This window comes from Chryseobacterium daeguense DSM 19388, from assembly GCF_000430825.1.
GTDB lineage: Bacteria > Bacteroidota > Bacteroidia > Flavobacteriales > Weeksellaceae > Chryseobacterium > Chryseobacterium daeguense.
In genome coordinates this window covers 115,343-156,221 of sequence record NZ_AUMT01000011.1, presented here as the reverse complement: position 1 = coordinate 156,221, position 40,879 = coordinate 115,343, and the positions used below count along the sequence as shown (strand labels likewise).

Genomic DNA, 40,879 nt, shown 5'->3' with positions numbered 1-40,879 from the left:
CAGAAATATGCTGGAAAATGCCATCAGCAGAGCTTCGGATGAGTTGGGAGAAGCTTTTCAATATTTGTTAATTAAAAACCTGGAAACTGAGAAGGTTTTGAAATAGATTTACTATAAAGTTAGAATAAGGTTTTTAATCTAATAACATGATAAAAATTCCCATGGATTACACAGATTTTCACAGATGATATCGCACTTTTTATCAAAATAAACATAAACATCTTTGGAAATCTGTGTAATCCGTGGGAATAGTAAATAAAAGTTTCGGCGGGCAAAGCCCGCCGAAACCACTTTAAAAAACAAGTTAAAAATATCGGGCTCGGGCGGCCTCCGGCCGCCGGGCCTTATAATATCGAAATCGGTTTCTTGAGTTCATCTATTGCCACAAAAGTAAAATCACCTACAATCGCTCTTTCCCTTTCATAAGAATACATCTGTTCGGTATAGATTTCTACATTTACCTTCATACTCGTTGTTCCTACATGGGAAACTCTGCCGATAAGCTCTACAATGGTTCCTGCGGGAATTGGCTTTTTAAAATCAATTTTATCGCTGTTCACGGTTACTACACGTTTTCTTGCAAACCTTGTAGCTGCAATAAAGGCTACTTCATCCATTAATTGCATCGCCGTACCTCCGAAAAGAGTGTCATAATGATTGGTTGTGTTCGGGAAAACCGCTTTAAAGATTCTGGTTTCGGATGCTTCAATTCTTTCCTCTGTTGTCATATTTCATTATTAATTAAAGCGAAATGAACATATTAAAACAACAGAAAATGACAGAGACAGAAATCTCCGGGCATCTATTGGATCAATAAACTTCAAATCGCGAAAGTTTTTTTGTTAATAAGAAAAGGCAGGTCTCCTGACTTGTAACATCTTTATTCCTTCCCATCTCAAAAAAGAAACAGTGGATTTATATAAAGACTTCATTTACTTACAGTTGCGCGACAGTTCGTGATTTTCACACGATTCCCTTTTAATCTGCAGCTAAGCAAAACCAGTTTCTTGAAGGCAGCAAACGTAAGGCTTGTTGCTTTCAGGTACAAAAATAATGATTATTGGTGAATTATTCAGGGTTTTTGAAAATGATCTGACTTTCCACTTTACCTTGCTTAATGGTCCAGATAGTGGTATATCGGTTTTCACCCGTTCCGTTGATCATGTATAGAAAAATGTGGTCATTATCAATCGCGGTAACCCCTACATTATTGAAGTCCATCGTAGGCTGGAACATATTTTTAATGGCATCCCTTACAAAAACGGAACCTCTTCCGGGCTGCTGTACGCGCACAGATTTAATTTCAGTTAAACCTTCAGGAACTTCTTTCCCGATTCCCCAAGGCTTTACTTTATCAAGTTTAGTGATATTTCCATCAGCATCTTTTTCCTGTTTTTTGATGTGGGCGTAAGAAGGATAGATGTCGATAATCACTTTAGTTCTCTGGTTTCCCGGAATTTTTGGGTTAGAATCATCCGTAAAAATTAATGATTTCCCGTTTTTAGATTTTGAGGGCGTAAAATGAGGAAGCTGGTCTACGAATACCACGCGGTTCTTATTCACCATCCCTTCTTTTGTAATGCTGTCGTATCGTACGAAAGGTTTTTCTGTGTCGCTTTTTTCAGGATATTTGATCCAGATCCATTCGGTTTCTCCGGGAGCGGGTTTTACATAAACAAAAACATCACCGGTTTTCATCCGGATTTTATCTACTATTTTTCTGTAGTCTTCTTTATGGACACGCACCATGGCATAGCCTTCCTCAGCTTTTACAACACCGAAAGGAACTTTATTCTGACCTTTTGCAAAAGCCATGGAAAAAAGACTGAAAACTGATAAATAAAACGCTTTGTTTACGGAAATCATCATGAAAATTTTTTGACTGTTCAAATATATAAATTAAATACTTTTCGGAAGATAATTATATTGTTTCAATTCTTCTAAATCTTTCACAGGTCTTAAAACCGTATCAGAAAGCAGATACATGCTATCCGAAATAGCCGCAACCTCCTGAAAGCGATGGTCTGAAATGATAATTCCTTTCTGTTCAGCCTGTTCTTTTATGATCTTCTGTATTTCACTGGTCATTTTAGGCGAAAGCCCGTTGAAAGGCTCATCCAGCAATATAAATTTTGAATTTGAATAAAGGATTAACAGAGCTTCAGTAATTTTCTTTTCTCCGCCGGAAAGTTTTCCTGGGGCTTTATGAAGAAAAGTTTTCATAAGATCTAAATTAAAAAGCTTCTCGGTATTTTGCTTTGTACAGAATAGCGGGATCAGATTCTTAATTTTTACATTTCGGGGAAGAAAAAAATGTTGCGGCAGATAAGCTATATTGTTTTTCCTATCAGCCTGAGTTTGCAGGATCTTTTGATCTATTTTTACGAATTGGGTATCACCTTTTACGGTTCCGAAAATAATTTCCAGCAGAGTAGATTTGCCTTCGCCATTCCTTCCTAGTAATCCTGCAATTTCTCCGGTTTTAATGCTCAGATAAACATCCTGCAATATCTTTTTTGAACCGAAAGATTTTGTAATGCTGTCGATGTGCAGTTTGCTCATAAGAGTTTGGTGATAAGATTAATAATTAGGCTCAGTAAAAGAGTAAATATCCAAAGAAACAATCTGGAAAATCCAAAATTGGCGTAAAAATAATATTCACCTTTAAATCTTATTTCATAAATAAAATAATGTAAAAACGGAAATACGAGTAAAAAGCATAGTCCGAAATTATAAACATTAAATCCTGTGAGACACGCCAGTAATAAAGAAAATAAAACAGCAGGAATCAATAATTTGATATAAAAAATCCACAGAATCTTGAGTTGTTTAATCATAAATCAAATTTCAATAAAAAAGAGTGTTTATGCAACACTCCTTATTTATTAGTTATTAAAATTTTTTAAGACTCCTGATTTTGCCTTTGGGAGCCATAAATAGATTCCGGGCTGTTTTTTAAATAATATGAAAACACCCCAAAAAACGAAAGAATTAAAAGAAAAATTACTCCGCAGACATACAAGGCTGTTCCAAAGCCATAACTTATAGAAACTCCTCCTCCCAGACCCATTCCGAGCTCATTATTTCCCAGGCCTTCCATCTTTGCCTGAAAGCTCCAGTAGAAAATCAGTAGGGAAGCGAGCCCTGCAGCAGAAAAAATAATATGATAGATATATTTCTTTTTCACGCTTTTGATAAGCTGAACCGCAATTCCGGCAATAGCCATTAAAAATGTAACAATAATAAGCGGATTCGGCGGAATATTTTCGTTGTCTTTTTTATTTTCTTTCGGCTTGGAATCGTTTAACGGAGAGTATTCATTATCAGAATTTGTATAACTTTCTTCATATTCATCTTTTCCAAATGCAGATCCGAAAGGTGAGCTTTTCTTCATGGTTTCTTTCATCCTGTCATTCATGGTCTTCTTGGAAACTCCCGTTACCAGGTCTGTTCCTTTAATTGACATTAATGTTGTATCTCCACATTTTATAAGAAAAAAAGGAAAGAAAAAGCAAAGGATAATCACCGTATAACTCGGAATAGGTAATAAGTCCGACAAGACTTTTAGTGGCTTCATAAATTATTGTTTTCAGTAAAAATAGAAAAAAATATCATATGACAAAGTTTTGAGGGATCCTAAAAAGAAAGAGAGCCTTTTGTGACTCTCTTTTTGTTGTGCTGATTTAATTATTAATCATTTCTAAGCTTTGACTTTACATTATTAACTTTAATAATATTTCTGAGTTCTAAAATTTGATTCTTAGTGAAATACTTTTTAGGAATCATATTCATAATTTGTGCACTTTGATAAATTAAGAACCATTCATTATTTTCTTTAACTCTGTAAACAGCATCCCATGTAAATTCGCTATCAAATGTATCCCCTTCAAGACGAATGTTTTCATTAGTAAAAGTGTATGAAATATTTTCCTGAATATTCTTGTTGGAAGAAAATACTTTTTTTAAACGAAAGAAAGACCTAATAACTATAAGTATTAAAAATATTATAAACCACATTAATGTTGATTTTAAAATATTTTTTTCAAAGTGATCTTCCGCATAATAATTTAAAATCAAGAATATTGATATCAATAATGGAAATACAATAAGTCTGATTAAAGAGTTTTTTAGATAAAACATTAAAAAATCTTTAAAAGTAATTTGAGTTTTTACAGTCATATTTTATTATTAAATCCTTTCCAGTTCATCCGCATTAATCGTGGTTTTAAAAGTACCATAATTCACAATTACCTTATTCCTGGAAATCTTTTCAATGGTACCTACACTGGTACTCCCGGTGATACGAACACGCTGCCCGACTTTCATCCAAAGGGCGCGGTCGGTTTTACGTTTTTCTTCCAGCTTTTCATTGGTCTCGGAGATTTTTTCAATTACCTCTTCTTTTTTTAATTGTTGGGTTATTTTTCTTTTAACCACCTGCAGACGTTTAGATTCATCTTTATCTGCACCAATTTTCCTGAATTTTTCCTGTTCCAGAATTTTCACAAAATCTTTCACCACATCTTTCCTGGATTTCCCTTTTACATAGCTGTCTATAAAAGCTTCGATCTTATTTCCAAACTGCAGTTTGCGGTGTTCCTCTTCATATAATTTCTGGAAATTGAACAGTTTTTGCTGAAGCTGTTCATTCAGTTTTTGAAGGTTGTCACGCTTGTCCTCAACAGATTCTTTTCTCTCGGCAAGATCGGTTTTCAGCTTTTCGACTTCATATTTTTCCTGTTGAAGCTTTACAATCGTTTTATCCAGATTTACAATATCGTGTTCCACTTTTTTCTTCGCAGAATGAATGATAAATCTCGGTATTTTATTCTTTTCAGCCACTTCAAAAGTAAATGAGCTCCCCGCTTGTCCCACCTCCAGCTTGTACATGGGTTCCAGCGTTTCTTCATTAAACAGCATTGCTGCATTTTCTGCATTCGGAAGTTGTTCTACTACCAGTTTAATGTTGGTGTAATGGGTTGTAATGATGGCGAAACTTTTTTTATCGTAGAAGAATTCAAGGAAGCTTTCTGCCAAAGCACCACCCAATTCAGGGTCTGAGCCAGTTCCAAATTCATCAATTAACAAAAGCGTATTTGCATCTGCTTCACGGATGATTCCGGACATTTTCTTCAATCTTGATGAATAGGTAGAAAGGTGATTTTCAATGGATTGATTGTCACCAATATCCGTCATAATCTTATCAAAGAAAAACATTTCGGATTTGGGATGGGTCGGAACCAAAATTCCGCTTTGAATCATCAATTGAAGTAAACCTACCGTTTTCAAAGTGATTGATTTTCCTCCTGCATTCGGTCCGGAAATACAGATAATCCTGTTGTGGTCCGTTAATGTAAGGGTTTGAGGGTAAATGGTTTTATTTTCCGCTTTATTTCTCAAAAACAGCAGAGGATGGAAAGCATCTTTCAGTCTCAGGGTTCTGTGGCGGTTGATTTTCGGTAAAACACCATTGATGAGTTCTGCAAATTTCGCTTTAGCTCTCGTTAAATCAAGGTCAAAAATATATTTCTGATATCTCCAGAGCTGGGGTTGGAATTCCGCCAGTTCCGCAGTAAGCTGTCTCAAAATCTTGTCAATCTCCTTTTTTTCTTCCTCTTCATTTTCGCGAAGCTTGAAATAGTGCTTCACAACGCTGTCCGGCTGAATATAGGTAATAGAACCCGTTTTTGAAAGTCCCAGGACTCTTCCCGGAACTCTTTTTTTGAATCCGGATTTTACGGCTAAAACCCTTTGGTCATCAATGATTGTTTCACGGATATCGTCCAAAAATTCACTTTGTCCGTAATTAAACAATGCCCTGTTAAAGTTTTCCTGAATGGCTTTTTTTGCCACCTGAATTTCGGCTCTTATTGTTTTTAAAATGGGAGATGCCTCACTTTTTACCTCACCGAAACGGTTAAAAACTTTATCTACCTTATCAATAATTTCCTTTCTGAACTCCAAAACAGATACATCTTCCAGCAAAGTAGGGAAGGTTTCCTGCATCGTCGGGAAGAACTTCTGCAGTTTTCCGATTTGCTCCGTGATGGTTTTGATTTTGATGAAAGCGCTGTTTTCAAGTCGGTAATTTTCAATCAGCATTAGCTTCAGCTCACTTTCAATATCTTCATATTCATCAAAAGGAATCGCATTTGAACTTTCAAAACTCGATAAATATTCGGAGGTTTTTTTCAATGAAAGTTCTGCCTCGTCAATTTCCATCGGACGAAGTTGAAGAATTTTTTCTCTAGTTTTCGGAGAATACGCAAAAGGAGAAATTTCCGCGAGCAATTGCGGAAACTCTAATTCGTTTAAATCTTCTTTATTTATATACACACTGCAAATTTAGTGAGAAAATGTGAATTAATTTGAAAATGAGTTAATTTGAGAGTAATAAGCTTAACTTTTATTTAACCACAAAAGGTGCAAAAGATTTTAACACTTATGTTTCTGAAGTTTACATTTTTATTACAAAGAAGAACACATTAGTTTTTTGAAAATCTTCGATTTTCTTCTTAAGTGAAGATTATTTTCTTTAGTGGTCTAATTTGTTAAAATTTTTTGTGGTTAAGTTTTTTATTACATTTGAGATATGAAACTGGAAACCGAAAGACTATTATTAAAAGAGATCAACGAAAGCCATGTTGAGGATATTTTCAAAATCCGCAGCAATGAAGTGATCAATCAATTTGTGCAGAGGAACTCGCCGAAGAATAATTATGATGCGCTGCAATTTATTTTAAGCATTAAAGAAAGAACCAAGGATAATCAATCTTTTTACTGGGGGATTTCATTGAAAAATAAAACTGGTTTGATTGGAACAATCTGCCTGTATAATTTTTCCGAAGATCGAAAAGTTGCGGAAATCGGTTATGAGTTATTGCCTGATTTTCACCATCAGGGAATCATGTCGGAAGCCTTGAAAGCGGTTTTAGATTTTGCTTTTAATGATTTACATTTGCAGGAAATTGTAGCGATGACCAATAAGTTTAATGAAAACTCAAAAAGTCTTCTTTTAAAGCATGATTTTGTGCTGGAAGAGGAGAAAGAAGATGAGGGCTTTCCGGATAATCTGGTTTTTAGCTTGAAGAAATAAATGTAATTTATATTGACTAATCATTTATAATTATTTGAGTTCTATTTTATAAATTTGCTATAAACTAATAAAAAATGGGGGAGAATCAATTCTCAATTACTATCTTAACTATTGTTTTACCACTTATTGGTGCAGGAATAGGTTATTTAGTTAAATCGAATATTGAGAAAAAAAAGGAATTAACAAACGAACTTACAAAGCAAAGGAGGGAGATGTATCAGCAATACGTAAATTTAGTTATAGATATTTTTGCTAATACGAAACTTTCCAAAAATACTTCGAACAATAATAACTTGAAATCTTTATTTGAATTTTATAAAAAGTATGTTTTATTTGCCTCCCCCAATGTAATTCAAGCTTTTTCTGATTATTTTCAATCTTTGTACAACCCAGATGAGACTAAAGATAGTAAGAAAAGTTTAAGCTTAATTACAAAAATAATGCTTGAAATGAGAAAGGATTTAGGTTTAAATAATTCTGGATTAGGGATTAACGGTGAGATTTTAATGAGGGCTTTAATTACAGACTTTGATAAAATTTATAAAAATAACCCATGACCTGGACAGAAATACTAGCCCCCATAAAAAACACCGAATACTTTACCAATCTTTGGGAAAAAGTAAAGCAGGAATATGCAACTACAAAAGTTTTCCCTCCAAAAAGCCAGATTTTCAGAGCGCTGGAGCTGACGCCTTTTGATGATATCGAAGTGGTAATCATTGGTCAGGATCCTTATCATAATGACGACCAGGCCAATGGATTGTGTTTTTCCGTTTCTGAGCAGGTAACCGCGCCGCCATCGCTTAAAAATATTTTTATTGAATTAAAGGATGATCTTGGAGTGGTAAGAACTTCTAAAGAACTGGACGATTGGGGAAAACAGGGTGTTTTATTATTGAATGCAACATTAACTGTTCGTGCCCATTCTCCCAATTCCCACAAAGATTTAGGGTGGGAAAAGTTTACGGACTTTATCATTAAAGAAATTTCGGATAAAAAAGAAAATGTGGTTTTCGTTCTTTGGGGAGCATTTGCACAAAAAAAAGCCGAACTCATCGATCCGGCAAAGCATTTTATATTAAAGTCTGCACATCCGTCTCCGTTTTCGGTTCACAGAGGATTTTTTGGAAGCAAACCTTTTTCAAAAATTAATGAATATCTGGTTTCAAAAGGGAAGAAGCCTATTTCGTGGTAGAAGTTTCTGCTGTGCCTTTTTTGATGATGATTCCGATTTTATATTTGCCGTTCAAAGCTTTTGTGCCTTCTGCTGCCCCGGGATAAGGATTTACTTCTGCAAGTGAAATGGTATACCCGTTAAACACCGCAGATTTATTGTAATTTCTTCCTTTATTATCCATTGTCGCAATGCTGAGCGTCATTGGGCGGGTAGTGGTTCCCATCACTTCGATCTGTGCAACGGCCACTCCGGACCAGATACAAGTGACGTCTTTCGGGCAGCGGCTGTCCTCGGAAATGCCTTTAAAGGTTACATTCATCTGGTATTCTTTCAGGAATTTATTTTCTCCTTCATTGAAATAGATGATTTCTCCTTCTTTTGTAGAAATTCTGGTTTCTCCGTTATCTTCCACATATACTTTTAATTTTTGAACGGGTTCTTTCTGGGCACTACAATTAAATAATGATAAAAATCCCAGGCTTACTATGATGGCTTTATAAAACATGATGTCTATTTTAAATTACACTAAGCATATCCAGTACTACTACCAAAAACATTGCCACACCTACCACAAAACTGAAACCTGTTCCGTAAATAAAACCAATAAAAGCACCTTTTGTAGATTTTAAAGCTTTATTCATGTCTTTGCTATCATGGAGAAGTTCACCAACGAATACACCGGCAAACATCCCTATTAAAAAGCCTAATGGAATCGGTAAAAACATCCCGATGATCATTCCCACTACGGATCCTATGCTTCCCCAGCGCGTTCCGCCATATTTTTGATTGGTTTTGGCGGGAATGACGTAACTTAAAACGACGGATAATAAAGTCAGAATCCCGAAAGCCCAGACATATATCATCGGCAAATCTGCATCTGTCCCGAATTTATATATCAACAAGCCGCAAATGCTCAGCAGCAATCCCGGTAAAATAGGTAAAAATGTTCCTAAAATTCCCAGAAACAAAAGAACAAGGCAAAGAATGTTCACTAATGCTGTATCCATATTCATCTTCTTAAAATTTATAATTGCAAGATAATAAAAAAAGCGGCCCTGTTAGAGACCGCCTCACATGTTTAAGATAAAGTTTTTATTATAGGTTTAAGATTACATATTGTAGAATTACGCCGGCGTTTCCAATATTTCCTGAAGCATGATTATGGAAAGTGGTGTAATAAATATATCCGCTGTTGGATGATCCTGAGCACGGTCCTACTGTGGCTCCTAATGCAACCAGGTATGGGACTAGTGCCTGAGGAACGGAAAGGCTGATCTGGATATTTCCCGGAAGCGTAATGCAGACTGTTACATATGTTGTAGTTGGTGCATTTCCAATAGGTGTGGTCGGCACTCCTGTTGCTGTAAAGTGATTGGTTCTGATCATTAAAGCATCATTTGATGAAGTTGCTTTCACTAGAACTTCCCAATATGCCGGGTCATAGTTAACGATTTTTTGCCATTGGCCTAAATCATAGTCAATATTCAGCGTATTGAATCCCAAAGCAGTGGTAAGAGCTGCATTATTTACAGTAGCACCTACAATTCCTGAGCTTCCGGAGTTTACTGAGCATAATTTTGAATCAGGAACAAAGCCTCCTGCCATAGAACAGCTGCTGGTATTGGTAGTTCCGCCCACCAGATAGGCTACATCCCAGTCTGATGCATAAATACTTCCTCCATTAGCTACGAAAGTTGCTAAGTTAGCATCAATCGCAGAATAAAGAGCAGGGTTTGAAGTATAGCTGGTTCTTGATCCGCAGTTCAGGAAAATAATGTCGTATTGCGCTATAGTTGTAAGGTTGGCAAGATCACTATTGAAAATTTCTGTGGCTGTATACCCAAGACTCTGTATTATATCCTCAATTTTGTCATAGCTGCCCTTTACATAAGCAATTTTTGCCACCTGGTTCAGCTTGGTCTGGCTTGCCTCAAGATTTACCGTTTCATTATCTTTTACAGTTGCAGAAATTTCTGTGCGGAAATTGGTACCATTACCGGTCTGGATGTAAATGGTGTGATTTCCCGCAGGAGCTTCAAGTGTAAAATTACCTTCAGAATCTGAAGTGGTGTAATAAATCTTGTACTTATCATCGAAGGTAAAAACTGAAGCACCACCAATAGGCTTGGTTCCGTTTTGTGCCATTACTTTTCCGGTAAGTTTTCCGGTTTTTGCCGCCGTATTCACGTTTTCGGAAACTATTGAAGGGTCATCACCTGCGCAATTCATTAAAAGTGTGAAAACACACAATAAAATAAGAAAGTAGTGTTTTTTCATATTTAACTGATTTTGATTTATTTAGTTTTTATCAAATTTAAAAAATAATTAAATATAAAATCATAAAACAGTGAAATTTTTTAATATAATTTATTGATTTTTGTGTATTGTAATGGATTATTTATTTGTTAATCGAGGTTTCGAAGGATTTAGTATGAAAGAATAATTGAAAATTAATACCATTGATTAGTTTGATTTAAATTTTGGGATGAAAATTGATACGTAGATTCCAAAGATCAACCTTAAATTTTTCTAAATTTGCTATAATGAATGATCAGCTAGAAGAAACTAAAGATTTTATTACGGAGCTTACAGATCCGCTTTATATCTACATTACCAAGATTTCACCATCCGGGATGGATTGGATATTTCACATTATTGTAAAACTTTTTCTGCTTTGTGCTGTATTTCTGGTTATTGATTTCTTATTTAAAATTGTCATCAACAGTATTTTCCGTTTTTTTCATAATCAGGAAAAATATCCGGTTATCAAATCCATTTATCTGTCTAAGGTGACCAATTCTCTGGCACATTTAATTGCACTTTTAATTGTAGGAAGTATTCATGAGTCTATTTTTATGGGTGCTCTCGATAAAACAACCAAATTTATTGTACGTTCTGTAAACTTAGGAGTAGTAATGATCTTTGCGGGGATGCTGTACCGGGGACTTACGGCATTTAGAAATTATTTTACAATAAAGCAGGATTTCTACAAAATCATGGCGTTGAATGCTATTTCAGAAACTGTAAAAATTTTAGGGATTTTTATCTTTTCTGTAGTTGGAATTTGTGTGATTTTCGGGATTAAGGGAACTACAATTGCCGGAAGTCTGGGAGCAATCACTGCTGTTTTGGTTTTGGTTTTCAGGGACACTATTTTAGGCTTTGTGACCGGAATTCATGTAGCTACTTCAAAAAACCTGAAGGTTGGCGACTGGGTAAGCATTCCTAAATATAATTTGGAAGGGAATATTGCGGAAATCAATCTTTTGACAACAAGAATTAATAATTTTGATAAAACATTTTCCACGATTCCCACGTATGATTTGCTGACAACGGAAATCAAAAACCTGCAGGTTATTTCAGAAACGAATGCCAGGAGAATTAAAAAATCTATTTATTTTAATATCAATTCTTTTAAATTCCTTACGGATGAAGATATCGAAGATCTGAAAAATATTAATCTTATTGCTGATTATCTGGAAGAAAGATCCATTGAACTCAGAAAGGAAAAAGAGAATATGGCGCACAAAGAAGAAATCATTAATGGGAGACAGCTTACCAATATTGGTGTTTTCAGGCATTATGCCCAGAAATATATCGAAAAAATTCCTGAGCTAGATAAAGAAGGGCCAATTATTGTCCGTCAGCTGAATATCACTCCACAAGGGCTTCCTTTAGAGATTTATTCTTTTACCAATGATACGGAATGGGTTCGTTTTGAGGAAATTCAGTCGGATATTTTTGATCATTTGCTGGTAGCTTCAAAGGAATTTGGTCTTGAAGTGATGCAGGTGAAAGTGTAAGATATTATAACTTTGAAAAATAGACTGCTTATTCTGAAGTCTTTAGATAAAATAAAAAGATTCTGGTGAAAACTCGCCGGAATCTTTTATTTAAGTTCTTAAAAATATTTATTCATCTGTATAAATCTGTTGTTTTAATTTTTGGATCACAGATTTTCTCAGATTTACACAGATGTTTATGTTTAAAATTTATTTTTTATCCCACCATATACGGCCCTGAATATCATTTTCGCTTGTACCGAAATCAGGATCTTGCTTCATCAGGTTAAGTGCGGCCTGTTGATTACTATAGTTTAGATTATCCATAGATGGAGTAGGGAGAACGATTCTTCTAGGCATTGTCAAAGGAATTCCTCCATTTCGTGTAGGTGTTTCTAATTTCAGTGCTGTAGAGGTGTTCGGCATATCAGTTCTTTTGATAAGAGCCCAGACTTCGTTAGGTTGTTTAAAATAATTTAAATATTCCTGAATGATGATCTGTTCCAGTGCTTTTGACGGATTGAATTTTACATCGGGAGCAAGCAGGTAGCCGTTTGGACCTGTTATCTCACTATCCATGGTAGGGGTGTAGTCAAATGCAACAGCTTCTTTTGCAATGAAATTATATGTTGCAATTGACGCTATGATACCCTGCTCATAAAGTGACTGAACGGAACTTCCTGTAGAAATAAGTCCTCTTGTCTGTAATTCTGCTTTTAATAAAGAATAATCCGCATAAGTTAAAATAGGAAATACGGCATTTCCTGTACCGGCATTGTATTCCGGCTGCCAAATACGATATTGAAGTCTTGAAACAGTATCATATGTAATCCCGTTCAATGATCTTCTTGCTTTGGTATAATAGCGGCTTGTACTCATATCCGGACTTACAGGTCCTCCTACGTATCTTTTAGTTGAATCAATTATCTGTACATCATTCATCAATCCTGCAGTTGAAAGTCTTTTGATAGCAGTTTTAGTATACGAGTTTTTTTGAAAGAATAGAGGAAGTCTCGGGTCATTGTTGGCGCCCATAAAGTCCACCATCGGTTTTGTAGCAGAGAAACCGGCAGGATTAAAGTTGCCGTGCTCAGTAAACCTTCTGGAACGCAGAGAAAAATCTTCTGCGGTGCTGGTTATCTGATCTCTTGATAATACCTGGGTGGCAATTGCAGTCAGTTTAGCAGGATTTCTTTTCATTAATCTTGAGGCAATTTTTAATCTTAAAGAATTGGAAACTTTTTTCCATTTCAAGATATCTCCGTTAAAAAAGAGGTCTCCGGCACCTGGTTTTACCTGTATAGATTGGTTCGCGCCTTCTATCGCAGTGTAAACGCTGTTTAGTTGGCTGTCAAAAATATCATACAATTGTTCCTGTGTTTCAAATTTTGGAGTTACAGTTCCGCCATATCTCGCCTGGAAAGCTTCTGTATAGGCCATACTTCCATTGACATCAGTAACATACCATGCATAATAAACCTTAAGGATTGTAGCGATGCTTTTAATGTTAACGTATTTTGCCTGCTCCTCTGCCGGCATCTGATCTATCTTGTGAATAATATCTGTTAATAAAGAACCATGATCGCCATAGAAAACATCTTTTCTTGCGTTCATATTAGAGCCGTCATCCATGAATTCTGAAGGGTTACCTAAACTTGGAACTAAAGTTTGTGTCCATGGCATAATCCTGCGATAGTAGTCATAATAATATTCAAAGCTGGCATCGTAGCCTTTTTTGATGGCCATTGGCAGAAGCGCTTCCGGAGTCGTATTTACGATGTCCAGCGGGTTTGTATTGGTTTCAGCAAAATCACTTGTACAAGAATTCAGTAAACAAAGTGTAGATGCTATTAGAAATATTTTTTTCATTTTTTTAATTTATTAAGTAAACAGTTAGAAAGAAAAGTCTAAATTAAAGCCTATATATCTTGACATTGGCGAGCCTCCATACTCCGCAAAGCTTCCGGAATTGTTGTTATACATACCTTCAGGGTTGATGCCGTCAGGAAGTTTATTATAGATATAGAAGAGGTTTCTTCCTATGAGGGAAGCATTTAATGTGTTTATTCCAAGAGGTTTTATTAATTCAGGTTTGAATGAATACGTTAATCTCAGCTCACGAAGAGCCACCCAGGTATTCTCGAAAATAGCATTTTCCCGGATACCATTGCCCCAAGACCCAAGGTTCCTGTAATACAGATCGGTACGTACAGGATCCATCCATCCTCTCTGATAAACTTCCTGATAGGTCATGCCACCTACATCTCTGGTGATACCTTGCTTGTCTTTGATCTGAGTGTTTTGGGCAAATACTCCTTCAGGAATCACCCCAAACTGGCTCTGTCCGGTAGTGTCTATATATCTGATACCGCCTCTTTCTTCATCTCTGTATTGTAAAGTTGAGGGCAGATTCCCGAATTGTACTCCGTAATTATAAGTAGCGGATAAAATGTCTCCACCCACTCTCGCATCAATTAAAACACTTAGTGCTAAGTTTTTATATTTAAAAGTATTTCTGAAACTGGTAAGGAAGTCAGGCGTCAGCTTTCCTACTGTTGTATAGCCCTGATTTTGATAAGCATTGGAGCGCATATAGAAACCGTTTGGTTTAAGGACTCTCATGCCATTTCTTGGATCGTCAATTTTATTTCCGTTAGCATCAAGAGCCTGATAAGTGGCGAAAGCATAGTTGGTTTGTATCAATCCGTATTCCTGGCCGGGAATTGCAATACTTTTTACATCTCTTCCCATTGCCCATTGGAGTACATATTCTTCAACACCGGGAGCAAGCTCAATTATTTTGTCCTGGTTTTTGGCGAAGGTAAGGGTGGTATCCCATTTAAAATCATTTGATTTTATTGGAACAGCATTTACAATGACCTCAATTCCTTTATTCTGTAGATTTCCAGCGTTAATCTGCTGTGATTCCACACCCGACTCTTGAGGCATCTTAAGTGTTAATAATTGATTGATTGTATTTGTTTTATAAACTGAAACATCAAAATCCAGCCTGTTATTAAAGAATGCCATATTTAAGCCGAGTTCAATAGATCTGCTTAATTCATTTTTTAAATTACCATTGGCAAGAGCACGGCTGTTAAATCCAATCAAAGGAACACGTGTGCCGTCTGGAGAGTTGTATGCCGTGGGGTCTCCCGCATAATAAAATCCGGCACTCGTATTATATGGGAATGTGTCGCGGCCTACCCATGCAAGGCTTCCTCTTAAGCTCCCGAAGCTGATCCATTTCGGAAGATTGAAAGAATTGGAGAAAGTCCAATTTGCGACAAACGAAGGATAAAAATAACTTACATCTCCATGTCCGTCAGGATAAGCCAATGTAGAAGACCAGTCATTACGTCCGGTAATATCTACAAACAGTTGATCTTTCCATGCAAAATTAGCAAAAGCGTATAAAGACTGAATTTTTTTAGGGGAAACATTTCCATCAGTGTAAACTGTTTCAAGGCCAGGTGCATCCACCGAGTTTTGAATTTGAAAAACTCCCGGTATTCTCAGTCCGTTGTTTGTAAATGATCTTGTAAATTTATATTTTGAGCTGAAACTTTCTCCTCCAAGTGAAGCATTCAGGGTTAAATTATCAGTGAGCTTGAAGTTGGCATTGGCTAAAAACCTAAGGGTATTTTGCTCCTTTCTACCTTCCAAAATACTGTATCCTCCTCCTTTAAAACCGACATCCATGCCTAAAAGTTTGGATTCGTTGATAAAGTTGTAATTGTTGAAATTTCCTCCTACAGTAAGATTCAGCCAGTCCGTAAGCTGAGATTTTATTTCTAAACGGCCGATATAATTGTTTTCTTTCTGGGTTCTTGTATTTTGGAATAGGTCAAAATATTGTCCGGTCATACCGTAAGGGTCATCGTTACCCTGTTTTATACCGCCATTTACGGGATCTAAATAATTTTGGCTCCAATAATTGGCATCAAAACTTCTCGGTAGTGCATATACATAGCTGAACAATGGGCTGCTATTTCCTCCCTGAGGTACTGGATTTTGTCCAAAAGACCTCGTATAATTAAAGCTTGCGTCTAACTGCAGGTATTTATTAAACTCATGCGTAGCACGTAAGAAGTAAGCATTTTTGGTAAATTTGTTTCGTGGTAATATTCCTTCTGCTTCCTGATTGGTATAGTTAAATAAGAAAGTTGACTTATCAGTACCCCCAGAAAGCTCAACAGAATTTTTCCGGTCCATTCCCACCTGATATAGATCAAGATAGTTATGAGGTTGAGGATTATATAAAACAGTTCTTCCATCAACATCTTTTACCGGCATACCGTCAAACTTAGGGCCGTAGCTGTAGAAAAAAGTATTTGGATCTATGAACCGTTCTCCGTTGCTGTCAGTTGGAAAAGTTGATCCTACACCGGCACCAAATTCATTTTGCAGTTTAGGCCCTGCATAAACACTTTGGGTCGTAAGTGAAGAATTTACCTTCACGCCGACTCCGTTTCTGCCACGACCTTTTTTTGTTGTAATAACAATTACCCCATTGGAAGCGCGGGACCCATATAAAGCGGAAGCAGCGGCACCTCTAAGTACAGAAACAGATTCAAAAGCATCAGAATTAAGGTTCTTCATTTCGTTTCCGAAATCATACCCTGATCCCCATTCATCTGCACCGGTAACGGAATTATCTATAATTACACCGTCTACCACTACCAGAGGCTGATTGTTTTTTCCCAGAGATGTATTTCCACGAATCTGAATTTTCGCACTTGATTGCGGCCCTCCTGAACCGGCAATGACCTGAACACCGGGTAATTTTCCCTGAAGAGCTTCCATGGGATTCACAACACCGGCCTGGCTTATATCCTTACTGTCGACTTTGGAGATAGAATAGCCCAGCTTTCTCTGGTCTCTTTTAATTCCGAGAGCTGTTACCACAACTTCTTTGATTTCCGTGGTTTTAGCAGTGTCGTTTTTTGTTTTTTGTGCATTGATCTGTCCGGTAGTTCCCAGAAGAAAACAGAATACACCTACAGAAATAGAGGTTTTAGCATTTAATTTCATCTTGTGTTATAATAATTAGATGTTGTAATATTAATAAAAATATTGCATTTAATTATGTTTTTATTAACATATTCCCAATATAAATGTATTTATTTTGCATTTAATTGATTTTATTGATTTGTTTTATGAATTTGTAGTAATTTTTTTATGTTTTTTTTCTATTTGTATAATGATGTTAATTTGTGAAAAATGATAAATTTTTTAATATTAAAATTACATGTAGAAATATTAAAAATTAACCGTAAAGCTTTATTAATTTTTTATCTTCTGCGCAATGGGTAGCTGGTTTTTAATCACTAAATTTGTAAAAGTTTTTGCAGATTGCTGAGATTTGAAATCAATAGTTTTATTTAAGCTCTGATTAAAAAGAAAATTGATGCATTATGCAAACTAACTTCCAATATTTAGGACTAAAAATGACAAAACTAAGTGTAAACATTAATAAAATTGCGACCCTGAGAAATGCAAGAGGAGGTGAAGCACCAAGTGTTACGGAAGCCGCAATTAAAATACAGGAATTTGGTGGACAGGGAATTACCATCCACCCCAGACCAGATGAAAGACATATTACAAGAAAAGATGTTTATGATCTGAAACCATTGGTAACAACGGAATTTAATATTGAAGGAAACCCGCACCGCCCGTTTATTGATATGGTATTGGAGGTAAAACCGGAGCAGGTGACCTTAGTTCCAGATGCAGATGATGCGATTACTTCAAATGCTGGCTGGGACACAAAAAAACACCTGGATTTCCTTACTGAAATCATTGCAGAATTTAAAAATGCAGGTATCAGAACTTCTATTTTCTTAGATCCTGCACCGGAGCTGGTGGAATATGCAGCCAAAACAGGAACTGACAGAATTGAGCTGTATACAGAAGCTTACGCAAAAAATTATACATCGAACAAGGAATTGGCATTAAAACCTTACTATGAAACGGCAATTGTAGCTGCAGATTTTGGTTTGGGACTTAATGCCGGACACGATTTAAGTTTAGAAAATTTAAAATATTTTGCTGATAATATCCCGAATCTTCTTGAAGTTTCCATCGGTCATGCTTTGGTTTCCGAGGCATTGTATATGGGACTCGAAAATACAGTTCAGGCTTATTTAAAAAGATTGGCAAAATGGTAAGCTGGAAGCTGGGGGCCTGAGGCTGGAAGATACTGTCTCAAACTTCCATCTTCCATAATCTATCTTCCATCAAATAAATATACAATTATGGAAATTCTACATTCAAAAATATTTGGCGAAAATCTTTCGTCCACACCACTTTTGGTATTTCACGGATTATTCGGGATGCTTGATAACTGGGGAAGCTTTGGAAAAGACCTTGGAGAGCAGCTTCCGGTACATTTGATTGATCTTAGGAACCATGGAAGAAGCTTTCATTCCGAGAATATGTCTCATGATGATCTGGCCAATGATATTGTGAATTATATGAATCATTACGGAATCGAAAAAGCCCATGTTCTTGGGCATTCCCTTGGTGGAAAGGCCGTAATGCAGTTTGCAATCAGCTTTCCTGAAAAGGTTGAAAAACTAATTGTGGTCGATATTTCACCGAAAGCTTATCCTCCTCATCATCAGGGAATTATTAAGGCTCTGGAAACGGTAGATTTCAATACGGTTACTTCACGAAATGAAGTGGAAGCGGTTTTGAATCAGTATATTCCGGAAAAGTCTACCATTCAGTTTCTTACAAAAAATTTATATTGGGATGATGATAAAAAATTAAATTGGAGATTCAATCTTAAAACTTTATCTGAAAAATATAATGAATTTGTTTCCAATGCAATTAAATTCGGAGTTTTCCAGGGTGAAACCTTATTTATTGCCGGAGAAAAATCAAATTACATACTTCCGCAGGATGAATTTGCCATTAAACAGCAGTTTCCGAAGGCTAAAATTGTAAAGGTTAAGAATGCAGGGCATTGGGTTCAGGCAGAAAACCCTGTCGATTTTGCTATTGTAGTTAAACAATTTTTGAATTTAAATTAATAAAATTCTATTGTAATTGAATATTTGTTAAAATTTTCATAAATAATATTTTATTCTTCTCTGGGTGAGTTTTTTTTAATACTTTAGACTTCCTAATCATTAAATACTAATACAATGGAAAACAAAAAGTCTAAAAAGCCATTTTTTGCTTCATTCCTGGAAAAACAGGTTGAAGACCCTGAGAAGATTAAAGGCGGTTCAGGAACTATTACTTCCGCACTTCAGGACAACACTACCGGTGCACTTAAAGACAGCATAACTTCAGCGCTTCAGGATAATATTACAAAACCGGGAAGTGATAACGTTACAATGAAATATCCGTCTGACAGTGACGAAGGCGGTGACACAGTATAAAACGAAACCCAATATTATTTTAACTCAATTACAAACATTATGAAAAACAAAAACTCAAAGAAAAAGCCATTTTTCGCTGCATTTTTAGAAAAACAAATCAATGAGCCTCAAAAAGTAAAAGGAGGCGGAATCATCACAAAACCTGAAGTAGATACGGTTACCAAGCCTATTTACGATATGGCGCAGACTCAGAAATATCCATCTGACGGTGATGATGATGTGCAGTCTGTTTAGTATATAGTTTCGGACACTAATAAAACTATACGAAAGGAAACTTAATATCTAAGTTTCCTTTTTTAATAAAAATCGGCAAAATGATTCTTTGTATTACGCATTCTCAGGATTTTTACACTATAGATCTGTTTTTTGAATATTTAAAAACGAAAAATATTCCTTATTTCAGGTTGAATTCGGACCGGTTGAATCATCTTCAGAAAATCACAATTCGTGAAGATTATTTTGAGTTAACAGATGAATTTGGGAATATAATTAGCTCTTCCGAAATAAAAGCAGTCTGGCACAGAAAAGCATGGAGAATAAGTATTCCTGAGGAATTGGACGAAGATTATGAAAAGATTTTTGTGAAAGAATATTCAAGCATGCGTTATAATCTTTTTACCATTTTGGACAATATTCCTTGGATCAATCCTTTTGAAAATGAAAGGAAAATTGACGAAAATAAAATGCTGCAGCTGAAAATTGCAAAAAAAAATAATCTCATAATTCCTGAAACAATATTTTCAAACAATTCTCAAGAAATAACGAAATTTTTTCATGAAAACTGCAACGGCAAAATGGCAGCAAAGCTTCACGGTGTAATTACAAAATCCATGGGAGGGGAAAATTTTATATCAACAAGTATAATTGACGAAAATTCTTTGGAAGATATTTCAGATGTTGAATATTGTCCGATGATCTTTCAACCATACATTGAAAAAGAATATGAGTTGAGAATAGTATATGTGGATGGTGAATTTTTTACAGGAAAAATCAATAACAGCGAAAATACCGACTGGAGAATTGCTCAGGGAAATTATTTTTGGTCAGAATATAATCTTCCGGAAAATACTAAGCTTGACCTTACTTCAATGATGAAAGAAATGGGACTTTATTTCGGAGCCATTGATATGATCAAAGGAAAAGACGGAAATTATTACTTCCTCGAAGTAAATCCGCAGGGAGAGTGGGGAATGCTGCAGAAAGAACTGAATTTCCCGATTGCTGAAAGAATAGCCGATAATCTTATAAAAAGAATGAAAACCAATGAATAAAATTTTAATAATTACACATACAAATGATAATTTTTCCATTGAAAAAGTAACAGAATATATCGCTAAAAATAATTGTGAAGTAATTCGCTTTGATGTGGATTTATATCCTTTAAAAAATAAATTATCAACCAGTTTTCAGGACGGAAAATGGATCACGGTTCTGGAAACTCCGGAAAAAAAATACCGTCTGGATGATATTGCAGCGGTCTGGTACAGAAGAGCTTACAATATCGGAGATGGATTAAAAGAAGAAATGGATACCAGATTTTATGGCGCCGCAATGGGAGAAATCCGCAATACGCTTTTTGGTTTTTTGGAATCTGTAGATGCCTATTCATTAGGAAAACCGAGTATTTACAGAAGGCTGGACAGTAAAGAAGAACAGCTGAAAATTGCAGACAAAATAGGCTTGAAAATACCGGAAACCTGTATCACGAATAACCCGGAAGAAGCAAAGCAGTTCATTATAAAGCACCAAAATGTGATCGCAAAAATGCAGACCGGATTTGCAATCTATGAAGAAGGTGTTGAAAGTGTGGTTTTTACCAATGTTGTCAATGAAGATAAACTGGAAGAGCTTGATTCTCTTTTGTATTGCCCGATGCAGTTTCAAAAGAAAATTGAGAAGAAAAAAGAACTTCGCGTAACGGTTGTAGGACGTGATGTTTATGCATTCGAAATTGATTCCCAACAATCTGAAGCAGCAAAAATAGACTGGCGAAAGGATGGCGTGAATCTTATTGATAAATGGATCCCTACGGAGCTTCCCGCGAATATTGAAGCAAAATTGCTTGAGCTTCTCGACGTTTATCATGTAGATTACGGGGCTATTGATATCATTGTCTCTCCAGAAGATGAATATTATTTTATTGAAATCAACGCCGCCGGAGAATTTTTCTGGCTTGATAACCTCACCGAAGGAAATCTCATTTCAAAAAGCATCGCAGATATTTTATGTGATAAAGCTTCCAGAAGAAATAATATGGTGCTGGTGTAAGTTTTACGGTAAAAGGTTAGGAACATAAATTTTTTTACAAAATGTAATTCAGTAGGAACGGGCTTTAGCCCGTTTTTCATTTTTAAAAGCAATACAAAAGGCTTTAGCCGAAGCTTAAAATAATAAACTTTACCTTTTATCAGTCAAAAAAAAATTGAATTCTGCTTTAAAAATCGCAAATTTGCATAACGTAGAATATTATCATAATTTAGTAAACAATCAAGTAAAAAAAATTGATGGTTTTTGTAACGGGTGCAACCGGAATTTTGGGCAGAGTAATTGTTTTGGAGCTCCTTAAAAAGGGCAAAAACGTACGTGCTTCTAAAAGAACGGGAAGCAATATAAACGAGGTAAAACATTCCTATACATTTTACACGGATGATCCTGAAGGTTTTTTTAATAAAATTGAATGGATAGATGTGGATTTTAATGATATTAATTCCTTGCAGGATGCATTAAAGGGAGTTGATGAGGTATACCACTGTGCCGCAAAAGTAGGCTTTCATCCCAATGATGAAAAAGAAATGCACCGCACCAATGTAAAAGGAACGGAAAATCTTTTTTATGCCTGCGAAAATTCTGAGGTGAAAAAATTTCTGCATGTAAGTTCTGTAGCTGTTTTGGATGGTTTTAATGAAAAAGGGGAATTAGATGAAAACTCTGACTTTAATCCTAAGCTGTACCATTCTGCCTACGGAATATCCAAGCACCTTTCTGAAATGGAAGCTTGGAGAGCTTCTGCAGAAGGTCTAAACGTAGCTGTTATAAATCCCGGAATGATCATCGGTACAGGAAGCTGGAGCCAGAGCAGCGGCCAGATATTTCCTGTTTTCGAAGAGAATCCGTTTACTTTTTCCGGCGGTTCTGCTTATGTGGATGTAAGAGATGTAGCGGCCATTGCGATAGAGCTTATGGAAAGAAATATTTTCGGGGAACGTTTTATTCTGGTTTCAGAAAATAAAAAGTATGAAGACATTGGTAATCAGATCAGGCAAAAGCTGGGCTTGAAAAAAGCAAAAGTATTGTCCAGATCTTTATTAAACCTGGGAAGAGTTGCCAATTTTCTTTTAGGATGGCTGATCCCGAAATTACAGATGGTAACGAGATCCAATATTGAATCCGTATCATCATTCAACATTATTTCTAATGAGAAAATAAAAGAGAGGCTTGATTATCAGTTTATTCCTGTTTCGGAAAGTATTGATTTTCATTTAAATAATTATATTAACGATAAAAAAGGGAAGAAATGAATCTTGCAGAGGCAATTATCCATAAGAATGTAGAAAAACATCCTGTAAAATCTGCAATCGGCTTTAAAAAGAAAGATGCAGGATGGAAAGAACTGAGCTGGAAAAAATTCAGTGAAATTATTTTTAAAACAGCGAATTCACTGAAAAATGCAGGAATTCAGGAAAATGATAAAGTAGCTATTTATTCTGATAATTCTTCGGAATGGATGATTTTTGATTTGGCGGCAATAGCCATTGGTGCGGTTACCGTCCCCATTTACTCTACAAATAATGCTGAGCAGGCAGAATATATCATCAAAGATTCCGGGGCAAAAATAGTTCTGATAGGAGATCAGCAGCAATATGACGGGTGTCTGGAAGCCTTACATAAGGAAGATAATGATCTGCAAACAATTATTGTTTCTAAAAAAGCCGTTTGGATCAAAAAAGAATTCAGCAGCTTTTATCTTGAAGATTTTATCGCAAAATCATCCACAAAACTTGAATTCTGTAAAAAAGAATATGACGATGTAGCTACTCTCATCTATACTTCAGGAACTACCGGAACCCCAAAAGGAGTGATGCTTACCCATGGTAATTTTATCAAAGCTTTTGATGCTCATTTTGAATTTTTTAAGTTTAAAAATTTTGAAGAAGAGCTTTCACTGGCATTCTTACCTTTAAGCCATGTATTTGAAAGAAGCTGGAGCCTGCTTTGCCTGTACGGTGGGGCAAGGGTTTATTTCCTTGAAGACCCAAAAAATATAGCCTCGGCTCTTGAAGAAGTAAAACCGACTATGATGTGCGCAGTTCCGAGGTTTTTCCAAAAGGTCTATGCCGGTGTTCTGGAAAAGGCGCAGGAAGGTTCATCATTAAAGAAAAAAATATTCGATTGGGCCATTGAGACCGGTTCCCAGACTGCGGAATTGAGAAGAAATGAAAAACCGATACCTTTTGGTTTAAAAATAAAAGAATCCATAGCAGAGTCATTGGTTTTCAGTAAAATAAAAGAAAAAATGGGAGGCAGGCTTTGGTTCCTGCCATGTGGCGGTGCATCTTTGTCGCCGGAAGTTACGAAGTTCTTTGAATCTGTGGGAATTCACATTACGGTTGGCTACGGTCTTACTGAAACGACTGCTACTCTCACTCTTTTCCCGTTGACACATTTTGAGCACGGAACGAGCGGAAAACCTTTGCCGGGCGTAGAAATCCGAATTGGTGAAGGAGACGAAATCCAGGCAAAAGGAAACGGAATCATGAAAGGTTACTACAAAAAACCGGAAGAAACGCAAAAGGTTTTTACCAATGACGGCTGGTTCAAAACCGGAGATGCAGGGAAAATTGATGATCATGGAAATCTGATTATTACCGACAGATTGAAGGATCTCATGAAGACTTCCAACGGAAAATACATTGCACCGCAGCAGATTGAAAATCTTCTGACCAATAATAATTTCATTCAGCAGATTGTCCTGATTGCAGAAGGAAGACAATTTGTGTCTGCTTTAATTGTCCCAAATTTTGAATTTTTAAGTGATTTTATTAAAAAGAATAATATTCAGTTCAGCAATTGGGAAGAAACCGTAAAAAACGAGAAGATTATTAGTTTTTATAAAGAAAAAATTAAAGAGCTTCAAGAACATCTTTCCGACTATGAAAAGGTGAAAAAATTTACTTTAATGCCTGCAGAATTTGAAATCAGTACTGGAGAAATTACCCCTACATTGAAGGTGAAAAGAAATGTAGTGCTTAAAAAATATGCGGATTTAATTGAAAAAATGTATTAAGACTTAATTTTAATTGAGACCTGAAATACAATAAATAATATACAGGAGCTTTGAAAATAGCACCATCAAAATTATGACAACACAAGAATTTCTAGGAAAAAAAGATTTTACGATAAATAATCTGACAGTTTCTGAAAGCTGTCCGTCAAACATTGCCCTGATCAAATATTGGGGAAAGTATGACAACCAGATTCCTGCTAACCCAAGTATCAGCTATACCCTAAATCATTGTAAAACCAATACTACAATGGAATTTTTAGCAGATGAGCCGTTTTCTGTCCAAACGTTTCTGGCCGGAAATGAAGAAGTAAAATTTGCTGAAAAAATTGAAAAATACTTTAAAAATATAGAGCAGTACCTTCCTTGGATTTTAAAAGGAAAGTATATTATAAGAACTGAAAATACCTTTCCGCACAGCTCCGGGATTGCCAGCTCGGCATCTGGTTTTGGAGCTATTGCAAAATGTTTAATGAAGCTGGACGAAACTTTTTCAGGTCAAAATGCTGAAGAAGAATCACTGAGGAAAGCTTCTTTCTTAGCAAGATTAGGCAGCGGAAGTGCCTGCCGAAGCCTGTACAACGGATTGGTAGTCTGGGGTGAATCTCAGGTAAAAGGAAGCTCAGACTTATTTGCTGTACAATATCCGAATGATGAGATTCATGAGATTTTTAAAAATTTTAATGATTGGGTATTGTTAATTCATGAAGGGCAGAAAAGCGTTTCATCTACGGTAGGACACGGTTTGATGAAATCAAATCCTTATGCAGAGAGAAGATTCCAGGAGGCCAGAGAGAATTTTGAGCCTATGAAAGAGATTCTTAAAAGTGGAGATATGCAGCGTTTTATTAAATTAGTAGAACATGAAGCATTGACCTTGCATGCAATGATGATGATGAGCGACCCAGCATTTATTTTAATGAAAACGGGAACATTAGAGGTCATTAATAAAATCTGGGATTTCAGAAAGGAAACGGATTTGCCTTTATTTTTTACGTTGGATGCAGGTGCAAATGTTCATCTTTTGTTCCCGAATAATGGTTCTGAGGAAAAAATTAAAGCATTTATCGAAGCTGAATTATTACAGCACACCCAGAAAAACGGAGTGGTGAAAGATGTAATGAGATTTTAGAATTGGGAAAAAAATATATATGCAAAAACGGACTTTTAGTTCGTTTTTTTAATTTGCGGGCTTAGATTCCTGTGACAAATTGTTTGTAATTTATCATAAATTCTATTCAGTAACCACTGCATCCCTGTTACCGTCTTCCTTTTTACCTTCCTGAATCATTTCCTCAGCTTCGGCTTTTTCCTTTTGCGTGGCACCGTCAATTCTTTCTTCTTGTTCACCATTTTCATGGTCTATGAAAAATTCACAATAAACCGGAAGATGGTCTGAGCCAAAATTTTCCAGTGTTTTTAGCTCTTCAATAAAAATATTTTCGCTGTGAAACATTAAATCGATCGGAAATCTTAAAAGCTGGTATTTTGCATGAAAAGTCGACACAAAAGAGCGCCCGATTCTGGGATCAATCAAATGGCTGGTTTTCCTGAAAAGAACGGATGATTTCGACCAGGCAACATTATTAAAATCACCTACAACAATCACCTGCTTATTAATTTTTGTAACTCTTTTCGCTGTGCTCAGAAGGTCGCCGTCTCTTTCTTTGGATGTTTCTTCTTCGGTTGGGCTCGGTGGTGGCGGATGAATCCCAAAAAATACAAATTTAAAGCCGTCATCAGTTTCCAGATGTGCCTCAATGGTAGGAATATCATCGGCAACAAAATAATGCGTTTTCGATTCGTCAATTTTAATTTTAGAATAAAAATGCATTCCATACGTATTTTCCAGCGTCACCTTGTGATGATAAGTGTATTTTTTTTCCAGAGTCTGAAGGGCTTTCTCCCAGTCGCTGTTGCTTTCCATGGTTAAGAAAAAATCGGGCTGAAATTTTTCTATAAGGTTGATAAAACGATTGTATTCTTTATTGAACTGATAGACATTCGCTGAAATAAATTTAATCTTTTGTGATGAATCGCCGTGTCGTGAATATTTTTTAACGGGGTAAAGCGGTGTGTATTTTACAAGCGTTACGCTGTGATGGATCAGCATGATTAGTAAAAGAAGCTGATAATACCACAGATTTACATAATCTCCTGCGAAAAAACCAAAAATAAATGTAAAAAGTATAATAAAGGTGATCTGTATTTTTCCAAATTCAGGAACCCGGAATATCCAGTGAGAATTTTGAATTTTTGGGAGTAGGGTTAAAATTAACGACAATACAGTCAGAATCAGGTAAGCTGTCCACATGTTTATTAAATAATGATAAATTTAATTTATTTTTTACAATTTTTCATACATCTTGATTTTAAACTTTTCAAATTATTGTAAAAAGGAATATTTATTTTTCCTATTTTTATTCATCTGACTTAATTAAGATGAATATGAACAAAATATGTATGACTGCTGTGCTATTCGGGGCATTCTGTTTTGGGCAGCAAACTCAAAATCAGGAAGTGGAAAAACCAATCAGGAACCTTTTTCTGGCAATGAAAAATGCAGATCCGGAATTATTAAAATCAACTTTCTCCGAAACGGCAATTCTCCAGACCATTACGAAAGACGGCGTAAAAAATGAGGAGATTAAAGATTTTATTGCTTCCATTTCCAAATATTCTAAAAATGACCTGGACGAAAGGATTACTATTGAAGCTGTTCATACAGATGGTAACCTGGCGAGTGTTTTTACACCTTATTCTTTTTATTTTAAAGGAAAATTTTCTCATTGCGGAGCCAATAGCTTTCAACTGATCAAACAAAATGGAGAATGGAAAATCCAGTATTTAATTGACACGAGAAGAAAAGAAAACTGCAAAGAAATTAAATAAAGCCTGAAATGAAAATTCATCATATAGCCATCATCTGTTCAAACTACGAAATTTCGAAAAAATTTTATACAGAAATTCTTGGCCTCAAGATCGTCCGAGAAGTGTATCGTGAAGAAAGAAAATCTTATAAGCTTGATTTAGCCATTGGAGATCATTATGTAATTGAACTATTCTCATTTCCAGATCCTCCGCAAAGGCCGTCGCGTCCTGAAGCCTGTGGATTAAGGCATCTTGCTTTTTCGGTGGAAAGTGTAAAACAAAAACGGGAAGAATTAATTCAGAAAGGATTAACCTGTGAAGAAATAAGAACAGATGAGTTTACCGGGAAAGAATTTTTCTTCACAACAGACCCGGACCAGTTACCACTGGAATTCTACGAAGAATAAAAAAATTGATTAATATAGTATAAGGTTAATTTTAAACCCTAAACCCTAAACCCTAAACCCTAATGCGCGTATCCTGTAAAAAAGCTGATCGCCATAATAGCCAGCACAATAGAAGAAATCAGAACGTAGATATAATCTTTTTCTTTCAGATACCCGATTAATGCGAAAACAATTCTCATTAAAGGCGTAAAGATGAGAAGCAAAATACCCAGCTGAATGATGGCCATTCCTTCCCCTTTACAAAGCGAATGCCAGAAATCTCCCCACACTTTCTCTGATGAGGAGCCCATATCAAGGCTTGTGTATTTTTTAGGCATTTTAAAGCCTTCCGTAAAAAGCTTGATAAAACCAGCCAGGGAAGTTATTACAGACAGTATAACGCCAAGTCTCAGAAGATTTCCTACGGAACGGTTCAGATCTACATCGGTGAAGTTCTTTTTCATTATCTGAAGCTTTTATTAATACCGTTATACATCATGTAGATCGACAGAATTGTGATGACAATCGCAAAGAAAGTCTTCAGTTTTTTCGTCTTTGAAACCATCAAAGTTTTTGAGCCGATGAAGCTTCCTACAACCACGCCTATCAGTACGGGAGCTACAATTACAGGAACTATTTCACCTCTCTGAAAGTAAATCAGGGCACTGGCAACCGCCGTTACACCGATCATGAAGTTACTCGTAGTAGTAGAAACCTTGAAAGGCAGTCTCATCATATTGTCCATCGCAAGTACCTTCAAAGCTCCGGAACCGATACCAAGCAGGCCGGACATTGCCCCTGCAAACATCATCATCATAAATCCGGGAACTGTATTTCTTGCAGAATAGCTTTTCAGAACACCTTTGTCCGGAAATGTTCCGTATAATTTTAACTTTTCCTCCAGGCTACCCTTGATTACGGATTCCTGGTGATCCGGTTTTCCTTTTAAATTTAAAATAACTGTCAGAAGAAGAATACTTGCGAAAATAATTCCGATAGTATTTGGATTCAGCATTCCGGAAATCAGGGCCCCGATGATAGCGCCCGCCGTTGTGGCGATCTCTAAAAACATCCCGATTCTCATATTAGTAAAACCTTCCTTCACGAAGGCTACAGCAGCACCGGAAGAAGTCCCGATTACGGAAATAAGTGAAGCACCAATGGCATAATGCATAGGAACGCCGAAACCCAGCGTTAATAAAGGAATGATGATAACTCCTCCTCCTAAACCGGTCAGTGAGCCCAAAAGCCCTGCCGAAATTGCTCCAAGGAAGAGAATAATAATTTCTGACATGCTACAAATATAAAACTATTGGCTTACTCTGCCAAACGTTTAAAAAAGATAAATTTGATGTATTTTTGCATAAACAAAACTTAAGATGAAATTATTTTATATAATATTGGGCGCAACGCCGAAGGGAAGGAATATTGAGCAGCACGATGTTTTTTTCGGAATCGCGGAAAGTATGAAAGATCTTGTTCCGGATATTAAGGATTTCTGGAAGGAAGCGGACGGAAAAATCCACGTAGATTGTTACCAGGAAGTGAAATTTGCGGATGGTTATGAAGTGAAAATAGTTGATAAAGGAAACAAAACTTCAGAAGAGCAGCTGTATTTTATCAATTTAGGAGGCTACAAAAAAGGCTTTTTTGAGGAATTCCATGAGCAGCATTTGATGGTAGGTAATTCTATGGCGGATATTGTGAAGAAGGCAAAATCTACGGAATTTTATAAAACCATGGGATTTGAAGGTGCTGTGAGCCATATTGACGATAAGCACGGGGTTGATATTGATGATATTTTTAATGTAAATGATATTCTGCCAGAAAGAATGAAAGAAAAATATTCAATCTCATTAGTAAAATCGGATGCTCAAAATCAGGAAAACCCGATGGGACTGGGTTATTTGAAAATTGATAAAATATAATAAAACTGTGTGGTCTTTGTTAAGTGAAACGCCTTTGTGAGCTTAAAAGCATAAAGTACTTTAAATAAAACCTTTGCGAACGTTGTGTTTAAAAAAGTTTTAAAATGAAATAATTTAAAATCTAACTAGAAAAATAAAAAGTTAAAAATGAAAATAGGAATTTTAGGAGGAGGACAGCTGGGAAGAATGCTGATCCAAAGTGCTTTAAAATATGATGACGAATTTTATACGCTGGATCCTGCTTCTGATGCGCCCTGCCACAATATTTCTTACTTTACACAGGGAAATTTCAATGATTATGAAACGGTTTTGAATTTCGGTAAAGATAAAGAAGTGGTAACTATCGAGATCGAACATGTAAATGCCGATGCTTTGGCAGAATTAGAAAGCCAAGGCATAAAAGTAGTCCCGAATTCTAAAATTATTAAAACAATCCAGCAAAAAATCCTTCAGAAGGAATTTTATAAAGCCCACAACATTCCGAGCCCGGAGTTTGAAGTGATGGACGGAAGTTCAGACGAGATCAAGATGCCGCTGCCTTTTGTACAGAAAATGAATACGGGTGGATATGACGGAAAAGGGGTACAGGTAATTAAAGACGAAAATGATCTTAAAAACCTTTGGTTACAGGATTCCGTTCTTGAAAAACTGGTAGATATTGATAAGGAGCTTTCCGTAATCGTGGCCAGAAATGAAAACGGGGAAACCAATACTTTCCCGATCACGGAAATGGTTGCAGACCCGAAGCTGAATCTTCTGGACTTTAATGTTTGTCCGGTTTTGTTAACGGAGGATGTTCAGAATCAAATTAATTCAATTACGGAAAAATTTTTGAGTGCCATTAATTCACCGGGGCTTTTTGCCATCGAATTATTTTTGGATAAAGAAGGAAAAGTCTGGGTAAATGAAACCGCACCGAGACTGCATAATTCCGGCCATCAAAGCCAGGAAGGCAATGCAAACTCACAGTTTGAGCAGATGTACAGGGTAGTGAAAAATCTACCGCTGGCCGATACAGATGCTATCACGTACAGCGGTATGCTGAATCTTGTAGGTGCAGAAGGCTTTGCCGGAAAAGTAATCTACGAGGGAATGGAGGACGTGCTGAAATTGCCGGAAACCTACATCCATCTCTATGGGAAAACGGAAACCAAGCCCGGCAGAAAAATGGGACACATCAATGTTCTGGCAGATTCCAGAGAAGAGCTCATGGAAAAGCTGGTGAAAGTGAAAGGTATGGTAAGAGTGATTGCGAAATAGTTTTACTTTAAATATTAAAGACTGCGGGAGAGCAGTCTTTTTTTATTTTATAAATTTTTGAGTTTTAGGTTTTATTATTAAATCTTTACTCAAATTAGGAAAATATTTGATCATCATTTCTTTTGATTTTCCGGATGTATCAATAAACTTCCAGTTTTTACCATTATCCACAGAAATCCCAATCATTGTATATTCAGCCAACATTTTACCTTTAGGGGTTTTCATTATAATTTCCTGAGTGATAGTAAACTGTGTTTCATTATTTCTTTTAATGAAATTTGAAGGATCTTTAAACTTTAAATCAGAAAAGTAAAAGCCATCATTTTCCATCTTAGCTATGGAGCTTTTGGTCATTTGTATCATTTTTGCTTTCCCTCCAGAGATTTTAATGACCTCGGGATAAATAAAATTTGCAAATTCTTCATAGTTTTTTTGAAGGAAAAATTTTCTAAGTAATTGTAATTGAATATTAAGATTTTGATTTTTAGTTTGTGAAGTTAGAAGATTAAATGTACCTAAAGAAATTAAAATGGCTAAAAGGATTTTTGTTTTCATATATAAATTTGATTGGAAAGATAAGAAATAATCACTTTACTATAAGATAAACTCCTATTGAATTCTCTGTTTTTTAAACATTTCACGATTATAATTAATCACAAAAACTCCTAAGATAATCAGTACAGCAGCAATCACAAATTTAGTGGAAATCTCTTCATCTAAAATCAGCCAGCTTAAGAAAATCGAAATAATGGTGTTAACATAAGCTAAAATGGAAACCTGTACCGGGGAAACTTTCGTGAGTGCATAATGAAAGGCAAAAAACGCCGCCACAGAGCCAAAGCAGGCCAGATAAATCATAGCGGAAATGCTTCTGAAATTCCAGTTTTCAAAGTTATAATTTTCAGAAAAAAGAAATGCAAAAACAATCTGTACAATACCCGCAAAAGCAAACTGGTAAAATAAATTCAATGAGATATTGGAACTCTGGATGTTTAGCTTTTTAGTATAAATTGTTCCTGACGCCCAGCCTAAAATGGCAATGAACAAAAAGAAAATTCCCAATGCATATTCAGGGTTTTCAAGATCATCAAGGCCGTCCCAAAAGATCAGCACAATCCCGCTGAAACACATCAAAACTCCTACAAGTGCCTTAAAGCTGAACTTTTGAAGACCAATCGCCACACTTCCCAAAAAAACAATAATCGGAGAGCAGGCACTGATCAGCGATGTCAGGCTGCTGGTGACGGTTTCTTCGGCAACGGTGGTCATACCGTTTGCTATGATAAGCATTAATGTTGAAAAAATAATCTGATATCCCAGGTTTTTCCATCCGATCCACTGAAACTGCTTACGGTAAAGTAAAATCAAAAGCATGATAATGGCAGCCAAAAACTGACGGATTCCCGCCACAAACCAGGCCGGAATAGTTTCCACCGCGATACGGATGGAAAGAAAAGTAGTTCCCCAGACGATGGCTACGGTGAGGATGGCAAGAGTAAGCTTGTAATTTTTCAGCATAGTATTAGCAATTAACAAAGATATTAACTTTACCAAAGGTCTGATGGTAACAGTTTCTGAAAATTTTTAGGTAACAGAACAACTTTTGCGCCTTTTTGCATTTAAGCTTATTAATTTTTTATCTTTGAGCATCAAATAAATTGAAGAATGGTAGGAATTATTATGGGAAGTCAGAGCGACTTACCGATCATGGAACAGGCAGCAAATTTTTTACAATCTTTAAACATTCCTTATGAGCTCACCGTAGTTTCCGCGCACAGAACTCCGGAAAGAATGTTTGATTATGCAAAAACGGCCCAGGAAAGAGGTTTGAAAGTCATCGTTGCAGGAGCAGGAGGAGCAGCGCATCTTCCGGGAATGGTGGCAAGCTGTACTACTTTGCCGGTGATTGGTGTTCCTATTTTATCAAGCAATTCTATTGACGGCTGGGATTCTGTACTTTCAATTCTTCAGATGCCGGGCGGTATTCCTGTTGCCACTGTCGCATTGAACGGTGCCCTGAATGCAGGAATTTTAGCAGCGAAAATTATCGGAAGCGCAGATGAAAAAGTAGCAGCCCAACTTCAAAAATACCAGGAAACCCTGAAAGATAAGGTTTTGGGTACTGTGGATGATATCAAGGCTCAGCATCCGAATGGATATGATAAATAAGTGAATGGTGAATTGTGAATTTATACTGCGATTAAAAATTGACGGTGAAACGAATTGACAATCCACAATTCACTAAAAAGCCTCACGTTTTGTGAGGCTTTTAGCTATTTTCATTTTTTAATAAACTTAAAATTTTCTATCTTCTCTTTGGAAACAATCTGCAAGATATAATTTCCTTTAGGCAGTGCGCTTACATTAATCATTTCAGAATCTGTTTTCCCGCTATCAACAATTCTTCCGCTTGCATCCAGAATTTTAAAGCTTTGCGCATCATGAATGTCTTCAATATGAATATTATCCTGAGCCGGGTTAGGGTAGATAGAACCTTTTCTTCTCAAGCCTGCTTCAGCAATGGAAAGAAAACAGCTTCCGGGTACATCACCATTGAAAATCCAGCCTTTACCAATTAAAATATTTCTTTTGTTAACGGCATTTGCTGCATATTGTAAGGGAAGTGTAAAACCCAAATTAACATTGTTGGCGGTATTGGGATTGTCTGCCCATCCGGCCAAAGATTTACTGTAGTTTTCGCAACTAAAGCCGGCATAGCTTAAAAATCCTGAAGCGTCATTCAGCATAGCCAAATTCCAGCTGGCAAGGGACTGGTTGAAAATACTTGCTCCTGCAAACATAGAATTCGTACGCATTGTTTTAGACACATTCCACGTATCAAGATTCTGGTTGAAAGAGGTGCACCCATGAAACATATGTGAAAGATTGACAACATTAGAGGTATTCCAGTTTTTTAAAGGCTGATTAAAAACCGGGATGAAGTGAAACATAAAAGCCATATCAGTTACCTTAGAAGTATCCCAATTATCCAGTCTTTGATTAAATTCTAAACAGCTGGCAAACATCCATCCCATATTGGTGGCATTCGACGTATTCCAAGTATTCAGCGGCTGATTGAATTTTTTTCTGTTCATAAACATGCTGTTGAAATTGACTGCAGCTGAAGTATTCCAGCTTACAAGAGAAGGCGGATTAAAGTTATCAATCGCTGCAGGATAATCACCCTGATGAGCAAACATAAAGCTGAAATCCTGAATATGAGAGGTGTCCCAATTCCCCATAGAAGATGCTCCCAAAAAGTTATGAGCATTGTGGAACATAAAAGAAGCATCGGTAACATTGCTCAGGTCTGGAGCATCTGTTGCGGTAAGCTGTATAAGGCGGCAGTTGCTGAAGGCACTGTTCATCGATTCCCAGCTGATATTTCCCCATTGTTCAATTTCAAGGATTTTGTCTGCACTTCCGTAGATCGTCCAGATGGGAAAAATACTATCAGGAAGAGGAATGAGGGTGGCTGCTCCAAATTTTATTTGCCTGAAAATTCCGTTTCCGTTGCTCACTTTTACTCTGTAAGTTGCAGAGGTAACATCATTTAAAGAATTTCCGAAATCGATAAGAACCTGTGATGTTGAGGTTACATCAGTCATTGTTCCGTTATGCGCCGGAAATCCGACTTCTTCCCAGGTTATGGTATAATTTTCCCCGATTCCAGGAAACCAGATTTGATTAGGAGCAGCCTGAGACGGGGCATCAATATTTATAAGAGGTGTTGTATGGGGAAGCCCGGGCTGCCATATGGTGATGAATTCGTTTTGTGCTTTCATAATTTGGAATAGAAGAGAGCACAAGGCTAATATTAAAAACTTTTTAAACAGATTTGCTGAGGGTAATTTTTTATGCATATCAATATTTTGTGAAATAAGTGTCGCAAAAATAAGAAAATGTATAAAATTTTGAATAGTTTATTGAAATAAAAAGAAAAATTTAACAAAAATAAATTTTCTGAAAAGATTTATTAAATAAAAACTCTCCAAAATTGGAGAGTCGCTTATTATTCCTGAATCATATTGTCCCGTGTGTTCTTCTGCACTGCAATGGCCCCGAAAAGAGCGAGTAGAAAAGCGAATCCGTAAAAACCTTTTTCACTTGGAAGAATAGTGGCATTCCACAATCCTATAGCCAGCAAAACAATAGAAGATAATGTTGCAAACCAACAGATACCGTAATAGATATCCGTAACCTTAATGTTTTCCAGCCTGTCGCGAACTGCTTTCTGTAAAGAAACTACCGCAAACAAACCATATAATAGGATTGTGAAATAATATCCTTTCTCATTAAGCTGCATTTCCGCTCTAGCAAGACCTACAATAAAACCTATCATCCCTGCTCCCAAAGCGACCCAGGATGCTGCAACGAATGCATTTGAAACATTTTGTTTTTTCATGTACTGTTTTTTATTAAAGGATTCAAAGATATAATTTTTCTTTGATTGCCGGCAATAACTCCAATTCTGGAATTTTATTGTGTATAATTTACTTTAATTGAATGGTAAAAATCCCCTCCTCTGCAGGGGTGGCAAAAATAAGAATTTTTGACGGGTGGTTAAAATGTGAATAATCAATTATTGAATTATATATTCGTAATTATATTTTACATAGCTATTGCCATTCGCATCTCTTCCTATCACCTGAGTAGGTAATTGAAAGCTGTTGTATTGCATCTCATAAGTGTTATTTTGATTCGGAACCCAATTCCCCGCATTATCCTTATAGCTTATTTTCTCAGAAGTATAATTATTAGGACTTAAAACGTAAGCACCTCCCATGGAAATTCTCAAATACTTATTGACGTGAGAGAAAGGGTTTAACTTATCATCATACGAGAACTCTCGTTTTGTTGAGACTGAAAATGTACCACTTAACAAGGAAGTTTCTACCGAAATATTATCGCCGATGTAAGCATATGAAGAAGTGCTTGGACTATTGCAGTTAGTGCCCTGACAAAGGCTGGAGCCGGTAACCTTGCCATTGATGTAGGTATAAGTTATTGTCCTGTTATAATCAGGATTAGTGTAAATGGACTTAGTGGTTGTAAGCTGTTCACCATTATAAGTATAGGTAGAATAGTAGTCTAAAGTGCCATCTGCTTTATAATAATTTGTTTTTATGGGCTTGCCGGAAGCTTCATATTCAAAAGATGAAGCCCTTCCTTCAGATAGAATTTTAATCAATTGCCCCTGATTATTGTATTCTAATGTCGCCACATTGGTTTGGGGATTAGCCGGATTGTCGTAATAAACGGTCGTAATTTTACTTAATAGTATTTTCGGTCCGTTTGGATTGTTTGTTCCGTCTGTTTCATCATTGCTGCTGCATCCGGTAAGTAATGTAACTGAGCCAATAATACTCAGGAAGAGTTTTTTGTTCATCTTATTTTTTTAATCCGCCAAAAATAAGAAATACTTATATTTTTTTAAGATAAATAAATCAAAAAAGCTCCCCAAAAAAATTGGAGAGCCTTATTTTTATGAATGCTAATTTCTTAGTATCTGTAATATTCCGGTTTGAAAGGACCTTTTACATCTACACCGATATATTTAGCTTGTTCTTCTGTAAGCGTTTCTAATTCTACACCTAACTTTTTAAGGTGAAGAGCAGCCACTTTTTCATCCAAATGCTTAGGAAGTGTATACACTTCGTTTCCGTATTTGTCTGAATGGTTCCAAAGTTCGATCTGAGCCAAAGTCTGGTTTGAGAAAGAGTTTGACATTACGAAACTTGGGTGGCCTGTTGCACATCCTAAGTTTACCAATCTTCCTTCTGCAAGGATGATGATCTCGTTTCCGTCTACGTTATAAACATCTACCTGTGGCTTTACTTCATATTTAGTAGAACCGTAGTTTTCATTTAACCAAGCCATATCAATTTCGTTATCGAAGTGACCGATGTTACAAACGATAGTCTTGTCCTTCATCTTCTTGAAGTGAGAACCCTGAACAATGTTGAAGTTTCCGGTTGTAGTGATAATGATATCTGCAGTTTCGATTACAGTATCCAGCTTTTTCACTTCATAACCTTCCATTGCAGCCTGTAGAGCACAGATAGGGTCGATTTCAGTAACAGTAACGATAGAACCAGCCCCTCTGAATGAAGCAGCAGTACCTTTACCTACATCTCCGAATCCGCAAACGATTACTCTTTTACCGGCCAACATCACGTCAGTAGCTCTTCTTACCGCATCCACAGCAGATTCTCTACATCCGTACTTGTTGTCAAATTTAGACTTCGTTACAGAATCATTTACGTTGATTGCAGGCATTACCAAAGTACCATTCTTCATTCTTTCGTACAACCTGTGTACACCCGTTGTTGTTTCTTCGGAAAGTCCTTTGATATCTTTTGTAAATTGTGGATATTTATCAAAAACCATGTTCGTTAAATCTCCACCATCATCCAAGATCATGTTCAATGGTTTTCTGTCTTCACCAAAGAATAAAGTCTGCTCAATACACCAGTCGAATTCTTCTTCATTTAAACCTTTCCATGCATAAACAGGGATTCCTGCAGCAGCAATAGCAGCAGCAGCGTGATCTTGTGTAGAGAATATATTACATGAAGACCAGGTAACTTCAGCACCTAAAGCTACCAATGTCTCGATAAGCACAGCCGTTTGGATTGTCATGTGAAGACATCCCGCGATTCTTGCACCTTTTAATGGCTGGGATGGTCCGTATTCTTCACGGATTGCCATCAAACCTGGCATTTCAGCCTCTGCAAGATTAATTTCCTTTCTTCCCCATTCTGCAAGGGAAATGTCCTTTACTTTATAAGGAACGTATTGGGTTGTTGTTTCCATCTATCTGAAAAATTTTTCGCAAATTTACAAACTAATATTCTGACCACCAAAAATATGCCCCTCTATCGCGATTTTTCTGATGACAATGCCACGATTCTCGTATGGAAGTACGATGAAACCGAAGATCTTGATATTCATAAACTTTTAGAGCCGGAAAATGCCGAAAAAGTGAAAGATTACCATCCAAAAAAGTTATTGGAGGTGCTTATGGTCCGTAAACTTTTGAAGGGGTTAAAGCCTAATTCAAAAATTTTATATAAAGAAAGGGAGCCGTTTTTATTTCCTAAAGATGCGGAAATCTCCATTACCCATTCTTTTCCTTTCGCTGCGATTGCTATTTCCAAAAATAAAATTGCGATTGATATTGAAAAATTTAATCCGAAAATTCTAAGGGTGATCGACAAATTCACCTATGAAAACGAAAGAGGATTCATCCCTGAAAATAAAGCGGATACTTTTTATACCATTATCTGGAGCGTGAAAGAAAGCATGTACAAGATCCATCATTCAAAATATTGGTCACTGAAAAAAAATTATGAAGTAAAACCTTTTGAGCTGAAACATCTTCATCATATCAGCTGCAGGGTCTATGATGAGCAGTTTTCTGATGAGTTCAGGGCTAGGGTAGAATTTTTTGACGATTATTGCTTTACGATTGTTGAGGAGTAAGGTAAGGTTAAGATTTATGTTGAAATGCTTCGACTTCGCTCAGCATGACACTTCTAATACTAACTGTTTTGATGTACTCTATCAAAGCATATTTGTAGTAATGTCATGCTGAGCGGAGTCGAAGCATCTCAAACTTAACCTCAATCTCAATCTAAAACCTTTTAAAGCTTAGACTCGTTTTTATATTTTTCAATTACTTTTCGCTGCTCTTTTGCTACATCATATATGAGCTCCAAAACATCATGGATATTTTTAAGCTCCGTTAAATGAGATATTTTATTGGGATCTCTCACATCGTATGCTTCATTTTCCGTAAGCTCAATTTTTCTTTTCAAAATTAAATCTTCAAGCGAAGAATCTTCAGGCTCAATGCGGCTTTCCATATTGAGGGTCTCATTGATCTCTTCCCCGTTCAGCAGATTGGAAACTTTCTGCATTTCGGCTTCTATTTTTCTGCTCCAGCTTTCGGCATCTATTTCCGGGTACTTTTCGTCATCTTTTACATATTGAGAAAGTGAGGCTGTATAAGCTGTAATCAGGTGTGAAGTTGCCACGAACTGATGAACAACCTCCAGTTTTTTCTGCTGGTTTTTAGGCTCGGAAATCATTCTCTGAAAGTTGTCAGAAAGGTTTGCCAGCGATATAATGGCGTTTTTTCTTTTTACCTTATATTCTTCTATATCATAGTTTTCGTCTAAAAATTTAGAAATGACACTTTGGAAATAGCTTAAATTACATTCCGCGGATTTTTTCATCAGATCCAGATTCTGGGTATGTTCCCAGACCGGAAGCACAACGTAGGCAACCAGTGAAGTGATGAGTGCAGCTACTATGGTATCAACAATTCTGTCTTTAAAAATCACATTTACATTTCCCGGGCTTAAAAAATTAAAGCTTAAAAAAACATAAATGGTCATAAATAATACCGCCCAGAAGTATTTTCCTTTTAAAAAGCTGAAACACATGATCATGCTTATGAGCAGAATGGCAAATAAAACCTCATTAATGTCTACAAAATAAAGGATTCCATAGGCGATCAGCGCTCCGGCAATGGTTCCGTAAAGACGCAGAAGGTTCCTCTTTTTTGTGATGGAGTAGGCGGGCTTTAAAATTGCAACAATGGTAATTAAAATCCAATAAGTATGGCCAATTCCTAAAAACTGAAACATGGAAAACGAATATCCCAAAAGCAAAGCAATAGTAATTCTTAATGCATGCCGAAAGTGCGAGGAAGAAAGGGAAATATTATTCCTTAACACCTTGAAATTCAGTTTTTCTTCATTCGGCATAAATTTTTTTAAATCTAAACCGGTGGAAAGACTTTTTGCAAGTTTTACGTTCTGGGAAAATACTTTATAAATTTCTTCGATTTCTTTTGTAATTTCATTTATACGCATCAAAATTTGGCGCAAAACCATGAAGTTCTCGAAATTTTCCGGTGAGATACGCTTATTTCTGAGGTCAAAATAAACATGATTAAGGTTTTTTAATTCTAAATCAAGGTTAAACATCGGCTTCGCTCTCGTTCCGATCTGAAGCGAGATTCCGATATTGGTGATCTCTTCAGCAAGAAGATTCAGATAATCGTGGATGTTCACCAGGATCATGCTGTCATCAAAGCTCTGCTGCAGCTTCTGATAATCACTTTCCGAGGTCATTAATTTCTCATGAAGGTCCATTGAATTCAGGAACATCAGCATTAATAAACGGCTTGTAGTGGTAGATTCATTAACGATGGTCCTTGTTTTGAAAACAGTTTCCCTGGTTTCTTCCTGCAGGTTTTTTATCTCAATCTGCTTTGCGATAACCTGTGTTGTCAGCTTGTCGAAATCAGGGTTTTTCTGATAATAATTGGCTTTGATCTTTAAAAATTCGGCAAGCTGGAGATAATTTTCACCGATCATCTGGCTTGCAAGCTTATACGGCTGAATGGTAGTTACAATTAAAAATATAAGCAAAAACCAGATGCACCCTGATCCAAAGATCAGTAAGCTTTTAAGGATATTGGCTCCCGTAAGATGGCCGTCAATAAAGATAGCCAGCACTACCAGTGATAATGAGCCGACAGCCGCTAGTCGCTGCCCGTAAACCCCAATTAGTGAGAAAAACATCCCGAAAATAATGATCTCCGCCAGCACAAGAATTTTAAAATTCATGACTAGGCTGGCAATCATCGCAACGAAAACGAAGCAGAAAATGGCAAATGTAAGCGCATTTCTTCT

The 40,879-nt window shown here is 36.4% G+C and carries 40 protein-coding genes and 1 riboswitch (1 of these 41 only partly in view); of the genes, 19 read left to right on the top strand and 21 right to left on the bottom strand.

Going from position 1 to position 40,879, the window contains the following annotated elements:
- Positions 1-344 precede the first annotated feature (344 nt).
- From H560_RS0114120 to H560_RS0114090, 6 genes are all read right to left on the bottom strand, one after another.
- Entirely contained in the window at positions 345-728 is a 384-nt protein-coding gene (locus tag H560_RS0114120) for an acyl-CoA thioesterase (RefSeq protein ID WP_027380652.1), read from the bottom strand.
- 109 nt (positions 729-837) lie between these two features.
- Positions 838-1,019: riboswitch (cobalamin riboswitch) on the bottom strand.
- A gap of 49 nt (positions 1,020-1,068) precedes the next feature.
- Positions 1,069-1,869 (bottom strand): hypothetical protein, encoded by an 801-nt coding sequence (locus tag H560_RS0114115; protein ID WP_027380651.1) that lies wholly within the window; start codon positions 1,867-1,869, stop codon positions 1,069-1,071.
- Between the two features lie 30 nt (positions 1,870-1,899).
- A complete protein-coding gene (locus tag H560_RS0114110) occupies positions 1,900-2,562 on the bottom strand; it encodes an ATP-binding cassette domain-containing protein (RefSeq protein WP_027380650.1) in 663 nt (220 codons plus the stop codon).
- 340 nt (positions 2,563-2,902) lie between these two features.
- Complete coding sequence (locus H560_RS0114100) at positions 2,903-3,577, bottom strand: hypothetical protein (RefSeq protein ID WP_027380648.1); 675 nt, start codon at positions 3,575-3,577, stop codon at positions 2,903-2,905.
- A 113-nt stretch (positions 3,578-3,690) separates the two neighbouring features.
- Positions 3,691-4,179, bottom strand: a complete 489-nt coding sequence (locus tag H560_RS0114095) for a YcxB family protein (protein WP_027380647.1) — start codon at positions 4,177-4,179, stop codon at positions 3,691-3,693.
- Positions 4,180-4,188: 9 nt separating this feature from the next.
- Positions 4,189-6,336, bottom strand: a complete 2,148-nt coding sequence (locus H560_RS0114090) for an endonuclease MutS2 (protein WP_027380646.1) — start codon at positions 6,334-6,336, stop codon at positions 4,189-4,191.
- A 256-nt stretch (positions 6,337-6,592) separates the two neighbouring features.
- Here H560_RS0114090 and H560_RS0114085 point away from each other — a divergent pair, with 256 nt between their 5' ends.
- The 3 genes from H560_RS0114085 to H560_RS0114075 all read left to right on the top strand — a co-directional run bounded on the left by H560_RS0114085 (position 6,593) and on the right by H560_RS0114075 (position 8,291).
- On the top strand, positions 6,593-7,096 hold the full coding sequence (locus H560_RS0114085; RefSeq protein WP_027380645.1) for a GNAT family N-acetyltransferase: 504 nt from the start codon (positions 6,593-6,595) through the stop codon (positions 7,094-7,096).
- A 74-nt stretch (positions 7,097-7,170) separates the two neighbouring features.
- Positions 7,171-7,653 carry a hypothetical protein gene (locus tag H560_RS0114080; RefSeq protein WP_027380644.1) on the top strand — a complete coding sequence of 161 codons (483 nt, stop codon included), beginning with the start codon at positions 7,171-7,173 and terminating at the stop codon, positions 7,651-7,653.
- On the top strand, positions 7,650-8,291 hold the full coding sequence (locus tag H560_RS0114075; protein ID WP_027380643.1) for a uracil-DNA glycosylase: 642 nt from the start codon (positions 7,650-7,652) through the stop codon (positions 8,289-8,291). The genes H560_RS0114080 and H560_RS0114075 overlap by 4 nt, the downstream gene beginning before the upstream one ends.
- On the opposite strand, the gene H560_RS0114070 is transcribed toward H560_RS0114075, so the two are convergent.
- The 3 genes from H560_RS0114070 to H560_RS0114060 form a co-directional block, all read right to left on the bottom strand.
- Positions 8,278-8,778 (bottom strand): hypothetical protein, encoded by a 501-nt coding sequence (locus H560_RS0114070; RefSeq protein ID WP_027380642.1) that lies wholly within the window; start codon positions 8,776-8,778, stop codon positions 8,278-8,280. The two genes, H560_RS0114075 and H560_RS0114070, sit on opposite strands and share 14 nt — an antisense overlap.
- 10 nt (positions 8,779-8,788) lie before the next feature.
- The gene (locus tag H560_RS0114065) at positions 8,789-9,280 is read right to left on the bottom strand and encodes a DUF456 domain-containing protein (protein WP_027380641.1); all 492 of its coding nucleotides are present in this window, start codon (positions 9,278-9,280) and stop codon (positions 8,789-8,791) included.
- Between the two features lie 88 nt (positions 9,281-9,368).
- Positions 9,369-10,550 (bottom strand): carboxypeptidase-like regulatory domain-containing protein, encoded by a 1,182-nt coding sequence (locus tag H560_RS0114060; RefSeq protein ID WP_027380640.1) that lies wholly within the window; start codon positions 10,548-10,550, stop codon positions 9,369-9,371.
- Positions 10,551-10,816: 266 nt separating this feature from the next.
- On the opposite strand from H560_RS0114060, the gene H560_RS0114055 reads away from it, so the two are divergent.
- Positions 10,817-12,076, top strand: a complete 1,260-nt coding sequence (locus H560_RS0114055) for a mechanosensitive ion channel family protein (protein WP_027380639.1) — start codon at positions 10,817-10,819, stop codon at positions 12,074-12,076.
- Positions 12,077-12,265: 189 nt separating this feature from the next.
- Here the strand turns inward: H560_RS0114055 and H560_RS0114050 are convergent, their stop codons facing one another.
- On the bottom strand, positions 12,266-13,924 hold the full coding sequence (locus tag H560_RS0114050; protein WP_027380638.1) for a SusD/RagB family nutrient-binding outer membrane lipoprotein: 1,659 nt from the start codon (positions 13,922-13,924) through the stop codon (positions 12,266-12,268).
- A gap of 24 nt (positions 13,925-13,948) precedes the next feature.
- Entirely contained in the window at positions 13,949-17,089 is a 3,141-nt protein-coding gene (locus tag H560_RS0114045) for a SusC/RagA family TonB-linked outer membrane protein (protein WP_027380637.1), read from the bottom strand.
- 416 nt (positions 17,090-17,505) lie between these two features.
- On the opposite strand from H560_RS0114045, the gene H560_RS0114040 reads away from it, so the two are divergent.
- From H560_RS0114040 to H560_RS0114000, 9 genes are all read left to right on the top strand, one after another.
- Positions 17,506-18,225: a pyridoxine 5'-phosphate synthase gene (locus H560_RS0114040; RefSeq protein WP_027380636.1), complete on the top strand. Its 720-nt coding sequence runs from the start codon at positions 17,506-17,508 to the stop codon at positions 18,223-18,225.
- 87 nt (positions 18,226-18,312) lie between these two features.
- Positions 18,313-19,092 (top strand): alpha/beta fold hydrolase, encoded by a 780-nt coding sequence (locus H560_RS0114035; RefSeq protein ID WP_027380635.1) that lies wholly within the window; start codon positions 18,313-18,315, stop codon positions 19,090-19,092.
- A 114-nt stretch (positions 19,093-19,206) separates the two neighbouring features.
- Positions 19,207-19,446, top strand: coding sequence for a microviridin/marinostatin family tricyclic proteinase inhibitor (locus H560_RS0114030; RefSeq protein ID WP_027380634.1), 240 nt, complete (start codon positions 19,207-19,209; stop codon positions 19,444-19,446).
- Between the two features lie 39 nt (positions 19,447-19,485).
- Positions 19,486-19,680 (top strand): microviridin/marinostatin family tricyclic proteinase inhibitor, encoded by a 195-nt coding sequence (locus H560_RS0114025; protein ID WP_027380633.1) that lies wholly within the window; start codon positions 19,486-19,488, stop codon positions 19,678-19,680.
- Positions 19,681-19,760: 80 nt separating this feature from the next.
- Complete coding sequence (locus H560_RS0114020) at positions 19,761-20,717, top strand: MvdC/MvdD family ATP grasp protein (protein ID WP_027380632.1); 957 nt, start codon at positions 19,761-19,763, stop codon at positions 20,715-20,717.
- Positions 20,710-21,714: an MvdD family ATP-grasp ribosomal peptide maturase gene (locus tag H560_RS0114015; protein ID WP_027380631.1), complete on the top strand. Its 1,005-nt coding sequence runs from the start codon at positions 20,710-20,712 to the stop codon at positions 21,712-21,714. The genes H560_RS0114020 and H560_RS0114015 overlap by 8 nt, the downstream gene beginning before the upstream one ends.
- A 236-nt stretch (positions 21,715-21,950) precedes the next feature.
- A complete protein-coding gene (locus H560_RS0114010; protein WP_027380630.1) occupies positions 21,951-22,964 on the top strand; it encodes an NAD-dependent epimerase/dehydratase family protein in 1,014 nt (337 codons plus the stop codon).
- Positions 22,961-24,730 (top strand): AMP-dependent synthetase/ligase, encoded by a 1,770-nt coding sequence (locus tag H560_RS0114005; protein WP_027380629.1) that lies wholly within the window; start codon positions 22,961-22,963, stop codon positions 24,728-24,730. The genes H560_RS0114010 and H560_RS0114005 overlap by 4 nt, the downstream gene beginning before the upstream one ends.
- 73 nt (positions 24,731-24,803) lie before the next feature.
- Positions 24,804-25,859 (top strand): diphosphomevalonate/mevalonate 3,5-bisphosphate decarboxylase family protein, encoded by a 1,056-nt coding sequence (locus tag H560_RS0114000; RefSeq protein WP_027380628.1) that lies wholly within the window; start codon positions 24,804-24,806, stop codon positions 25,857-25,859.
- 102 nt (positions 25,860-25,961) lie between these two features.
- On the opposite strand, the gene H560_RS0113995 is transcribed toward H560_RS0114000, so the two are convergent.
- Positions 25,962-27,041, bottom strand: a complete 1,080-nt coding sequence (locus H560_RS0113995; RefSeq protein ID WP_027380627.1) for an endonuclease/exonuclease/phosphatase family protein — start codon at positions 27,039-27,041, stop codon at positions 25,962-25,964.
- Positions 27,042-27,175: 134 nt separating this feature from the next.
- Between H560_RS0113995 and H560_RS0113990 the strand changes: the two genes are divergently transcribed.
- Together H560_RS0113990 and gloA2 are read left to right on the top strand one after the other, a co-directional pair.
- Positions 27,176-27,619, top strand: a complete 444-nt coding sequence (locus tag H560_RS0113990) for a nuclear transport factor 2 family protein (protein WP_027380626.1) — start codon at positions 27,176-27,178, stop codon at positions 27,617-27,619.
- An 8-nt stretch (positions 27,620-27,627) separates the two neighbouring features.
- Positions 27,628-28,005, top strand: coding sequence for an SMU1112c/YaeR family gloxylase I-like metalloprotein (gene gloA2, locus H560_RS0113985; RefSeq protein ID WP_027380625.1), 378 nt, complete (start codon positions 27,628-27,630; stop codon positions 28,003-28,005).
- Between the two features lie 59 nt (positions 28,006-28,064).
- On the opposite strand, the gene H560_RS0113980 is transcribed toward gloA2, so the two are convergent.
- Together H560_RS0113980 and H560_RS0113975 are read right to left on the bottom strand one after the other, a co-directional pair.
- Positions 28,065-28,448, bottom strand: a complete 384-nt coding sequence (locus tag H560_RS0113980; RefSeq protein ID WP_027380624.1) for a DUF1634 domain-containing protein — start codon at positions 28,446-28,448, stop codon at positions 28,065-28,067.
- Positions 28,448-29,278: a sulfite exporter TauE/SafE family protein gene (locus tag H560_RS0113975; RefSeq protein ID WP_027380623.1), complete on the bottom strand. Its 831-nt coding sequence runs from the start codon at positions 29,276-29,278 to the stop codon at positions 28,448-28,450. The genes H560_RS0113980 and H560_RS0113975 overlap by 1 nt, the downstream gene beginning before the upstream one ends.
- Before the next feature lie 85 nt (positions 29,279-29,363).
- Here H560_RS0113975 and H560_RS0113970 point away from each other — a divergent pair, with 85 nt between their 5' ends.
- On the top strand, positions 29,364-29,912 hold the full coding sequence (locus H560_RS0113970; protein WP_027380622.1) for a DUF1543 domain-containing protein: 549 nt from the start codon (positions 29,364-29,366) through the stop codon (positions 29,910-29,912).
- Between the two features lie 147 nt (positions 29,913-30,059).
- Positions 30,060-31,172: a 5-(carboxyamino)imidazole ribonucleotide synthase gene (locus H560_RS0113965; protein WP_027380621.1), complete on the top strand. Its 1,113-nt coding sequence runs from the start codon at positions 30,060-30,062 to the stop codon at positions 31,170-31,172.
- A 42-nt stretch (positions 31,173-31,214) separates the two neighbouring features.
- On the opposite strand, the gene H560_RS0113960 is transcribed toward H560_RS0113965, so the two are convergent.
- Positions 31,215-31,727, bottom strand: coding sequence for a hypothetical protein (locus H560_RS0113960; RefSeq protein ID WP_027380620.1), 513 nt, complete (start codon positions 31,725-31,727; stop codon positions 31,215-31,217).
- A gap of 54 nt (positions 31,728-31,781) precedes the next feature.
- A complete protein-coding gene (locus tag H560_RS0113955) occupies positions 31,782-32,687 on the bottom strand; it encodes a DMT family transporter (RefSeq protein WP_027380619.1) in 906 nt (301 codons plus the stop codon).
- A gap of 150 nt (positions 32,688-32,837) precedes the next feature.
- On the opposite strand from H560_RS0113955, the gene purE reads away from it, so the two are divergent.
- Positions 32,838-33,341 carry a 5-(carboxyamino)imidazole ribonucleotide mutase gene (gene purE, locus H560_RS0113950; protein ID WP_027380618.1) on the top strand — a complete coding sequence of 168 codons (504 nt, stop codon included), beginning with the start codon at positions 32,838-32,840 and terminating at the stop codon, positions 33,339-33,341.
- A gap of 110 nt (positions 33,342-33,451) precedes the next feature.
- On the opposite strand, the gene H560_RS22465 is transcribed toward purE, so the two are convergent.
- From H560_RS22465 to ahcY, 4 genes are all read right to left on the bottom strand, one after another.
- Positions 33,452-34,957: a BspA family leucine-rich repeat surface protein gene (locus tag H560_RS22465; RefSeq protein WP_051289338.1), complete on the bottom strand. Its 1,506-nt coding sequence runs from the start codon at positions 34,955-34,957 to the stop codon at positions 33,452-33,454.
- Between the two features lie 227 nt (positions 34,958-35,184).
- The gene (yiaA, locus tag H560_RS0113940; RefSeq protein ID WP_027380617.1) at positions 35,185-35,577 is read right to left on the bottom strand and encodes an inner membrane protein YiaA; all 393 of its coding nucleotides are present in this window, start codon (positions 35,575-35,577) and stop codon (positions 35,185-35,187) included.
- Positions 35,578-35,754: 177 nt separating this feature from the next.
- On the bottom strand, positions 35,755-36,561 hold the full coding sequence (locus H560_RS0113935; protein ID WP_027380616.1) for a hypothetical protein: 807 nt from the start codon (positions 36,559-36,561) through the stop codon (positions 35,755-35,757).
- A 113-nt stretch (positions 36,562-36,674) separates the two neighbouring features.
- A complete protein-coding gene (gene ahcY, locus H560_RS0113930) occupies positions 36,675-37,988 on the bottom strand; it encodes an adenosylhomocysteinase (RefSeq protein WP_027380615.1) in 1,314 nt (437 codons plus the stop codon).
- A gap of 54 nt (positions 37,989-38,042) precedes the next feature.
- Here ahcY and H560_RS0113925 point away from each other — a divergent pair, with 54 nt between their 5' ends.
- Positions 38,043-38,657 carry a 4'-phosphopantetheinyl transferase family protein gene (locus tag H560_RS0113925; protein ID WP_027380614.1) on the top strand — a complete coding sequence of 205 codons (615 nt, stop codon included), beginning with the start codon at positions 38,043-38,045 and terminating at the stop codon, positions 38,655-38,657.
- 161 nt (positions 38,658-38,818) lie between these two features.
- Here H560_RS0113925 and H560_RS0113920 read toward each other — a convergent pair whose 3' ends face one another.
- Positions 38,819-40,879, bottom strand: the 3' portion of a protein-coding gene (locus H560_RS0113920; RefSeq protein ID WP_027380613.1) for an FUSC family protein. Its footprint extends 189 nt past the window's final position; only the last 2,061 of its 2,250 coding nucleotides appear in the window; its start codon lies off the right edge, out of view — the gene reads right to left on this strand; its stop codon occupies positions 38,819-38,821.

Excerpts from the sequence above, each read along its gene's own strand:
- H560_RS0113980 (WP_027380624.1), bottom strand. The coding sequence starts at position 28,448 with ATGAAAAAGAACTTCACCGATGTAGATCTGAACCGTTCCGTAGGAAAT.
- H560_RS0114120 (WP_027380652.1), bottom strand. The coding sequence starts at position 728 with ATGACAACAGAGGAAAGAATTGAAGCATCCGAAACCAGAATCTTTAAA.
- H560_RS0113935 (WP_027380616.1), bottom strand. The coding sequence starts at position 36,561 with ATGAACAAAAAACTCTTCCTGAGTATTATTGGCTCAGTTACATTACTT.
- H560_RS0114020 (WP_027380632.1), top strand. The coding sequence starts at position 19,761 with ATGATTCTTTGTATTACGCATTCTCAGGATTTTTACACTATAGATCTG.
- H560_RS0114035 (WP_027380635.1), top strand. The coding sequence starts at position 18,313 with ATGGAAATTCTACATTCAAAAATATTTGGCGAAAATCTTTCGTCCACA.
- H560_RS0114000 (WP_027380628.1), top strand. The coding sequence starts at position 24,804 with ATGACAACACAAGAATTTCTAGGAAAAAAAGATTTTACGATAAATAAT.
- H560_RS0114080 (WP_027380644.1), top strand. The coding sequence starts at position 7,171 with ATGGGGGAGAATCAATTCTCAATTACTATCTTAACTATTGTTTTACCA.
- H560_RS0114025 (WP_027380633.1), top strand. The coding sequence starts at position 19,486 with ATGAAAAACAAAAACTCAAAGAAAAAGCCATTTTTCGCTGCATTTTTA.
- H560_RS0114100 (WP_027380648.1), bottom strand. The coding sequence starts at position 3,577 with ATGAAGCCACTAAAAGTCTTGTCGGACTTATTACCTATTCCGAGTTAT.
- H560_RS22465 (WP_051289338.1), bottom strand. The coding sequence starts at position 34,957 with ATGAAAGCACAAAACGAATTCATCACCATATGGCAGCCCGGGCTTCCC.
- H560_RS0114050 (WP_027380638.1), bottom strand. The coding sequence starts at position 13,924 with ATGAAAAAAATATTTCTAATAGCATCTACACTTTGTTTACTGAATTCT.
- H560_RS0114040 (WP_027380636.1), top strand. The coding sequence starts at position 17,506 with ATGACAAAACTAAGTGTAAACATTAATAAAATTGCGACCCTGAGAAAT.
- H560_RS0113960 (WP_027380620.1), bottom strand. The coding sequence starts at position 31,727 with ATGAAAACAAAAATCCTTTTAGCCATTTTAATTTCTTTAGGTACATTT.
- H560_RS0114005 (WP_027380629.1), top strand. The coding sequence starts at position 22,961 with ATGAATCTTGCAGAGGCAATTATCCATAAGAATGTAGAAAAACATCCT.
- H560_RS0114060 (WP_027380640.1), bottom strand. The coding sequence starts at position 10,550 with ATGAAAAAACACTACTTTCTTATTTTATTGTGTGTTTTCACACTTTTA.
- H560_RS0114030 (WP_027380634.1), top strand. The coding sequence starts at position 19,207 with ATGGAAAACAAAAAGTCTAAAAAGCCATTTTTTGCTTCATTCCTGGAA.
- H560_RS0113975 (WP_027380623.1), bottom strand. The coding sequence starts at position 29,278 with ATGTCAGAAATTATTATTCTCTTCCTTGGAGCAATTTCGGCAGGGCTT.
- purE (WP_027380618.1), top strand. The coding sequence starts at position 32,838 with ATGGTAGGAATTATTATGGGAAGTCAGAGCGACTTACCGATCATGGAA.
- H560_RS0114110 (WP_027380650.1), bottom strand. The coding sequence starts at position 2,562 with ATGAGCAAACTGCACATCGACAGCATTACAAAATCTTTCGGTTCAAAA.
- H560_RS0114070 (WP_027380642.1), bottom strand. The coding sequence starts at position 8,778 with ATGTTTTATAAAGCCATCATAGTAAGCCTGGGATTTTTATCATTATTT.
- H560_RS0114075 (WP_027380643.1), top strand. The coding sequence starts at position 7,650 with ATGACCTGGACAGAAATACTAGCCCCCATAAAAAACACCGAATACTTT.
- H560_RS0114010 (WP_027380630.1), top strand. The coding sequence starts at position 21,951 with ATGGTTTTTGTAACGGGTGCAACCGGAATTTTGGGCAGAGTAATTGTT.
- H560_RS0114045 (WP_027380637.1), bottom strand. The coding sequence starts at position 17,089 with ATGAAATTAAATGCTAAAACCTCTATTTCTGTAGGTGTATTCTGTTTT.
- ahcY (WP_027380615.1), bottom strand. The coding sequence starts at position 37,988 with ATGGAAACAACAACCCAATACGTTCCTTATAAAGTAAAGGACATTTCC.
- H560_RS0114085 (WP_027380645.1), top strand. The coding sequence starts at position 6,593 with ATGAAACTGGAAACCGAAAGACTATTATTAAAAGAGATCAACGAAAGC.
- gloA2 (WP_027380625.1), top strand. The coding sequence starts at position 27,628 with ATGAAAATTCATCATATAGCCATCATCTGTTCAAACTACGAAATTTCG.
- H560_RS0113970 (WP_027380622.1), top strand. The coding sequence starts at position 29,364 with ATGAAATTATTTTATATAATATTGGGCGCAACGCCGAAGGGAAGGAAT.
- H560_RS0114095 (WP_027380647.1), bottom strand. The coding sequence starts at position 4,179 with ATGACTGTAAAAACTCAAATTACTTTTAAAGATTTTTTAATGTTTTAT.
- H560_RS0113965 (WP_027380621.1), top strand. The coding sequence starts at position 30,060 with ATGAAAATAGGAATTTTAGGAGGAGGACAGCTGGGAAGAATGCTGATC.
- H560_RS0113995 (WP_027380627.1), bottom strand. The coding sequence starts at position 27,041 with ATGTGGACAGCTTACCTGATTCTGACTGTATTGTCGTTAATTTTAACC.
- H560_RS0114055 (WP_027380639.1), top strand. The coding sequence starts at position 10,817 with ATGAATGATCAGCTAGAAGAAACTAAAGATTTTATTACGGAGCTTACA.
- yiaA (WP_027380617.1), bottom strand. The coding sequence starts at position 35,577 with ATGAAAAAACAAAATGTTTCAAATGCATTCGTTGCAGCATCCTGGGTC.
- H560_RS0113925 (WP_027380614.1), top strand. The coding sequence starts at position 38,043 with ATGCCCCTCTATCGCGATTTTTCTGATGACAATGCCACGATTCTCGTA.
- H560_RS0113990 (WP_027380626.1), top strand. The coding sequence starts at position 27,176 with ATGAACAAAATATGTATGACTGCTGTGCTATTCGGGGCATTCTGTTTT.
- H560_RS0114065 (WP_027380641.1), bottom strand. The coding sequence starts at position 9,280 with ATGGATACAGCATTAGTGAACATTCTTTGCCTTGTTCTTTTGTTTCTG.
- H560_RS0114115 (WP_027380651.1), bottom strand. The coding sequence starts at position 1,869 with ATGATGATTTCCGTAAACAAAGCGTTTTATTTATCAGTTTTCAGTCTT.
- H560_RS0114015 (WP_027380631.1), top strand. The coding sequence starts at position 20,710 with ATGAATAAAATTTTAATAATTACACATACAAATGATAATTTTTCCATT.